Origin of the sequence: Roseofilum reptotaenium CS-1145 (assembly GCF_028330985.1) — a bacterium.
Lineage (GTDB): Bacteria > Cyanobacteriota > Cyanobacteriia > Cyanobacteriales > Desertifilaceae > Roseofilum > Roseofilum reptotaenium.
The window spans coordinates 1-57,671 of record NZ_JAQMUE010000111.1; the positions used below are offsets into that span (position 1 = coordinate 1).

Genomic DNA, 57,671 nt, shown 5'->3' on the forward strand with positions numbered 1-57,671 from the left:
TCGCCAATAGTAATGATGTCATTCTCAAGAGACACAGTTCCCTTGATTTCCGACTCGTACCATGACCAAAATTCAGACTCTGATTCAGTTTCCTTGAGTTTGTCAAAGACTGCTAGGGCTTTCGCTAAGGCGTTGATGCACCCATCGCGAGTGAAAGATTCATTGCAAGTATTATCGGAAGTCTGAGACTTGCTGGCAACTTTGAACCGAAGCGATAAACGACTACGGTTCTTGCTGATAGGGACACCCTTTGGGGTTGATTTCTGGCAAGCTTTGAGGTAAATCCTCACTAACTCATGGTCAACGTACTTGGATGGGTCAATTTGGTTAGAGTGGAAATACTCACTTGCCATTGACCAGGAACGATCTAGATAGTCTTTCCAGTTTTGCACCTATTTTGCACCTATTTCCTTTTCAAGGTTCTAGAGTGCAAACTAGGCAAAGCTTTCACCTCTTGGGATGGCGTTAATTCACTTTAGGGTCTACGGTTCAAATCCTGTCATCCCGATTCATCAATATCTTTGGTTTCTAGACTTTTCTACTCTGACTCCCTTGTCTAGAATCAGATACTTACATATATTTCACATAAATTCATAGCTGTCTCCTTCTGGAGACAGCTATGATGGTGATTTTTACTGATCCATCATGTCTGAGTAGCTTTAATAATTCATCAGAGCCTTAGTTGTTGATTCCCCAGCCTTATTTAACTGAGAAATTAGGGTGGTATTCAAACCGGTGAATAGTGCCCATTGAGCCAATAGAGAAAAGGCAAAGGGTAAGACTAAAGTCTGGGCAGTTTGTTCTAAGGCAAACCAAGCACCTCCAAAGACGGAGAACATCCACCACCCAGCGGCCATTTTCGGGCTGAGTTCTAATACTCCAACAATCATTAAGGGTAGAAGTAACCCTGCAAACACTAAAAATCCGGCGATCGCCATGCGCTTTTTAGAGCGATTGAGTAAACTTAATTGGATAATCAGCCCATAAATCAGCATCAGATTAGCTGAGAGAATCAAAGAGAAAATCGCCCAAGTTCGTTCTGGGTTCGGTAAGCGGATACATGCCCAAAATACCCAAATCCCAGTAACTATCAACACTTGGAGAGCGATCGCTACCACAGCAGGACTCTTTTCTCCCCAAAGCAAATCCCCAATTAAACCTCGATTTTCCCTAGGCTGTTGATGGCGATATCTAGCCCAATCTAAACAGTTTTGACGCTCTGGAGCGACCATAAAACTGCTCAGAAGCACGACCATCAGATTAAACAAACTGAGGGCAAATAAGAGATAACATCCTTGGTCAGGGTAATCTAACTCAACAGGAAGAGCGAACCCCAATAACCATATCTGAAGCCCTGCAATCATTCCATAGCTTTGAGACTTGCTCATACGTGTGCCTAGGGGATTTTGGTATACTCGATTCACAATCTGAGCGATCCAATAGGCGATCCCTACACCAGTTACCACTGTTAATCCATAACCCACTGAAGCTGATGACAGGGGAAGTGTGAACCAATAGCCGTCAAAATACCTTGCCTGGTGAAAAACATACTCATCCAAGCACCAATTCACCCCTTGTAAATAATACGGCATCACCATTAAACTGATAAGACTCGCACTACCCGCACGAGCTTGTTCCCCAATCTTTTCATTACCGATTAGGCCAAATAACAGGGCAAGGCTATAACACACGCAACAACCCAATCCCCAGAGGCTATACAGGGCTAAAACATGAACTAAAGAATACTCTTGTAGAGCGGCCAAAGCATGAAGGGGTAAACACAGCAACGCAAAAAAGTATACAACAATTGGCACGCCCAGAATTTTACCCCATAAGACTTTTTTACTCTCTTGAGGACTGAAGCGAATAAAATTGAGGGTTCCTTTTCTGACCTCTTTCGCCATGTCACTGGTCAATAAAAAGACCCCACAGATCCATAAGGTTAAAGGTATAATCCAACCCAAGGTATGGAAAATAACTGACCAGGAGAACTCCTGATAATGATTATATTCCGTGGCTATTAGGATCAGAAGACCTTGTAAGATAACAGCCGCTCCCAAGGCTAACAAGAGGGGAGCGGGTTTGAGTCTCCCTTTTAACTCCCTTAATAATTGGGGATTCCATTCCCCAATTCGATTGAATACTGAATCCATATCCGAACACGCTCCTAAACGCTCTCTAGGGTTAATCTCTTTTGGTTTGAACCCTATGTACTGGTTGAATCCTAAGTGCCAAGTCTATAAGTCTATCTGTTGAAGATACCCTTCCATTATGGCTGAGAGAGCGAGCAACGGGTATAGGTATTAAGAATGGGACAATTCCCATCCACCCATCCCCTGAAAGGATTAAGATTCTAAGGCTGCCGGTTCTAGGACATGCTGAAAATGGACAACATCTTCTCTGGGGTCAGCATAGGTGACTTTAAGCTCGATATAATCGCCAGGAGCTACCGGGTTGGTAAAGCGAATGGCCATTTCTAAACCCAGCTCTTCTAATAAAACTAGGGCTAAATTGTCGTTTTCCCGTAACCAGCGCAGGACTAAACCTTGCCAAACTTGATCGAGATGGCGACGCAGAAATTCTAATCCCCAATATCGGTTGGTTTGGCGTTCTACCCAGTTGGCTTCTTGGGTGCTGGGAGCAATGGCAGCCATAAGTTCTTGTAGTTTGGCTTCGGAGAAGGGCAGGGGATCACCCCGCAGATGGGCTTTGAGTTGGAAGTGCGTCAGTAAGTCCATGTAGCGCCGGATGGGGGAGGTCACTTGAGTGTAAAAGTCAAGTCCGAGACTGGCGTGACGAGCGGGGGTAATGCTCATTTCACTGCGGGGCATACAACGACGTAGGGCGCAGGAGCGGACAGGTCCTGCGGGGAGTTGCATGAGTTCTTCGGCTGGGGGGAGTTCAGGTTGGGGTTGGGAACGGAAGGGAAAGGGAAGTTGATGGGTAGAACCATAACGTCCGGTGACTTCTCCAGCCAGGATCATCATTTCGGCGACGAGTTGCCGAGAGATGGCATCTTCGAGGAGGGTGATGGTTACTTCGTCGTCTTTGACTTTGATGGAGGCTTCGGGCATGGAGATGTTGATTGCGCCTTGGGCTGTGCGCCAGGTTTGCCGCAGTTTGGCGAGTTGGGCGAGGGTGGCGATTTCTGGTTCTGCGGGAACGCCCAGATGGAGCATTTCTTCTACATCGTCGTAGGTGAGGCGATAGGTGGGTTTGATCAGGGTGGCGTGGATGGTGTAGTCGGCGATCGCCCCTTCTGAGTCTAAAATTACGCCGAAACTGAGGGCGCAGCATTCTTTCCCTTGAATTAAACTCATGGGGCCGGTAGCCAATTCTGAGGGAAACATGGAAATCATGCCCGTGGGGGTATAAATGGTAGTGCCTCGCCGTCTGGCATCTAGGTCTAGTTCATCTCCAGGGGTTAACCATCTTGTGGGATCGGCAATGTGAATCCAGACGCGAGTTTGATCGTTTTCCAGGTATTCAATGCTCAAACCATCGTCAATTTCTGTGGTACTTTCATCGTCAATGGTATAGACCTTAAGATGAGTTAGGTCTAGGCGGTTGGAGTCCGGGTCATCCGGAGCATTTTGAAGGCAACCTTGGGCCACTTCGAGTACCTTTGTTGAGAATTGAGTTGGAATTTGACTCCGCCGCAGAAATAGGTTTTCGTGGGGACTCCATAGCCCCAAGGTAACTAAGAGATCGAAGCAGGCTTGGGGAGTATCGGGACGATTGAGCGCTGTTAGGGTTTCGCCAACGATCGCCGACGGCTTAAACCCTTCTGTGCTGTTACCATGGATAGCGTATTTCTCGATCGCCTCTAAACGAGAGCGATCGCTATTTGTCCACTCTAACACTTCTCCCGCTAGGGCCCGATTGATGCGATTAAGAAAATCAATGGCTTCCTGTTGCCGTTGTTGTTGAACTTCTTTTTGGTGCTGAATTTCCGCGACTAAACTACTCGGGCGGGGTTCATAGCGATCGCCCTTTTGCTTAAAGTAAAGCTTATCTTCAACCAATAAGCAATGGGCAGCATAACACAAGGGAGGACTTTGATCGCTATAGAGTAACTGAGCTAGGTCTTCGGGGGTTACCGCTTCCCCCGCTTCTACCAACAGTTCCCAGGCTACTTCTAAGTTGGATGGGTCAAGATAGGGCCCTACTTCTTTGAGGAACCGGGGAATATCTGAGGGGGTATAAGCTTCTCCCGCCACTTCATAGGTAATCTGTTGGCGCTTAATCGTATGACTATGAGCGCCTTCGTCAATTACTACCCAATTTTTCTTTCCTTCTGGGCGATCGGCTACTGCCAGTCGCCGTTCCCCATTGAGTCTAAATTCAATTAGCCTTCCCTTCTCCACAGCACTATCCTAGGGATTGATTCACAACATCACAGCCTTAATTTACCAGTCTTTGGCAGAGTTAACTTTCCTAGTTCAGAAATTCTTCTCTGTCCGACTTTTCTCCATAGGATGTGCTGACTTTACCCATCCCGACTCCGCTGCTTAACCTTCTTGGTTGACAAAGGGTAATAGGGCAATCAGCCGCGCCCGTTTAATGGCTGCTGTTAGGGCACGTTGTTGCTTACAGGTTAGCCCCGTGATTCTACGAGGCAAAATCTTACCTCTTTCAGTGATGTATTTACGGAGTAAATCCACATCTTTGTAATCAATTTTTTCTTTGGGTTGAATGGGGGAAACCCGTTTTCTGTAGTAATTTGACATAGGTTTGATCTCGGTTGATATTCTGGGGACAATGGGCTTAATTCCAGCAACTCAAAATAAGCAACTGGAGGTTATTTAATTTCCTTGTGGGTTGTATGGGCGTTACAGTGGGGGCAGAACTTTTTCAGCTCTAATCGGCCCGTCGTGTTACGACGATTCTTCTTGGTTGTATACCGAGAGACACCTGGCGATCGCTTCGCCAAGTTACTGCGACACTCTGTACATTCTAGGGTCACAGTAATGCGGACACCTTTATTCTTAGCCATAGCTTTACGGGCGCTAAAAGTTTTTAGAGTTAATTAAACACAATTTCCTATTGTCTCATACGTCTTTGTAATTGTGCAACTATTTGTTTGAGTTTCAAATCTAAAGAATAACCACGACGGGTTTGAATCATCAAAGTCCCTGCTACTTGGTCATGAAAAGCTTGTCGCCAATTGGTTTCGGCAAAGGCCCAGCCACAATCGACCCCTAGGGGTAATATTAACAGCAGTGACCAGGCATTGGCTGGATTGAGAGCATTAAATCCGATCAGAGCCAACATTGAGGCGAGTCCGAGAACGGCTTCGCGTTTTAATAAGTCAGAAAATAGGGGAGTCCGTCCCGTTTGGTCTACCACTCGCAGATCAAAGGCATAGCGTCCCAAACTTTGCCCCTTATTTTTGAGGACAATAAAGATCCGAGCCGTAAACCAAGCTAAGAGAAACGCTAGTAAAAACAAACTCCTACCGGCGATCGCACAAAAGAGCCAAATCGTAGCCAAATCTATAGCAAACGCTGCTGTCCGTCGTGACAGAGGCGCTCTGGGAAAATAGCGATCGGGGGGGGGACTGAACATGAACAGTAGGGAGTAGGGAATGGGGAATAGGCAATAGATTAATTCTTTTGGTGGTGTGATAAGGCCTGTTCTAGGGTTGTGATTTTTTCTTCCAAATACTTATGCTGCGATCGCCGAATCAAATGCCCCTTCAACCGTACCATGACTTCTTTGATATTGAACGGTTTGGTAATATAATCAACCGCTCCCAGTTCAAAAGCTTTAACTTTATCCGCCACCTGAGCGATCGCCGTAATGAAAATCACGGGAATTTGCTCCGTTTGAGGATTATCCTGGAGTTTTTGACACACTTCATAGCCATTCAGACCTGGCATCATCACATCTAGAAGGATCACATCAGGACAGATTTGTTCAGCTATTTCCAAAGCTTCAAGACCATTGACTGCTGCTTCTACTTGATAGCCATCATCAAGCAAAAGTTCAATCAACAAGCGCATATTAGTGGCATTATCTTCAACCACCAGGATGGTAAATTGGGATGGTTCAAACTGAATGTGCTGCATAGAACTCTTAACCAAAAATGGGATGACTCTATGGCATCTACTGCCCTATTCTTAAGGTCTACCGAAGAACAAGGCAATCGCATAAAACCCCTTTGACAATCCTATCCCGGATTCTGGCTTGTCCCGACTAAACAAGCGCCTTCCCAAATAATCCCCGTCAGATTTGCACCCTCTAACTCTGCACAAAGTAAATGGGCTTCTTTTAAGTTAGCACCAATCAAATTCGCCCCACGTAAGTCAGCTTCTTCTAAATTCGCTTGAGTTAAGCTTGCGCCTTGGAGATCGGCATAACTTAAATCAACCCCTTTAAGATTAGCATTATTCAAATTTGCACCTCGCAAGTCAGCGCCTCGCAAATCTGCACCTTGTAGCTTAACCCCGATTAGGTTAGCTCCACTGAGAAATGCCCCCGCTAAGGAAGCTTGGGTTAAAGTCGCACTCATCAAGTTAGCCCCTCTCAGGTTACTCCCTCGTAAATCAGCTTGAGTTAAATCTGCTTGCATTAAGTTTGATCCGAGTAAATTCCCCCGCAGATCAGCCCCAATCAGTTGGGCTGCCATCAGATTTGCACCGTCGAGTCGGGTTCCTTTGAGATTAGCAGAGGAAAGAATCGTTCCCACTAAGTTAGCTCCCGCTAAATTAGCATTCGGGAGTTGGACTTCAGTCAGGTCTTCATCTTCTAAGTTTACCCCTGGAAGGTGTTTGAGATGGCCAGCACGAAGGGCAACAAGATCTAAATCCATAGTATTTATTCGATTCATCGGTAGGTTGAGTTCAGGGAAGCAAGGGGGGTGGGATTCTCATCAAGTAACCAGATGCCTGAAGCAATTTTAGGGGGCAAGTTCGAGAGTTGCAAGCCCTGTTGCATTCCTCGCACTAATAAGGTCAACGTTTCCACTAATTTGGGGTCAAATTGGGTTCCAGCCAGGTCTTGGCAATATTCTAGGGCTGCGATCGCCTCTTGGGAATTCTGACTCTGGAGTTGCTGTTCAAAGGTCGCAATCAGGCTGAGAATCCGAGATTCAATCGGAATCCGATCGTAGGCGAGACCTTCCGGTTTGCCAGAACCATCCCAATGTTCGTTTTGATGACTAATAATATGGGCGATCGCCTGAAGTTGGGGCATCATCCGCAAAATCGAAGGTTTGGGCAAATCTGAGAGCTGTTCCTGAAGTTCTTGTTGCCGTTTGCTTTGGTAGGGATCGAGGGCTTCAGGGAGACCTTGTAAGCAGGGCAGTCTATGGAGCAGAGCCGCTAACCGTAAGCGTTTCACTTGCCACACGGGTAAATCCAGCAATTGTCCCATGACATCCGAGAGCGCTGCCACTTCTGTCGCTACATGGGGGTTGCTTAGATCGGCTTGGTCAATGACTTGAGCCATCCGCAACAAGGCTTGAATTTTATTGGAGCGCAAGTTATCCGTCAGGTCTTGAAACTGATAGAGAGGGGAATCACTATTGTAAGGGTTAAGTTGATTTTGGCAGTTTTGCAGATAGTCTACAACAGAAGAGACTACAGCATTGAGTAGATCGGCTTCTGGAGGTTTAGGGGTGATGTTTTGCAGGCGATCGTCGAGCTGTTGAGCTAATTTTGGATCGTAGGCTTGCAGATGTTCGGCCACTAACGTAACCGTTTCCTTCACTAACGTCGGTTCAAATGTCCAAAACCCATAAAATTTCCGTTCGCAATCGTTTTTTGGCCATCCTTTTACTCCATAATCAGCAGCAGATAATTCTTGGCATAAGACCATCGCCGTATAGTTGTTGGACATAATAATCAGATGCCATTCCTGACAAACTGGATCGTGGCTCTCTAGACCCACTAATTGAACATTAGGGAATTGACTGGTCGGATGTTGAGTAAATCCTGCCTCTTCAGTGGCTAAAATCACCACTTCGGAAGCTCGTTGGGCTAATTCTCGATAGCGTTCTGCTTCTTGCTCATACCATTTCCCCTGTTGGAATGCTGCAATCAATAGGGGTTGATCCTCACATTGGAGAATAAAATCTTCTAAGGCATGACACAGGGCAACCAAAGTATTTTTGTAATAGACCCCAAAGTTCAGGGGTTGGGTGTTTTGGTGGGCTGTATGCAGTTTTTGCAGGATTGAGCCAGTTAACATTGTTTTATCTTATCAGTTGCTTATGAAATACTAATCTTCAATTCTTGCATTACATTTTGACATAATTTACCAAGGTAGAGCCACACTTTTCAGAAAATCAAAAAAGACGCTTATAATACAGCGCCTGCACTTGGGATGCGTATCATAGACGAATTAAAGCTTCTGTTGAGAGCGATCGCTCATCGTGTCCCCACCTATGGTATATAGTTAGTAACCTGGGCTTTAAGACTTGGAAGAGATGATTTCTGCAACGAATGAGAACGAAACCAATCACCATGAGCGATCCATAGCTGTTGTGGGGATAAGCTGTCGCTTCCCTGGTGCAAAAAACTACCGTGAATACTGGAATAATTTACTCCAAGGAGTCAATAGTATAACTACTACATCCCAGAGATGGGATATTGACAAATTTTACTCTTCCATTCCAGAGACTTCTAACAAAACAATTAGTAAATGGTCCGGATTAATCGAAGGAATTGATAAATTTGATGCTGGATTTTTCGGGGTTTCGCCAAGGGAAGCCAGTCGAATGGACCCTCAACAGAGGATTCTCTTAGAATTGAGTTGGTCTTGTTTAGAAGATGCGGGTTATTCGCCGTTAGAACTCTCCGGAAACCCGATAGGAGTATTTATCGGTGTTTGCAACTCTGACTATAATCAAATACAACATCAAAATGGCAATATTCAGGGACATACAGCCACAGGAACGTACACCTGTATGATTGCTAACAGAATCTCTTATTTCTTTAACTTTCATGGCCCTAGTGTGCCCGTAGATACTGCTTGTTCGAGTTCTCTAGTTGCTCTGCACCAAGCCATCAATTCTATTCAAGCACAAGAATGCCAGATGGCACTTGTAGGTGGAATTAATATATTATGCACTCCCACCAGCTATATATCATTCAGTCAGCTCGGCATGTTATCTCCAACAGGGCAATGCAAAACATTTGATAGCCAAGCCGATGGCTATGTTAGAGGAGAAGGAGCCGGAATAATCCTATTAAAACCTCTAGAACAAGCCCGATTAGACCGAGATCAAATTTATGGTGTCATCAAAGGAAGTGCTGTCAATCATGGGGGCAGAGCAAGAACTTTAACCTCTCCTAATATTTATGCTCAAACTCAAGTTTTGCGAGCTGCCTATACCCAAGCTAATATTGCTCCCAACACCGTTGCTTATATAGAAACTCATGGTACAGGAACACCCTTGGGAGATCCCATAGAAATCAATAGTCTCAAACGGAGTTTCAAACAACTCCATCAACACTATGGAATCCCAGCACCACAAAATCCCTACTGTGGTCTAGGAGCAGTAAAAACGAATATTGGGCATACAGAAGCAGCCGCCGGGATTGCGGGATTAATCAAAGTTTTATTATCGATAAAAAATAAACAAATCCCTAAAACCATCAACTTTCAGAAACTCAATACTCGAATAGACTTAAGCCAGACTCCATTTTATCTAGTCAGAGAAACTCAAGAATGGAAACCCTTAATTACAGACAATGGAGAAATAGTTCCTAGGCGAGCCGGAGTAAGTTCCTTCGGGTTTGGAGGAGTCAACGCTCATATCGTGTTGGAAGAGCCGCCCGAACAAGACCAACTAAAAACAGAACTCGCTCCTTCATTCAATCTATTAACGCTTAGTGCTAAAACCAAACCCGCGCTGCAAGACTTAGCCCAGAATTATATCCCTTATTTACAATCTCAGGATGAATCTGAAATAGCAGACATTTGCTATACCAGTACCCTAGGACGGGCGCATTTTGAAGAAAGACTAGCAATCGTGGCTGAGTCTAAGCAAGAGTTAGAGGAAAAACTCTTAGAATTTGCAAAGCAACCTTACACCTACGGGGTCATTCGAGGAACAGCACTGTCTGCCCAATCTCAAGACGTGGCTTTTCTATTTACAGGCCAAGGGTCTCAATATATTAATATGGGACGACAGTTATATGAAAGACACCCAACTTTTCGCCAGGTTTTAGACGAATGTGACGCAATTCTGAAATCCTATCTAGAAGTCCCTCTATTAAAAGTTTTATATCCTGATGAATCTCAGCCGCTTGAGGCCTCTCTCATCGACCAAACTGCTTATACCCAACCCGCTCTCTTTGCTGTAGAGTATGCTTTGGCTAAACTATGGGAATCTTGGGGAATAAAACCCAGTATTGTGATGGGTCATAGTGTTGGGGAATATGTCGCTGCTTGTATTTCCGGAGTCTTCACCTTAGAAGAGGGTTTGAAATTAATTGCCATGCGGGGACAATTAATGCAACGCTTGCCTCCCGGTGGCAAAATGGTCTCTGTATTAGCATCGGAAACTCAAGTCAAAGCAGTCATAAAGAACTATTCTAGACAAGTTAGTATCGCCGCTTTCAATGGGCAACGAAGTATTGTCATCTCAGGGGAAATAGACGCTTTAGCAGCAATTTGTAGTCAATTAGAAAGTCTCGGAATTAAAACTAAAACGCTACAAGTCTCCCATGCCTTTCATTCCCCATTAATGGAACCCATGATAGCTGAATTTGAAGCAATAGCTCAAGGAGTAACTTATCGTCAGCCCAAAGTCCCCTTAGTTTCTAATGTGACAGGTAGAAAAGCTGGAGAAGAAGTCAGCACTGCTCAATATTGGGTTAATCATATCAAAGAACCAGTTAGATTTGCACAAAGCATGGTGACCTTATGTGAGCAAGGATATGAAACTTTCTTGGAAATTGGGCCAAAACCCATATTGTTGGGTATGGGAAGAGAGTATGTATCCGAGGAAGGCGGTTTATGCTTACCTTCCTTACGTCCAGGAATACCAGAATGGCAACAAATGCTCTCTAGTTTAGGGGAATTCTATGTAAAGGGCGCGAAGGTAAATTGGTTAGGATTTTACGACAGTTGGGGTTTCTCCGGACAGAAAATTTCTTTACCGACTTATCCATTTCAAGGAGAAAAATATTGGATAGAAGATTCTGAAGTTAACGAAGGAACGTCAATTATTAACTTATTGAATCAGGGCGATGTCTCGCATTTAACTGAACGATTGAGAACCGTTGAAGAGTTTAGTCCTCATGAAGTTGATTTACTTCCCAAATTACTGAAGTGTTTGGTCAAGCAACATCGACAAGAGTTAGGAAAAGCTGGCATTCATGATTATTTTTATTCTATAGATTGGCGAGAAAAAGTAGGTTTTGGTCAAACCCGGTTAATCAAACCGGTAGAAATGGAACGTCAATCCATTTTGGGTGAGTTAGCACTCAAGGAAGAAAAGCCAGGAAATATTCTGACTCTATTAGAAAAAATCGGGATAGAGTATATCATACAAGCCTTGGATAAAATGGGCTGGTCTTATCAGCCTACAGAGCTGTTTTCACTAGAGAGAATTACCCAAAAATTAGGGATCGTCAATAGCCAAAAACAACTGTTTAATCGGATTTTACAAGTTCTCGTGCAAGAAGGAATGCTTAAAAAGCGATCGCAACAATGGGAAGTTGTACAAGAGCTACCCCCCGTAAATCCCAGTCAAATTTATCAGTCGAGATTACAGAAATATCCAGATATCGTTGCCGAATTAACGCTTCTTCACCGTTGTGCCTCTCAGTTGAGTGCTGTATTGCGAGGAGCGATAGACCCCGTACAGCTAGTCTTTCCAGAAGGGGATTTGACCGCAGCAACACACCTCTATCAAGAGTCTCCCACTGCTCAGGCTATGAATACGATTGTCCAACGGGCAGTCAGCCAAGTGATAGAAAAGTTACCTCCAAGGCAAGGGGTCAGAATCTTAGAAATTGGCGCAGGAACAGGAGGAACAACCGCTTACCTTCTCCCCCACCTTCAACCGAGTCGAACCCAATATGTTTTTACCGATCTAGGGTCCCTATTTCTCCGGAAAGCACAAGAAAAATTTCAGGACTATTCCTTTGTTTCGTACCAAACGTTAGATATTGAACGCGATCTCGAACAACAGAATGTTGATTTACATCAATACGATATCGCGATCGCGGCTAATGTACTTCATGCCACTGAAAACCTCAAACAGACCTTAAACAACGTACATCAGTTACTCGCTCCAGGAGGACTCATTGTCTTATTAGAAGTTGCGACTCAGAACCTATGGCTAGATTTGGTTTTTGGACTGTTAGAAGGATGGTGGAGATTTCAAGATTATGAATTGCGTCCTGATTATCCATTACTCAATCGGCTGCAATGGCAGCAACTGTTGAAGGAAACGGGATTTAGTGAGCAGGTCATACTCCCTGAACAATCTGGGCAATTAGAACTCTCTTCTGACCAAGTCGTGATGATTGCACAAGCAGAAGAAACCGCTAGACTCGAAGATCGAGCAGACTCTCGACATTGGTTGATTTTGGCAGATCCAGAGGGAATTGGCCAGCACCTAGCGACCCATTTACGTTCAGTCGGACACTCTTGCACGTTGGTCTTTCCTGGAGAACACTATCAAAAGATTGGAGCAGCAGAATTTATCCTTAATCCTCACCACCCTTTAGAGTTTGGACAAATGATGACTGAAATTGTCCAACAGTCAAGTTTATATGGAGTGGTGCAATGCTGGACTCTGGAAAGGGGCGATATCCTTCAGAGAGAACCGTTAAATGAATGGTTGAAATCAGGATGTGGCGCGACCTTATCCTTAGTGCAAGAATTAGTCAAACTTGAGAACAGCCAACCGCCAAAATTATGGGTCGTAACTCAAGGAGTGCAACCCCTTCCCGAACCCGAACCCCTATTATCTGGACTCGCCCAATCTCCAGTCTGGGGGATGGCCAAAGTGATTGACTTAGAACACCCAGAATTGAACTGCGTTCGAGTGGATCTTGACCCAACAGAACCGGTGGAGAATCAGGCATTAAACTTATTAGATGAACTCCACTCAAGGGAGAGTGAAAATCAAGTGGCTTTTCGAGGACAACGCCGTTATGTTTCTCGGTTAGTCCCGAACGATGTGGCTACACCATCGATTCCTCCCAGCTTCGGTAAAGAGGTGACTTATCTGATCGCAGGAGGCTTAGGGGGATTAGGTTTGCTGGTAGCGGGCTGGATGATTGAGCAAGGCGCTCAACATTTGGTGTTGCTCAGTCGTCGTTCTCCTGATGCGTTAACCGCAGAAAAATTAGCTCAACTGAGGAAATTGGGGGGTTCCGTGACGGTAGAAAGGGCTGATATATCCGATTTAGACGCGATGACTCAGGTGTGCGATCGCATTAATCGCTCCCCATACCCCCTAGCAGGAGTGATTCATTCGGCGGGGATGCTCTCGGATGCCGTCTTGCAAAATCAAACTTGGTCAAGTTTTGAACCCGTTATGAAAGCCAAAATAGAAGGGGCTTGGAATTTGCACCAGCTTACTAAGAACCAACCTTTAGATTTCTTCATTTTGTTCTCGTCAGTTGCTTCTCTGTTTGGTTCTTCTGGACAGAGTAACCATGCCGCCGCTAATGCTTTTCTCGATCATTTAGCTCATTATCGACGCAGTATGGGGCTACCAGCATTAAGCATTCATTGGGGAACCGTATCGAAAGTCGGAGAAGCAGCAGAACGGGGTGCAGATATTCGTCTGCAACAACAGGGGTTAAATGCTATTTCCCCTGATGAAGTTTTAGAGGCTTTAACGATTCTCTTGACTGGAGAGTTAACGGAAGTGGGCGTTGTCAATGTGGATTGGTCTGTCTGGGAAGATCGGATTGCCCATTCTCCCTTCTTGGAAGATTGGCAACAGAAAGCCACAGTGACTGAGGTGACACCCACTGTTGAATCCAATATTGTACAACAGTTAAGCCATTCTACGCCCAAAGAGCGGCGATCGCTGCTCATCTCTCATCTGCGGAATCAAATGGGCCCAGTACTAGGTCTTAAGAACGTTAGCGAAATTGGATTGGAAGATAAGTTTTTTGAACTGGGAATGGATTCTTTGACTTCCGTTGAATTACGCAATAAACTACAAAGAAGCTTGGAAATCACTCTGCCTTCGACCCTTGCATTTGACTATCCGACAATCGACAAATTAGTCGAATACTTGCTTCAACACTTATCCGGTTCACCCATAGCCAATAGCCCACCTTTTATTCCCCAACAACAGGAGGAGACCCTAGAGGAGGATCTTGAAGAAGGACATGCTCCCATACAAGACCTGTCAGAAGAAGAAGTCGAAGCGTTGATTAATCAAAAATTGAATGCACTACTTGAGGATTAAGGGGGACATCATGGAGAAAGTCAATAAGTTAGGACAATTGACCCCTCTACAGCGATCGCTCTTAGCGATCGAAAAATTAGAATCTAAACTCAAGAAACTAGAAAACTCTCGTCAAGAGCCAATTGCGATCGTCGGTCTAGGCTGTCGATTTCCAGGAGGAGTCAATAGTCCAGAATCCTTCTGGAACCTTTTATCTGAAGGAACCGATGCGATTACAGAAATTCCTCAAAATCGCTGGAATCTCGAAGACTACTATGATCCTAACCCAGAAACTCCCGGCACAATCTACACACAATCCGGGGGATTTGTCAACTCATTAAAAGAATTTGACGCAGAATTTTTCAACCTTTCAGCTAAAGAAGCAGCCTCTCTCGATCCTCAGCAACGATTGCTTTTAGAAGTCACGTGGGAAGCCTTAGAACATGCCACCATTAATCCCCAACATTTAATGGGAACGAAAACAGGGGTTTTCATTGGCATTAGTACCCATGACTATCTGCAAAAATTGGCGAGTCGGGACCTCAAAGAAATTGATGCCTATATGATTAGCGGGAATGCCAATAGTACCGCATCAGGAAGACTGTCCTATAGTTTAGGATTAGTCGGGCCAAACTTTGCTGTAGATACCGCATGTTCATCCTCACTCGTTAGCCTACATTTAGCTTGTGCCAGCTTAAGAAATAGAGAAAGTCATGTCGCCCTAGCCGGCGGTGTGAATTGTCTGATTTCACCCTTAATTCATATTAACCATTCTAGAGCCAGAATGTTATCGGCTGACGGCAGATGTAAAACATTTGATGCTAAAGCCGATGGATTTGTGCGCAGTGAAGGCTGTGGAATAGTTGTCCTCAAACGTTTATCTGATGCCCAAGCTGACGGCGATCGGGTATTAGCAGTGATTCGAGGAACAGCCATCAATCAAGATGGTCAGACCAGTGGATTAACCGTTCCCAACGGCATCTCACAGCAAGCGGTAATTGCTCAAGCTCTCAAGAATAGCCAACTAGACCCAAAAGAAGTCAGCTATATCGAAGCTCATGGTACAGGAACGGCTTTAGGTGACCCGATTGAAGTCGGGGCTTTAAGAGCGATTTTTAAAGACAGTCACTCCCCAGAAAATCCGGTCTTCATTGGCTCGGTAAAAACGAATATTGGTCATGCAGAAGCGGCTTCAGGAATTGCGGGTTTAATTAAGGTTGTTTTACAGCTTCAACATAAAACAATTGCGCCTCACTTGCATTTTCAAAACCCCAATCCTTATATTGAGTGGTCAGAAACACCGGTACAAGTGCCAACTCAAGTCATGCCATGGACGACTGAAAATAAATCCAGAATTGCTGGAGTTAGCTCCTTTGGTTTTAGTGGCAGTAATGCTCATGTAATTGTGGAAGAAGCCTCCCAGATCAAGGCGAAGTCTCCCCGGCAAGAGTCGGAGCGATCGTATCATTTACTGACTCTTGCTGCGAAAACAAAACCCGCATTATCTGACTGGGTGAATCGATATAGAAACCATATCCAAGATCGTCCTGATTTAGAACTGAATGATATTTGTTATAGCGCTAATACAGGACGTGCCCATTTCAAGTATCGGTTAGCCATTCTAGCTTCTAGCAAGCAAGAGCTGATACAAAAACTCCATGATGTTGAACAGGAGAAAGAAGAGAGCAGCGTCGGGAAAATACTCAGCAGTGGAGAAGCACCTAAACTGGCTTTTTTGTTTACTGGACAAGGCTCCCAGTACCTGAATATGGGAAGGCAGTTGTACGAAACTGAGCCAGTATTTCAGAACGCGATACAAGAGTGCGATCGCATCCTAAAGACTGAGCTAGATTATTCCCTGATTGATGTGCTTTATCCTGATGAAGTAGACCCTAAAGTTTCGGATCGCCTCCATCAAACTCAGTATACGCAACCCGTCTTATTTTCCTTAGAATATGCTTTAGTTCAACTGTGGAAATCTTGGGGAGTTGAACCCGATAGTGTGATGGGTCATAGTGTCGGTGAATATGTGGCCGCTTGTGTGGCAGGAGTCTTTAATTTAGCAGAAGGACTCAAACTGATTGCCGCACGGGGACGGTTGATGCAGAAGTTGCCAGAAGGAGGAGGAATGCTGGCAGTCAGAGCCGCAGAATATCGGGTGAGAGATTGGATTAGATCCTATGGGAATCAAGTCAGTATTGCGGCTATCAATGGACAAAGTAATTTGGTAATTTCAGGAGAATTGCTTAGTCTCGAAAACATTGCCCAAGCTTTAGCAAAAGAAAATATTAAAACCAAATTTTTACAAGTCTCTCATGGGTTCCATTCTCCGTTAATGGAACCCATTTTAGAAGAGTTTGCCAGCATTGCTCGTCAAGTTAACTATCATCAACCCAGTATTCCTATTATTTCTAATGTAACTGGGACAAAAGTCGATCGGGATATCTCCACTGCCTCCTATTGGGTGGATCATATTCGAGAGCCGGTACGTTTTGCCCAAAGTATGGAGACGTTAGAGAAGACGGGTTATGGAGTATTTGTGGAAATTGGCCCGCAACCGATCTTACTGGGAATGGGGAGTCAATGTTTGCCCGAAGATAAAGGAACTTGGCTGCCCTCTTTGCGCCCTGGCGTAGAAGACTCTATACAGATTTTATCGAGTCTGGGGCAACTCTATAGTCAAGGAGTGAATATCGATTGGTTGCACTTTTGGCAAGACTATAAGCGAAAAAAAGTTGATTTACCTACCTATCCTTTCCAACGAAGAACCTATTGGATTGAATCTGATCAGCCAGATAAAACGATCCAGAAAGATCGAGGTCTGGATCAGGAAAAATATTTTTATCATCTGCAATGGCAACCGGTTGATCGTTTTGAAAAACCGGTCGAGTGTCCTCCAGGGAATTGGTTGATTTTTGTTGACGACCGTCAAAGCTTGAGCGATTCATTAAGGACTCTGCTGCGAGAAAAAAATAAGAACGTCAGTTGGATTTATAAGGGAAGCGGTTATGAACAAATCGAAGAAAATGAATACAAAGTTAATCCGGAACATCTGCAAGATTTTGAAGACTTATTAGAAAATCTAAAATTAGCTGGGCGAGAGGATTTTGAAAACATCCTTTATTTGTGGAGCTTGGATACTCCGCCAACAGAGAAGTTGAACTTAGAGCGTTTAAAAGTAGCTCAGGATTTTGGCTGTGGTGGAGTTTTACATTTAGTGCAAGCCTTGCTGAAAGGCACGAGTTTAGGAAAATTATGGATTGTTACCCGTGGAGCGCAATCTGTTTCACTAACTCCGGAAAGGGTGAATGTGGCGACATCGCCTTTGTGGGGATTGGGCACAGTGCTGTCGTTAGAACATCCTCAATTGTGGGGAGGATTAGTGGATTTAAATGGGGAAAAACAAGAGGATGAAGGGCAGAAATTATGGCATTTAATTGATAATCTGGAGAAGGAAGATCGTTTGGCTGTGCGAGGAGAACAGATCTATTATTCTCGTTTACTTCAATTACCGGTATCCGAGTCAAAACCGGTGGCTCTAGATCCAGATGGCATTTATTTAATTACAGGAGGAACAGGAGCCTTAGGATGGCATACGGCCCAATGGATGGTCAATCAAGGGGCGAAACATCTCCTATTAATCAGCCGTCGCGAACCTTCTGGCCAGAAACAGGCTAAAATTCGGGAATTAGAAGAGGGAGGAGTTGAAGTACAGGTTGTTTTAGCAGATGTGCGCGATCGCCAACAACTCTCACTTATCCTACAACATCAGAGTCGCGATCGCCCCCTCAAAGGTATCATTCATGCCGCTGGAGTCGTTGCTATTGAACCCATAGAAGAGATATCCCTGGGTCAATTGCAAGAGATGATGGCAGCTAAAGTACTCGGTGGCTGGAATTTGCACCAATTGAGTCAAGACCTAGACCTAGACTGTTTTGTTACCTTCTCTTCCATTGCGGCGGTATGGGGTTCAATCGGTCAAGCTCACTATAGTGCGGCCAATGCATTTTTAAATGGTTTAGTTCACTACCGTCAAGCTCAAGGATTACCCGGTTTATCGGTGAACTGGGGGCCTTGGTCAGGAGGCGGAATGGCTGGGGAAAAAGACTTACAGGAGTTAAGCAAACGAGGAGTCAATCCCTTATCTCCCCAACAGGCGATCGCCGCTTTAGAACGAATTTGGCACAGGGGTAATCCCCAAACAACAATCGCCAATGTAGACTGGACGATATTGGCCCCACTGTATCAAACAGGACGGCAACGACGGCTATTAGACGAAATTTCTGTTGATTTGCCTCAATCTTCAAGCTCAGAACAAACGTCAGAAATCTTACAACAGATTCAAGCTGCACCCAAACATCAACAAAAAGAGTTATTGCTCACCTGCGTTCAACAGGAAGTAGCCAAAGTCTTAGGATTATCCTCCAACCAACTGCCGAACCGAGAACAAGGCTTTTTTGAATTAGGGATGGATTCCCTGATGGCCGTTGACTTAGGAACAAATCTGACTCGTCTGTTGGGCGTTCGATTACCCTCTACGCTCACCTTTGATTTTCCCAACATTGAGCAACTGAGTCACTATCTGGCGACAGAACAATTAACCGTCGATCCAGCGCCAACCATCGCTCAGTCTGCTCCTCCATCCTCCTCCCTCAAAGAGCCGATCGCCATTATTGGCATCGGTTGTCGATTTCCTGGAGGCGCGACAGACCTCGATCAATTTTGGCAAGTGCTGGCCACAGGAACGAATACGCGCCAAGAAATTCCTCCAGATCGTTGGAATTTAGACTCCGTAGGCGATCGGATGGCCACTCCCTACGGCAACTTTCTCCCAGAAGTCGATCGCTTCGATCCCACGTTTTTCGGCATTGCCCCCAGGGAAGCGACAGCCCTCGATCCCCAACAGCGCTTGCTTCTAGAAGTCACTTGGGAGGCTCTCGAACGGGCCTGTGCAGTGCCTCAACGGTTAGCTCAACAGTCTGTTGGTGTATTTATTGGCAATGATGGACAAGATTATGCCGAATTAGTCCATCAACATTTAGCTCAAGAGCCAGACAGTCCGATCGCTCTCCATGCTGGGGTAGGCAATACCTTTTCGGGCATGGCTGGTCGTCTGTCTTATACCCTGGGATTAACAGGGCCCGCCATAGCCATTGATACCGCTTGCTCTTCTTCCTTGGTCGCCCTTCACCAAGCGTGCAATAGTTTGCGTTTGGGAGAATGTGAGATGGCGATCGCCGGAGGAGTGAAACTCCATCTGACCCCCACCTCCTATCTGCTCGCTTCCCAAGCTAACATGCTCTCGGCTGACGGTCTGTGCAAAACCTTCGATGCAACAGCAGATGGCTACAGTCGCGGGGAAGGCTGCGCGATCGTGATCCTGAAGCGATGGTCAGATGCCCAAAAAGATGGTGACTCAGTGCTGGCTGTCATCCGAGGCAGTGCAGTTAATCAAGACGGGCCCAGCAGCGGATTCACCGTTCCCAACGGTCAAGCTCAACAGCGCTTGATTCGACAAGCGTTACGCCAAGCGGAGATCGACCCCCAAGAGATCAGTTACTTAGAAGCTCACGGAACCGGAACCTCCTTGGGCGATCCGATCGAACTCAATGCTGCGGCTGCGGTGTTAGGTGAAGGACGTTCCCAGGACTCTCCCTTGTGGGTTGGCTCAGTGAAAACCAATATCGGCCACTTAGAAGCCGCCGCCGGAATATCGGGAATCGTGAAGGTGGTGTTAGCGATGCAACATCAGACCCTTCCTCCCCATTTGAATTTTAATCAGCCGAATCCCAAAATCGATTGGGACAATTCGGCGATCGCCGTCCCCACCCAACTCACCCCTTGGACTGTTTCCGGAAAGCGCTATGCTGGCGTGAGTTCATTTGGATTTACCGGAGTCAATGCCCATGTCATTCTGGAAGAAGCGCCTCCCCGAGATCCCCAAGACCACTCTGTAAATCCCTCAGACCGTCCCTATCATCTCGTCACCCTATCCGCAAAAACCGAAACAGCACTTCAGGAATTAGTCACTCGAGTGCAGCGTCATCTCGAATCCCATCCTCACATGAAGCTTGCAGACCTGGCTTACAGTCTGAACACCGGTCGCGCTCACCTCGAACATCGACTCGCTCCGATCGCCTTCAGTCTCCAAGACCTACAAGAAAAACTGTATCGCTGGCAAACCGGACAACAAACCCCTGAGCTTTGGAGCGGAAATCTTCCCAGTCTAATGTCATCCCCTAAAGTCGCTTTTCTCTTTCCTGGGGAACCTTTAGAGTCTGGCAACTGGGGAGAGAACTTGTATAAACAGTCCCCTGTATTCAAAGCAGCGATCGATGAATGCGATCGCCTCTTGAGTTCTCAGTTCCCCAGCTCGATCGCACAATTCCTCTACTCTCCCTCCGAAGAAAGCCAACCTGAACATCAACCGATCCGGCGATCAAGTATATTTGCCCTAGAATATGCCCTCTGTCAGTTATGGATGTCTTGGGGAATTGAACCCGATCTGCTCTTCGGTCATGATGTGGGAGAATATGTCGCCGCTTGCGTCGCTGGAGTCTTCAGTCTAGAAGACGCATTACGTTTAATCACAGCAGACTCAACTAACTTAACCTCAATTGCTCAGGAGATCGTCTACTCGCCCCCTCATATTCCCATCCTCGCGATCGCCCAATCCCACCCCCCTATCTCCACACCAGATTACTGGATAAACTCCCGCCAACTCCCTTATCCATGGGCGGAAAAAATCCAAGCATTACGAGAACAAGCAGAGTATCTCTTCCTAGAACTCGGGCCAACTCCAAGTTTATCGACAACAGAACAACACTCGACTCCTCAAAAGCCAGAAAATTACTTCCTATCCTTATCTTCTCAAGGTCAAGAATGGCAACAACTCTTATCAAGTTTAGCTCAGTTATATGTGCGAGGAGTAAATGGTGATTGGTTAGGATTCGATCGCCCTTACCTCCCGAACCGTAAACCCCTCACCTTACCAACCTACCCGTTCCAAAGAGAACGATATTGGCTTCAAACAGCTCCCTCAGTTCTGACTCAACATCAGAGTTCCGTTAACCCCAATCCTCCCCTTCCCGAAACCCCTGAAATCTTAGCTCAAAACTTGCAACAGTTCGGTGACCTATCCCCCAGCGAAGTAGCCTTATTGCCGAAACTCCTAGACCTCCTCAAACAGTATCAAAACCATCCACAAGATCCTCCAGTTGAACCCGATCCGCTTGCCCCTTGGCTCTACGAACTACACTGGAAACCAAAAGCCAATTTTTCTGGCGATCGAGCCGCTAATTTTTTGCCTTCTCCTCAGGACTTATATTCAACCCTCAATACAACGTCTCAACGCCTTTTAGCTGAGAATGACCTACAGAACTATACCGAAATTTCTGCCCATTTAGAATCCTTGAGTGTAGACTATATCATTCAATGCTTACAGGAAATCGGTTGGTCTTACCCCGTAGGAGAGCAATTAGAAACAGCAACTCTCATCGATCGATTCGGTATCCTTCCCAGCACCTCTCGGTTATTCAATCGGATGCTACAAATCCTGGCAGAAGAGGGAATTTTAAAGCAGGAAAATCACCACTGGAAAGTCCTCCAATCTTTGCCAGAAGTGAATCCTAAGAGGCAGCATCAAAACCTTCTCAATCAATATCCCACGGCTAAAGCTGAATTAACCTTGCTTGGGCGTTGTGCGAGTCAACTGAGCCAAGTTTTACGAGGCACAGTAGATCCTGTGCACTTGGTTTTTCCGCAAGGAGATTTTACCGATGCCATTGAAATGTATCAAGGCTCTCCAGCAGCCAAAGTGATGAATGAGTTGATCGAAAATGTAGTGGTTAACAGCTTGAAAACCATTCCCGATTGCCAAGGCATAAAAGTTCTCGAGATTGGAGCCGGAACCGGAGGAACAACCCGCTCAGTCCTCCCCCATTTTGCGCCCGAACAAACCCAATATCTTTTCACAGATGTGGGCAGTTTATTCACCACTAAAGCCCAACAAAAATTCCAAGATTACAAGTTTGTTACTTATCAAACTCTCGACATCGAAGTTAACCCCAATACTCAAGGCGTTGAGTCCCATCACTACGATATTATTATTGCGCCTAATGTCCTTCATGCTACCCGTAGTTTACAGGAAACCTTATCCCATGTACGGCAACTCTTAGCACCTGGCGGACTGTTGATCTTATTAGAAGCGAATATTCGGATTAGATGGGTGGATTTGATTTTTGGACTCTTAGAAGGATGGTGGAGATTTGAAGATACAGAACTGCGACCTGACTATCCGTTATTGAGTCGCGAACAATGGAAAAAACTGCTACAAGAGACGGGATTTAGTCAAGCGATTACTGTTCCTGAATTTGACCAGATGCCCTTGGTCTTATCTCAGCAAGCAGTAGTCGTTGGACAAGCGGATAAAACGAGCGAATGCTCTCATCCGTCCCTCGATAAAAACTGGTTGATTTTTGCCGATCGACAAGGATTAGGTCAAGCTTTGGCTAAAACCCTGGATTCTAGGCAAGAAAACTATCGATTGGTTGTTCCGGGAGAGGGAATAAATCCCCAAAATCCTCAAGAATTTGAAGATATATTGACCTCTTTATCTTTATCTTCATCCACTCAAACCCATGTCGTTTATCTATGGGGATTAGATAGTCCTGGTTTAGAGCAAATGAGTCCAGAAGCGATTAAAGAAAATCTAAGCTGGCACACTCAAAGTCTTTTATATTTAGTCCAAAGTCTCTCTCGACTTAAACGGATCTCGTCTTGCCGCTTATGGATCGCCACACAAGATTCACAACCGGTTGTTCCTGATTCATCTTTATCTGGATTAGCTCAATCTTTCCTCTGGGGAATGGGGTTGACGATTTCTCTGGAACATCCAGAATTCTGGGGCGGACTCATTGATTTAGATCCTCAGGTTTCTTGGGATGAATTGAGTCAAATTTTACGCACAGAAATTGACACTTCAGAAGGAGAAGACCGCATTGCATTTCGAGGGCAATCTCGTTATGTTCAGCGATTGGTTAAACCCGATTGCCAATTCTCTAGCTCTCAAACTCTGGACAGGAATGCTACTTATATCGTTGCTGGAGAATTAGGCGGTTTGAGTTTACCCATAACGGAGTGGATGGTAGCTCAAGGGTTTCGAGATTTGGTCTTAATCAGTCCTGAGCAACCGTCACCGGATCAAAAAACTCAAATTAATCAGTTACAAAACCAGGGTACGCTAATTAGGTTGATTCAAGCTGACTTGACGGGTTGGGAGGAAGTACAAAGGGTTTTTGCTGAACTGGATAGGGATAGGTCTTCCTTGAAAGGAATTATTTATACCTTAAATTTAAGTAATATGACCAACATAACAGAAAAACTCTTTTCTGAGTTAAAAAGGGAAGTCCATCGTGGTATGTTAGGGCTATGGAATTTACACCAAATTACTCAGAATCGCGAGTTGGATTGCTTCGTGAATTGTTCTTCTTTGGCTTCTGTAGTGGGTTTATCGGGTCAGATACAGCAAGGCGCATCGGATTATTTTGCCGATAGTGTTGTCCGCTACAGACAAATCCAAGGATTATCGGGTTTAACCCTGAATTGGGGGGTTTTATCCGTAGGCAATTTAAGGGGTGAAACAGAGTTGACAGAATTTAAAAAACGAGGGGTGTGTGCGTTGTCTGCTGATACAGCAAAATTAACGTTAACCCAGATGTTACAGAGGAAGCAGGGCCAAGCGATGGTGGCCGATATTGACTGGAGCATCTTTAAACCGCTTTATGAGATGGGGAGACAGAGATTACTGCTAGAGGAGATAGAGAGTCAATCTTTAAGTCATGAAGGTCAAGAGCAGACGGGTCAAATTCTGGAACAGGTGAATCAAGCTTCAGAGAGCGAACGGATGGATTTAGTCATTGGTCATATTCAACAGCAAACGATGAGGGTTTTGGGATTGAAAGAAACTCAAATGCCTAGGGCTGAACAAGGCTTTTTTGAAATGGGGATGGATTCTTTAACCTCGGTGGAATTCAAGACTCGTCTGGAAGCCGATTTCCACTGTGCTTTACCGACGACGTTGGTTTTTGAATTTCCTAATATCTTGAGTTTAGCGGAGTATATCGGGCGAAAAGTTATGGGTTGGGATAGAGAGGAGGCAGAAATCAGTGAATCGGGATCGAATCAGTCTCTTGAACGAGAGATTGAAGAATCAACGGTTGATGTTGGCCAGCTTTCTGAACAGGAGATGGAAGATTTGATTAATCAAGAATGGGCAGAATTAGGACTTGAAAACGATGAGTAAATCTAGTGAACTTTCCCCCTTGCAACGCTCTGTGTTGGTGATTGAAGGATTAAAAAATAAGATCAAAACTCTGGAAAATGCCCAAACGGAAGCGATCGCCATTGTCGGTATGGCCTGTCGTTTTCCGGGAGGCGCGAACACTCCCGAAGCCTTTTGGCATCTTTTATCTGAGGGAGTCGATGGCATTAGCGAACTCAAGGGCGATCGCTGGAAGGTCAATGACTACTATGACCCCAAACCAGGAACTCCGGGGAAAATGTACACCTGTGAGGCAGGATGCGTGGACAATATTGACCAATTTGACCCTCAATTTTTCAATATTTCACCGCGAGAAGCGATGACCATTGATCCCCAACATCGTTTACTGCTAGAGGTCAGTTGGGAAGCTTTAGAACAGAGCGGTAATATTCCCGACAGAATACAAGGGAGTCCCACCGGAGTTTTTGTGGGCATCAGTGCCACAGAATATAGTTGGATTGCCAAACAAGCCAACGCTGACCTGAGCATGGGAGCCTATGCAGTAACCGGTTTACCTTTATATGGTGCAGCCGGTCGCTTATCCTATACCTTTGGATTAACTGGCCCTTCCATGGCGATCGATACGGCCTGTTCTTCTTCTCTAGTGGCGCTCCATCAAGCCTGTAATAGCTTGCGCCAAAAAGAATGTGATATGGCTTTAGCCGGTGGGGTGAACCTATTTCTCTTGCCTAATGGCTTTATTTGGCTCTCTCAAGCCCAAATGTCCTCCCCCGATGGTCGGTGTAAAACCTTTGACGAGAGTGCAGATGGTGCGGGTTGGGGATCGGGTTGTGGGATGTTAGTCCTCAAACGTCTATCGGATGCTTTAGACTCACGGGACAATATTTTAGCAACTATTCGAGGCTCTGCTGTCAATCAAGATGGGCCAACCAGTGGCTTTACGGTTCCCAATAGTGCTTCCCAGCAACAAGTGATTCGTCAAGCCTTGAGAAATGCCCAACTGAATCCCTCTCAGGTGAGTTATATTGAGGCTCATGGAACAGGAACGCCTCTCGGAGACCCCATTGAATTAAGATCTTTGGCAGAAGTGTTTGCACAAGACGGGGCGAGACAGGAGCCTTTGGCGATCGCCTCAGTGAAAACGAATATCGGTCATTTGGCTTCCGCCGCAGGCATTTCTGGCGTGATGAAAGCGATCTTACAGTTGCAACATCAACAGATTGCGCCTCATCTGCACTTGAAACAACCCACCTCTAAATTTAATTGGCAAGAAACTTCCTTCTATATTCCCACCCAACTCACCCCTTGGAAAGCAAAAGAAGGTACAAGAATTGCAGGAGTGAGTTCTTTTGGTGCAAGTGGAACCAATGCCCATATTCTCTTGGAAGAAGCACCTCTAGCGAGTCGAAGTGAAGCGGAATTCGAGCGTCCCTACCATCTCTTAACTTTATCGGCAAAAACTGAAAAAGCCCTATCTGAGTTAATTGAGCGCTACTCAACCCATCTGGAAACCCATAAAGACTTGAAACTCGCTGATATTTGCTTTACCGCTAATACAGGGCGATCGCATTTTAATCATCGTCTGGCACTTTTGGCTCAGGATCGACAAGAGTTACTCAATAAACTGCGGGGTTCTGAACAAAATCGATGGTCGGGACACCTGCACAATGAGGCCAAACCTCCTAAAGTTTCCTTCCTCTTTACCGGACAAGGTTCTCAGTATTTAAATATGGGCAAGGAGTTGTATGAAACTCAACCCATTTTTCGCCAAGCTTTAGAGCAGTGCGAGGCCATTTTACGCTCCGAATTGGATTGGTCTTTACTAGACCTTCTCTATCCTCAAACGAGTGATTCAGATGCTCTCTTAGATCAAACCGCCTATACTCAACCCACATTATTTGCCTTAGAATATGCCCTCGTTCAACTGTGGAAATCTTGGGGAATTAAACCCAATTGGGTGATGGGTCATAGTGTGGGAGAATATGTAGCTGCTACCGTCGCTGGGGTGTTTAGCTTAGAAGACGGTTTAAAACTAATTGCTGCACGGGGCAAGTTGATGCAGAACTTACCCGGAGAGGGGACAATGGCAGCCGTTATGGCATCCGAAGAAACGGTGAAAGCAGCGATCTCCTCTGACCCTAGTGTATCCCTTGCCGCCATTAATGGCCCGACCAGTGTCGTGATTTCTGGAGCCAGAAACGCCATCACCCATTGGTGTAACCAGCTAGAGTCCCAGGGGATTAAGACCAAGTCGCTCAACGTTTCCCATGGATTTCACTCTCAGTTAATGGAACCCATATTAGCGGAGTTTGAGGCGATCGCCAATTCCATCACCTACCACGTGCCCAAAATTCCCCTCATCTCCAATCTCAGTGGAACTCGCGCCGACTCTAGTATCGCTACGGCTCGTTACTGGGTCAATCATATTCGTCAACCCGTCCGATTTGCCCCCAGCATGGAAACCTTACATCAAGAAGGATGTAAAATTTTCCTCGAAATTGGCCCCAAACCCATCTTATTAGGCATGGGACGATACTGTATTTCTGAACCTGAAATTTTGTGGTTACCGTCCTTACATCCCGCCATCCAGGACTGGCAACAAATCCTATCAAGTTTAAGCCAGTTATATATTACAGGGATTAAAGTCGATTGGAAAGGCTGCGATCGTCCTTATCCTCGTCAAAAATCCATTTTACCCACTTATCCCTTTCAACACCAATCTTATTGGGTGGAAATATCGGAATTGGCAGAAAAGGGATCTTCTGATATCATGCATAATTATTATGTCAGATTGGCAATCCATGCTTTTGAAAATGGTCAGTTGCAGGAGTTTCAACACCACTTAGAACAGGTTGAAAACATGTCTAATCTAGAACTTAAAGCGTTTTTAAATAACCAAAGTCAATCCCCCATCTTTGCGTCCCTATTGGCCGGTGATTGGGAAAAGGTATCTGAGATTTCAACTCAAGTTGAACGGATGTCGGAGGAAGAAATAAAATCCACAATTCGCTAAAAATAAAATCCTAACAATCCATAAAAGTCATCAAAGAATAGGGTAATGCCTCATGAATCAGTTTGAAGATTTGGCTCAAATATTTCAGCGACTGTCTCGACTCTCTCCAGAACAACTGCGAGCCTTAGAAATCCTGTTGTTGAACAACGGTCAAAATGTCCCGAATGAGTCGAAAACGCTTCTGGGCGATTACTATGATGAATTGTCGGCAATTGAAGATGAAGACGCGATCATTAACTACCCAGCGATTCCGCAAATCATTAATGACTTTTCCTGGGTCTTTATTGGTGAAAAATCCACCAAATCTTACGAAATAGCACGAGCTGCTCGACAGGAAATGAGGAGAATGTCCTGGAGAGTTATCGACTTCTCAGCCTGCAAAAATGCCTTGGATGTGGGCTGTGGTCATGGAACAGATGTCGTTGAACTCACTCGCAAGTATCCCCATTTATCCGTAACTGGATATACCTTATCCAGCAAGCAAGTAGAAATTGGAAGCGGTAAAATCGAGAAATTTAAGTTACAAGACCGTGCCCAAATTTTACGTCGAGACAGTTCTAAAGATGATTTCCCAGGTTCCTACGATTTAGTCTATGGATTTGAAGTAATTTGTCATATTCCCGATAAAAAAGGACTCTTTGATAACATCGATCGCCACCTGAATGAGAACGGACATCTCGTCTTTGCTGACTTTTTCTCCAATGCGTCTTTCTCCATTGACTACGAAGCGCACTCTTCCTATCTAATCACCAAAGCGGAATGGATTGAATTGCTCTCTAACCATCATCTGCAAGTGGTCAGTTATGTGGATATCAGCCATGAAGTCGGCAATGGACTCTATGACCCCAACGTACAAGAAAATATTGATTATATTTGCCAGCTCAAGAACTTAAACGAAAATGCCAAAACTGGGATTGAGTCCTACATGAACTTATACAAGTTATTGCGTAAGGGATTATTGAGCTATGTCCTGGTCACGGCACAAAAACGGGAGAACCTATCCGTTCAAGAACTGTATGACTTAAACCAGAAACAGCTCGAAGTTTCTCTCACGTATCCCGAGGTCTCCCTACAACAGCTTTTCTATGGCATTGAATGGCAACTGCGGGAGAAAAACTCCAAAGTTTCTACAGGACAAAACCCTGGACATTGGCTGATTCTAGCTGATGGAAATGGGTTCGGGAAACGCTTAAAAGGGTTGCTGGAAAAACAGGGGCAACAGTGTACATTAGTTTATCCAAAAGGTCAGACTCAACACAAGGAACCAGAAGATTGGGAAGTGAACCCCTTAAACCCCCAAGAGTTTACAGACCTCTGCCAGAAATTAGGAGCGACTCATCCTGAAGATTGGCGAGGAATGATTCATCTCTGGAGTTTGGAGAGTCCTACTCCAGAAAACTTAAGTGAAGAGCAGTTAAGAAATGCCCAAAACTTGGGCTGTGGCAGTGCCCTGCATCTCCTGCAAGGTCTGCTCAAATCGGGCTTAAAGAGGAACTGGCCGAAACTTTGGCTCGTGACTCAAGGGAGTCAACCCGTAGGGGAAAATCCCAAAAACTTAGCCGTTGCTCAATCGAGTTTATGGGGATTTGGACAGGTGGTCTCTTTAGAACATCCTCACTTATGGGGAGCTTTAGTGGACTTAGACCCAGAAACAGATAGGATGGAATTATTGCTCGCCGAACTGCTGAATCCCACGGCTGAAGACCGAATTGCGTTTCGTTCTGGACAAGCCTATGTTGCCCGTTTAGCCAAAACCCTAGTGGCTGAGTCGGAAGCGGTATCCTTTACAGAAGAAGGCACTTATTTGATTACAGGTGGACTGGGAGCGCTGGGTTTGCGAACGGCTGAATGGATGATTGAGAAAGGAGCAAAATCTCTGATTTTAATCAGTCGAAGTCAACCGTCTCCAGAGAAACAGAATCAAATTGCTCGTTTGCAGGAACAAGGCGCTAAGGTGAGGGCGGTACAAGTCGATGTGTGCGATCGCCAAGCCTTAGAATCTGTAATAGAGAAAATCCCCGACTCCATGCCCCCTCTCAAAGGCGTGATTCATCTAGCTGGGGTTTCTGGAGGGATTGAACCGGTAGAAAACATTACCCATGCAGACTTGGAGTCCGTTCTCGCGGCCAAAGTGATGGGAGGATGGAATCTCCATCAACTGACTCAAACTCTAGACCTAGAGTGTTTTGTGTGCTTTTCATCCATTGCTGCCGTTTGGGGTTCTTTTGGTCAATCTCACTACGGCGGAGCCAATGCCTTCCTTGATAGCTTAGTCCATTATCGGCGCTCTCTGGGCTTACCAGGGGTGAGTATTAATTGGGGGGCTTGGTCTGGAGGTGGTATGGCCAATGCAGAAGATTTAGAAGAGCTGAGTAAGCGAGGCGTGTACTCCATTTCTCCAGCCCAAGGGATGGGAGCCTTAGAGCAACTTTGGAATAGCACCCAGGTGCAAACTACTGTGGCTGAGGTCGATTGGAGTCGGTTCAAAGAGATTTACACCGTGGGTAAGGATCGCCTATTCTTAGAACACATGGGATTGCGATCGCCCGAAGAAGACGAAACGCCCTCCACAGCACCCCAATCTGAAATTCTTACCCAACTGCAAAGAGCATCTTTGCCAGAGCGTAAAAAACGCTTAACTCAATATATCCAACAAGAAATCGGTAAACTGCTCAAATATCCAGCCAACCAACTTCCCGATTTACAGCTAGGATTCTTTGAGATGGGTATCGATTCCCTCACCGCCGTTGAGCTAAGAAATGAACTCAGTTCCGGCTTATCCTGTGCCCTGAGTGCTGCCACTTTATTTGATTGCTCGAATATCCGGGATTTAGCCGAATTTATCCTCACGGAGTTCTTTACTGAACCCGCTTCTGGGGAGCAAAATCCAACCCCCTCGACTCCATGGAGTGCAGAACTCGGTGACTTATCGGATGAGCAGTTAGAAGATGAAATTTCCCAAGAACTCGAAGGGATTGAAACCTTGTTAGCCGAAGGAGAGTAATCATGAATCAGACCTCACCTTCCTCTCAACCGACAACTGATTCTTCTCGGAAGATGCTGCAAGCGCTCAAGCAAATGCGGGGCAAACTTGAAGCATTAACTGAGGCGCAAACGGAACCCATTGCTATTATTGGTCTCGGTTGTCGGTTTCCGGGAGGAGCCAAGGATAGTGCCACCTATTGGCATCTTTTGGAACAAGGAATTGATGCCATTTCCGAAGTGCCCGGCGATCGCTGGAACTTTGAAGATTATTACGATCCAGAGGGCGAGAAACCAGGAAAAACCTACACGAAAGAGGGCGGGTTTATTGAAAATGTCGATCAATTTGACCCCCACTTTTTCCGTATTTCCCCCAGAGATGCGGTGGGCTTAGACCCTCAGCAACGCATCCTTTTAGAAGTGACCTGGGAGAGCCTAGAAAATGCTGGAGTAACCCTAGAACACCTGCGACATAGCCAAACGGGTGTGTACATGGGCATCTGCACCGATGATTATGCCAGCTTGAGAATTCAATACCAAGAGCAAGGAGGCACCGATGAATCATCGGGTTTGGGCATGGGACGCAGTATTGGAGTGGGGCGAATTTCCCATTTTTTAGGGCTGCAAGGGCCCAATATCCAACTCGATACGGCCTGTTCTACCTCTTTAGTGGCCATTCATCTAGCCTGCCAAAGTTTGCGATCGCGAGAATCGAATTTAGCCTTAGCCGGTGGGGTCAACCTCATTTTATCCCCTACCAGTACCATGGGTCGCTGCCAACTGAACATGCTCTCTCGCGACGGACGCTGCAAAACCTTTGATGTGTCTGCCGATGGCTATGGACAGGGCGAAGGCTGTGGAGTGGTCGTCTTAAAACGGCTCTCAGATGCCCTCGCTGATGGAGACTTTATCTGGGGGTTAATTCGAGGCTCGGCCATTAATCATGATGGTCCGAGTAGCGGGATGACGGTTCCCAGTCGTATGGCGCAAAAGAAAGTCATTCAAGAAGCTCTCAAGAGCGTAAAATTAAACCCCCATCAAGTCAGTTATGTAGAAACCCATGGTACGGGAACTTCCTTGGGCGACCCGATTGAAATTGAAGCGTTATCGGCGATTTATGGTAAAAATCGCCCTCAAGAAAACCCCTTGATGATCGGTTCAGTGAAAACTAATTTTGGCCATTTAGAAGCTGCCGCCGGAGTTGCTGCATTAATTAAGGTTATTTTATCTCTTCAGCACCGCCAAATTCCACCTCACCTCCATGTCCAACAACCTAATCCTCATCTAGATTGGGATCGTTTACCGTTGAAAATTCCCCAGTCTCTTCTGGATTGGGACACCGAAAGTGAACCGCGAATTGCAGGCATTAGTTCCTTTGGAGCGAGTGGCACAAATGCCCATATTCTCGTAGAAGAAGCGCCCGTTGAAAAGCAGGAAAAATCGGAAGCTGAAGACAGTTCAGAACCGCCGGTTCAGCTCTTAACTCTTTCAACCAAAACACCAAAGGCACTGGATGAATTAGTCCATTCTTATCAAGATTATCTGTCCACTTATCCAGAACTCGATCTGGCAAATTTGGCTTATACCACTCATTTAGGTAGAAGTCATTTTAATCATCGATTAGCGCTGATTACATCAAGTCATTCAGCCTTGCAGCAGCAATTGCACAGCTATCTCTTAGACCCGGTAGAAGCGATCGCCGTCTATGGTGCAGAGGTATCAACCAGCACAGAACCCCCTGAAATCGCCTTTTTATTTACGGGTCAAGGTTCCCAATATGTCAACATGGGTCGGGAATTGTACGAGAGTTCGCCCGTTTTTCGGGAGGCGATCGCCCAGTGCAACACCATACTCAGTCGTGAATTAGACTGCTCTCTCCTGGAAATCCTTTATCCAGATTCAGAGGCAGACTCCTCCCGACTCCTCGATCGAACCGCCTATACTCAACCCGCCCTCTTTGCTCTAGAATACGCTCTATTTAAACTGTGGCAATCCTGGGGAATTCAGCCCGGCATTGTCATGGGTCACAGTGTGGGAGAATACGTCGCCGCTTGTGTTGCTGGAGTCTTCAGTTTAGAAGACGGCTTAAGGTTAATGGCTGCCCGGGGTCGATTGATTCAAAACTTACCGCAAAATGGCTCAATGGTGGCGGTTAAAGCCTCTGAATCTGACCTGCGTCCTCGACTACTTCCTTACGAGAAACAAGCAGCCATTGCCGCCATTAATGGCCCAGAAAGTGTGGTTATTTCTGGGGAAAAAACTGTCTTAAAAGACATCGTGGAGAAACTGGAATCTGAAGGTATAAAGACCCAAACTTTGCCCATCTCCCATGCCTTCCATTCTCCTCTTATAGAACCCATTTTGGCTGAGTTTAGAGCAGTTGCCCAACACATCACATACCATCCGCCCAAAATTCCAATCGTATCTAATATGACTGGAGAACAAGCCGGAGAGGCGATCGCCACAGCCCACTACTGGGTCGATCATCTGCGCCAACCCGTGAAGTTTGCATCCGCCATGACCGCAATGCAAGATTATCCCATCTTCCTAGAACTTGGGCCCAAACCCATCCTATTGGGAATGGGGCGATCATGTGTGTCTGACGATCTAGGAATTTGGTTGCCCTCCCTGCGTCCGGGGATAGGGGACTGGCAACAAATGTTATCCAGCTTAGGGCAACTGTACACCCAAGGAGTCGAGATCGACTGGTCGGGGTTTCACTACCAACAGAAACGCCACAAAGTGTTCTTACCCACCTATCCCTTTCAGAGACAGCGCTATTGGTTAGAAAAGCCGAAACCAGCTACTCACAAGCCCTCTTGGGGATCTCTGGGTTCCCCCCAAGAAATTTCTGCCTTGACCGAACGATTGCAGAAAAGGGGGTCTCTTTCCGAAAGTGAGTCGAAACTGATTCCCAAACTGCTAGAACTTCTGGCGCAAGAGGCAAACGAAACCAGCCATCAAGACCCCATTTTAGAAGAATGTTATGGTGTGCAATGGCGCTCTAGGGCGTGCTTTGGCTCCCGATTTTCCGGGGAAAGTCTCCAGTCTCCCCCAATCCTACAAGCGCAGTTAGTTCCTCAGCTTTCTGAACTGGCAAATCGCCCAGCTTTACAAGGTTATGACGAAATTCCCGTGCAGTTAGAACTCTTATCTAGGGAGTATATTATTCAGGCTTTGCAAACCCTAGGCTGGTGTTATAAATCAGGAGAATCGTTCTCTCTAGAACAGCTCACGGCACAGTTGGGGATTATCCCAGCTCATCATCGACTGGTTAAGCGCTTGTTGGTGTCTTTAGAAGAAACCAAAATCCTGCATAAAAAAGCAGAAGAATGGGAAACTCAGCAATCCTTGCCACCCGTTAATCCTAGCTCAACCTATCAAACGTTGCGCGATCGCTATCCTCAAGCCATCGCTGAATTCACCTTACTCCATCGCTGTGCCTCCCAACTCAGCTCCGTTTTACAAGGAACTCAAGACCCCGTACAACTGGTGTTTCCAGAAGGCGATCTAACCACTGCAACCCAACTGTACCAAGACTCTCCCGTATCTCAGGCGATGAATAGCTTAGTGCAACAGGCGATCGCCAACATCCTGGAAACCCTCCCTCCCAGTCAAGGCATACGCATCCTAGAAATCGGTGCGGGAACTGGAGGCACAACCAGCGCCATTCTCCCCACTCTCCCTCCCAGTCAAATCCAATATACCTTTACAGACTTAGGCCCCCTATTTCTCACCAAAGCCAAAGAAAAATTTTCCGACTATCCCTTCATTACCTATCAAACCCTTGATATTGAACAAAACCCAGCATCCCAAGGATTCCCCAATCATCACTATGATCTGATTATCGCTGCCAACGTTCTCCATGCCACCTCGAATATTCGTCACACTCTCACCCATGTGCGCCAACTCTTAGCCCCCGGTGGACTCCTCCTATTACTCGAAGCAACCGAACCTCAACAGTGGGTGGATCTGATCTTTGGATTATTAGAGGGATGGTGGAAATTTAGCGATACGGAATACCGACGAGATCATCCCCTGTTGAACAGAAATCAGTGGCAACACCTGCTACAAGAAACGGGCTTTACTCCGGTTTCCTCCGTTCCCCAAGCAGCAAAGGTTGATGACGTTTTATCCAAACAAGCTCTCATCCTCGCCCAAGCTGACTTTGAGTCTAGAAAACCAAACGCAACATCCCAGAGTTGGTTGATATTTGCCGATCGCGCTGGAGTGGCGCAAAGCCTAGCAGCTCAGTTAGAAGAGATCGCCGCTACCTGTATCTTAGTGGGGATGGGAGAAGACTATCAACAGATTGCCCCCAAACAATGGCAGATAAATCCCCATAACCCCCAAGACTTTAGGAAACTGATGGCAGAAGTGGCGATCGAATTTCCACAATTATCAGGCATTATCCAATGTTGGACATTAGAACCCCCCACCGACTCCAACCTCAGCCTTGAAGATTTAAACCGCTTATCTGAGCTGGGCTGTGGGACAACCTTGTCCTTAGTGCAAGCCATCATCGAGCAAGAACGATTTTCACCCCAATTACAAATCGTCACCCAAGGCTCTCAATCTGCATTGCACCATGGGGGACAACCTCCTGGAATTGCCCAATCCTCCCTTTGGGGTATGGCTAAAGCCATCCGCTTAGAACATCCCGAACTCTCCTGTCGGGTTTTAGATCTAGACCCTCAAACTTCCCTAGAAGAGCAAGCGACAAGCCTCCTGCAAGAACTTGGCTCATCTGACTCAGAAGACCAAGTGGTGTGGCGAGAACAACTACGCTATGTCCCTCGGTTAGTGAAAACCTCGAGTGAGTCCACATCTGGACGGGTAAAACTGCGATCAGATGCCACGTATCTGATTACCGGAGGCTTAGGAGGATTAGGCTTGCTCGTAGCCGACTGGATGATTGAAAGAGGTGCTCAACACTTAGTGTTGGTCACTCGCCGTCCTGCCGATCCCGCAACACAAGCTAAATTAACCCAACTTGAGCAAAAAGGATGCTCTATCCGTGTCGAAATTGCTGATGTGGCCAACTTCGAGGCCATCCAAGCAGTCTTCAATACAATTACTGAATCATCCTATCCCCTTGCTGGCATTATTCATGCGGCAGGAATGCTCTCGGATGGCGTACTCAAAAACCAAACCTGGTCTAGTTTTGAAGCTGTTATGGCTCCTAAAGTTCAAGGGGCTTGGATCTTACATCAACTCACCCAACATCAATCCCTCGACTTTTTGGTCCTATTTTCCTCAGTTGGTTCTTTATTTGGTTCCCCTGGACAAGGTAACCATTCGGCTGCCAATGCCTTTCTAGATGCTTTAGCCCATTATCGACAAGGGATAGGATTACCTGGATTGAGTATCCATTGGGGAGCAGTTTCTCAAGTAGGAGAAGCCGCAGAGCGAGGTGCAGATGTGCGCGTCAAACAGAAAGGTATGGAGGCTCTGAGTCCAGATGAAGTGCTAAAAGCGCTAGAGCATTGGATGGGTTCTGCACAAGCGGAGGTGGGAGTCGTTTCCATGGAGTGGGCAGCTTGGGAAGAGCAGGTGAGAACTTGGCCCTTTTTATCCGATTGGCAAAAGACTGACTCTTTAATTTCTACGCCTTCAAAAGCTAGCATTCTACAACAGTTGGAAATGGCATTGCCTAGTGAGCGACAAGATCTCTTAATCGCCCATATTCGCCATCAAGTTGCCCAAGTTTTAGGGATTGAGAAGGTTGAGTCCATTAGTTTGAAGGAAGGCTTTTTTGATTTGGGCATGGATTCGCTCACCTCTGTGGAATTGAAGAATAAATTACAAACCAGTTTGGGCTGTTCCCTACCTTCTTCTTTGATGTTTGATTATCCAACGGTATCTGAGTTGGTGAATTACTTGGCAGGGCACGTTCTAGACTCAGAGGGCGATCGCGATGAAGTCCCGACGACGGATAAATTTGCACCGCCTTGGGGTGAAACAGGGAATCGAGGCGATCCAGATTTAGAGGAATATTCTGATGAAGATGTTGAACTTTCTTTACTAAATAAATTAGATAAATTGGGGTATTAGAACGATGAGTATCAATTCAGGAAAAAGCGAATCTGCCTTAAAACGAGCGCTTCGAGCTGTGGAAGATATGCAGTCGAAGTTAGAAGCAATGGATTATGCTCGTCGAGAGGCGATCGCGATTATTGGGATGGGTTGCCGTTTTCCTGGAGGGGTCTCTAGTCCGGAAACATTCTGGCATCTGTTATCAGAAGGAACAGATGCCATTACTGAGATTCCCCAAGACCGATGGAATATCGACGAGTATTACGATCCTGACCCGGAAGCTCCAGGGAAAATGTATACTCGCTATGGTGGATTTATCGAGGAATTAAAGGGATTCGATCCGGGCTTTTTTGGCATATCGGGTAAGGAAGCAACGTTCCTTGACCCTCAGCAAAGACTGCTCTTAGAAGTGGCTTGGGAATCGTTAGAACAGGCAGCCATTAATCCGGAACATCTAGAAAAAAGTTTAACTGGAGTGTTTGTGGGCATTTCTGGTAATGACTATACCCAAATTGCTGGATCGAATATTGAAGAGATTAATCCCTATCTGGCCAGCGGAAATGCCCATAGTAGTGCATCGGGAAGGCTATCTTATGTTTTAGGATTAACGGGGCCGAATGTGGCCGTAGATACGGCTTGTTCTTCTTCTTTGGTCACGGTTCACTTGGCTTGTATGAGCTTGAGAAATCAAGAGTGTAATTTAGCTCTGGCTGGAGGAGTCAACCGGTTGATTTCTCCTTTAACTCATATTAATCACTCCAGAGCGCGGATGCTTTCTGCCGATGGTCGATGCAAAGCGTTTGACGATAGTGCGGATGGATTTGTGCGCTCTGAGGGATGCGGAATGGTGGTGCTAAAGCGGTTGTCGGATGCCGTGCGCGATCGCGATAATATTTTAGCAGTTATTCGAGGTACAGCCCTCAATCAAGATGGTCATACCAGTGGGTTAACGGTACCGAATGGCCCTTCTCAGCAAGCCGTTATTCGTAAAGCGTTAGAAAATGGTCAGATCGATCCATCTGAAGTAAGTTATATCGAAACTCATGGTACAGGAACGTCCCTGGGCGATCCAATTGAAGCAGGGGCATTAGGAGCGGTTTTTGGCTCAAGCCATTCTCCAGAAAATCCCTTACGCATTGGCTCAGTAAAAACGAATTTTGGTCACGCAGAAGCAGCCGCTGGAATTGCTGGATTAATAAAAGTTGTTTTACAACTGCAACACCAAACGATTGTGCCTCATTTACACTGTCATCAACCCAGTTCTAAGATCGATTGGCAGCATTTTCCCCTGCAAGTTCCGATGCAACTCACGCCTTGGAGTGTTGGGGATAAACAGCGTCGTCTGGCTGGAGTGAGTTCCTTTGGCTTTAGTGGCACGAATGCTCATCTTGTGGTCGAAGAAGCGCCAGTTTCCTTGACTGAGACTCGGAAAGAAGAGCCTAAATCTCCTTATTATTTATTGACCTTATCAGCGAAGAGTGAACTGGCTCTTAATAACCTGGTTCGGTGTTATCAAAGCCATCTAGCAACTCATCCCGAATTAGAACTATCTGATATTGCCTATACAACCAATATTGGTCGCAGTCATTTGAATTATCGTCTGAGTCTGATCGCGTCTAATCACTCAGAATTAAGCGAACAATTGCGGCAATTCCCCAACGCAGAAGGGATAGGAATGTTTGTCGGAGAAGGTGCGAGTCAGGGAAATTCACCTAAAATTGCCTTCCTATTTACCGGTCAAGGTTCTCAATCTCTCCATATGGGCAAATCCTTGTATGAAACTCAGCCCGTATTTCGCCAAGCTTGTGAGGAATGCGACCAAATTCTTCGAGATGAGTTGGAATATTCGATTCTGGATGTCATCTCTGGAAAATCAAGCCAGGGTACGGAGGATTCATTATTAAATCAAACGGCTTATACTCAACCGGCTTTATTTGTCATTGAATATGCGCTGTGCCAATTATGGCAATCCTGGGGAGTTCAACCTCAAGGGGTGATGGGTCATAGTGTGGGCGAATACGTGGCGGCAACGATTGCTGGAGTGCTGAGTTTAGCAGAGGGTTTGAAGCTGATTGCTGCGCGAGGACGGTTGATGCAACAGTTACCGTCTGGTGGGGGTATGATTTCTGTGATGACATCGGAGTCTAAGGTACGAGACCGGATTTCCCCTTATGCAGAACAGGTAGCAATTGCGGCAATTAATGGCCCGGAAAGTGTGGTAATTTCGGGTGAGAATGAAGCGTTACAGGCGATCGCCACCACTCTAGAATCAGAGGGAATAAAAACAAAGCCGTTAGTTGTCTCCCATGCCTTCCATTCCCCATTGATGGAGCCAATGTTAAATGAATTTGCCGGAATTGCCCGTCAGATTCAGTACAAAAAACCACAACTGCCCCTCATTTCTAACGTCACGGGAAAACGGGCAGACTCCAGCATAACCACCCCTGAATATTGGGTCAACCACGTGCGGCAACCGGTGCGATTTGCTGACAGTATGCAGACCTTATATCAAGAAGGGTATGAGATTTTTCTCGAAATTGGCCCGAAACCCATATTGTTAGGCATGGGACGGCAATGTTTACCCCCAGATTGGGGAATTTGGCTCCCTTCTTTACGTCCTGGAGTAGAAGATGGGCAACAAATGCTCTCCAGTTTAGCTCAGTTGTATATCCGAGGCATAGAGGTGGATTGGTTGGGGGTTCATCGACACTCTGCACGCCAAAAAGTAGCGCTGCCGACTTATCCCTTTGAACGAAAAAATTATTGGATTGAGGTCAAAGAAGAAAAGCGCGATCGCTCTAATCTAGCTTCAAGTCCCATTTTGAATCTGATCGATCGAGGGGAGGTGCAAGACTTAATCGAGGAACTTAATTTAGCCGCTATTTTTAGTGCAGAAGAAGCGGAAGTTCTACCGAAAGTGTTAAGTCTCTTGATTGATAGGCATCAGAACCATCTTCAGTTCAAAGGAAATATTGTTCATGATTATTATAATTCGGCGATCGCCCTCACTCAAGAGACAAGAGATACAGGAGCAGTGCAGCAGCGATCGCTACAGTTTCTGACGTTTGGTATTTTCCCAGAAATTGTACCCGATTTTTCATGGGTTAAGCTCTGCGTTACTCCAGATCTGGAGCGCGATCCATTGTACCCGATGGCACTCAAAGCTCAAGAGAAACTCAGAGAACTCTGTTTTTCCCAAGTTGATTTTTCTGCCTGTCAAACCGTTTTAGATTTTGGCTGTGGGTATGGTTCAGATATCATTAGTCTGGGACAAAAACATCCTCATCTGCAATTAAATGGCTATACGATTTCCAGCGAACAAGCTAAATTTGCTACCCAACAAGTGAAGGGCTATGGTTTAGAGAAGCAAATCAAAGTCTTTAATCGAGATAGCAGTAAAGACGAGTTTCCCAATCACTACGATCTTGTCTTTGGATTTGAAGTCGCCCATCATATTAAAGAAAAATCCAATCTATTCTCCAATATCAGTCGGCATATGTGCGAAAATGGCTGGTTAGTCCTGGCCGATTTTATCGCCCATGGAGAAGTCGATATCGATCATGAAGAAACCTCTTCTTATTTTATTACCAAACACCATTGGGTTGAGCAACTTTCCCAACATCAACTCCAACTTACCGGGTTTATTGATGTGAGTCGGGAAATTGCCAATTTTCTCTATGCTCCAGATTTTGAAGAAATTCTGCATGAACTTTATGCAGAAAATCCAGATGATAATGTCAGAGCAGCATTCCAATCTTATAATCAATTGGGTAAGTTACTCGAGAGAAAGTTGGGAAGTTATGTGTTATTAACTGCGAGAAAGTGTGAAACGCGATCGCTAGAAGAATTACGGTTATTGAACCAAGACGCGTTTAACCATCCGGTAGTTTATTCGGAAGTTGAACCGGAGGAATGGGTGTATGGGTTAAGTTGGGAGCGTGATGAAATTACTCCAAGGGATGGAGAACGAGAGCCTGTAGGAAAGTGGTTGATCTTGGCCAATAAACCGGAAATCAGGCAACCATCAGCTCCCTTTTTAAGTGATAGCTGTATTTGGGTCTCTCCTGGTCTGACGTATCAGCAATTAGAGGATCGAGATTACCAAATTAATCCCCAAGAACCCGATCATTTTCATCAGTTACTCAAGGCAGTTAATAGACCCGAATCTCCTCTGCAAGGAGTCATTCATCTTTGGAGTGTGCAAACTTCAATTGATGAGTTAGACGCATCTCAAGAACTCAGTTGTCTGAGTACTCTCTATCTGGTTCAAGCCTTAGTTTCCCAAACGCAATGGTCTGGAAGATTACTCCTGGTAACCCAAGGCGCTCAAGCTGTAGATCGTGACTCTTGGGTGCAAAACCCCCAACAAGCATCCCTTTGGGGGTTAGGGAAGGCGATCGCCTTAGAACATCCAGAACTTCAGTGTCAATGTATTGATTTAGACCCCAAAATAGAGGTATCACAATCCTTACCTTTTCTAGCCACAGAATTGTGTCATCCAGATGAGGAAAACCAAATTGCCTTTCGCAACCGTGTCCGCTATGTTCCGAGGTTAGTCCACCGACGCAAGTACTCTGAATCTGAGGCTCAAACCTCCCTTACTTTACGCTCGGATGCCACTTATTTAATCACGGGAGGATTGGGAGGATTAGGGTTAAATGTAGCTCAATCTATGGTCAAACAAGGAGCTAAATCTCTCGTTCTCACTGGGCGTAATCTTCCCTCTGCTCAAGCCAAAGAAATCATCACTCAACTCAAAGAAAATGGAGTGCAAGTTTCAGTGATACAGGGAGATATTTCCCGACGGGAAGATATTGCTCTGATTTTGGCTCAAATCGAGTCTTCTCTTCCTCCATTAAAAGGGCTTGTCCATGCAGCAGGAGTCCTCGAAGATGGGGTCATGCAAAATATGAGTAAAGCACAATTGACGAAAGTCATGGCTCCTAAAGTACAAGGCAGTTGGTATTTACATGAACTCACGCAAAAGATGACCTTAGATTTCTGGATTTGCTTTTCTTCAATTGCTTCTTTATTCGGGTCATTGGGTCAAGGTAACTATGCAGCAGCCAATGCATTTATGGATGGATTGGCTCACTATCGGTGGGGGTTAGGATTACCTGGATTAAGTATTAATTGGGGAGTATGGGGCCAATCCGGAATGGCGGCTCGTTTATCCCAGGAACAGCAAGAGCGAATTAAGATGAGCGGAATGGGCGTGATGCTACCCGAAAAAAGCTTGCAGGTGCTGTCTGAGTTATGGTCAGAAGCCAGCGGACAAGTTGCCGTATTTTCTGTTAACTGGTCTGAGATTTTTGCTAACCTTCCGTCTGGGGTAAACCTGCCGGTCTTACAGAACTTTGAGTCAGGACGTTCAACTCTAGAACCCGAACTTTCTTTATTGGAGTCCTTGAAATCTGCATCAGCACCAGAACAAAAAACGCTCCTCATTGATTATCTACAGCATCAAGTGGCACGCGTTCTAGAAATGCCAGTGACTCAAATGGATATCCATCAATCTCTAACGATGATGGGAGTTGATTCTTTGATGGCAGTTGAATTACGGAATCGATTTAATACTCAATTAAAAGTTGATGTCCCCATTACTCGGTTTATCGAAGGGGTAACTATTGCTACTTTATCGGTTGAGATCGAGGAGCAAATTTTTGCGGAAGCTGACTTGGGCGATCGCCCCTTCTCCGATCCGATCGCGGATAACTCTGTTAATCGTATACAAGGAACCCTATGAACTTAGTTGAATTTCTTCAAGATCTCTCAATTCAAGGTTGGAAACTTTGGTCAGACAATGGAGGATTGTCCTATGATGCTCCTGGCGATCGCTCCATTGATGCTGTATTAGCTCAACTCAAAGAACACAAAGATGAAATTCTACGCTTACTCCAAGAAAATCCAGGCATTTTGCAGGTTTATCCCCTGTCCTATAGTCAACAAGCCATGTGGTTTTTATGGCAATTAGCCCCGGAGAGTCATGCCTTTAATTCATCCTTAGCCCTGCGCATCTGTTCAACGGTGGATGTAGTCGCCTTACATCAGACCTGTCAAACTTTGCTTGAACGCTACCCGATATGGCGCACCATTTTTCCTCAGCGAGGTCAAGAACCGATTCAACAGGTCTTAGAGGATCGGTCTATCGATTTTCAGCCAATTAAGAGTTCAACGTTAACTGAAGAGCAGCTTAAAGCTCAAGTCATTGCCGCCCATCAAGAAGCATTCGAACTCCAACAAGGGCCCATTGTTCGAGTTCGATTATTTACTCGTGCGGAAAACGATCATGTCCTCTTAGTTACAACTCACCACATTGCGAATGATATTTGGTCGATTGATATTTTGCTGCAAGAATTGCCACAAATCTATCAAAGTATACAAGAAGGAGTCCAGGAAACCCTGCCTCAGATTCAATACTCGTATTTGGATTATGTACGTTGGCAACGCAACCTCTTAGCCAGCGATCGCGGCGAAAAACTGTGGAACTACTGGCATCAGAAACTAGCCGGTGCAAACGGTATACTCCCTCTGCCTTGCGATCGGCCTCGACCGCTTCAACAAACCTACAATGGAACATACCATCTGTTTACCCTTTCCGAAGACCTAAGCGCAAAACTTCAGGAACTCGCTCAACAAGAAAGTTCTACCTTATACATGGTTTTGCTGGCTGCTTATCAGGTCTTACTCTATCGTTACACCCAACAAGATGAGATTTTAGTCGGATCGCTAACATCTGGTAGAACCCAACCCGAATTTGCACCGATCTTTGGCTATTTTACCAATCCAGTCGTGATGAAAGCAAATTGTGCTGGATATTTGTCGTTTCGACAGTTTCTAGCGCAAGTTAAACAGACCGTTTTAGAAGCACTAGCTCATCAAGATTTCCCCTTTTCTTTGCTCGTCGAACGATTACAAGACTCCCGCGATCCGAGTCGTCCTCCCATTTTTCAAACCATGTTTGCCTTACATAAGCTTCAGCAGTCTCAATCCTTCCAAAACTTGATGTTGGGAGAAGATAAAACCTTGAACAATTGGGGAGGATTAGCCGTTAAGCCCTTTGATATTCCTATGGCTGAGGGGCAATTTGATTTAACCTTAGAAATCACAAAAACAGAATCCTCTTTGATCGGCATCCAAAAATATAATACAGATTTATTCGATCCAGAAACTATTGTGCGGATGGTGGGTCATTTCCAGGTGTTGTTAGCAGGAATTATCACGAACCCAGATTGTAAACTGTCTCAGTTACCTCTACTTACAGAAACTGAAAAACAAGACCTGATCAACATCAATCACGATCCCGCTAAAAATGAAGGTTTTGATTCATCCCCGATTCATATTTTAGATGCTTTTGGGCAACGGGTTCCCCTAGGAATAGAAGGAGAGCTTTATACCAGCGATCGCTCTTTGAGTTCTGAGCAGTCCAAGTCTTTCGACCATCCAGAATTGGGTCGTTTATACTCAACTGGAGAATGGGGAAAACGCTCGGGGAATGGAACTTTAGAACGACTGGGAGAGGTGAAACGGATCGTCTCGGTTAAAGGACGAAGAGTGAACTTGCAAGCTGTAGAAGAAGCACTACACTCCCTCGCGGACATTCAGCAGTGTTCTGTGTGCGGCGATCGCCAAGGAGAGTTAGTGGCTTATATCGTGCCCTCTAATCCTCTATCCCTATCATCTATTGAGTTACAGATCAAGTCTGAGCTACCTGTAGAGCTTCAACCCTCGGTCCGTATTCCTGTGGTAGCCTTGCCTTACACTCAGCAGGGTAAGATTGACACAGATCGTTTAGCGCAGTTAGAGGCGATCGATTCTGAGTTGGTTGAACAGTGGCAAGAACAACTCGATAAAATTTCGAGTATCGAACAAGTTGCTGTTGTCATAGAACCGAAAAAATTTGCGCCTCCATCTCTCCTCCATTTATGGGATCTTCTACCGGAAGATAACTTATCCATTTCTGAACCCGACGCATCTTCTGCGAGCGATCGGGTATCGTCATCTAAAAACAGTCATTCCCGCCTTAATATCCCAGCAATGAGTGAGGGTGGAGAATTACAGTTTCCAGAAAAAGCTCCTCAAAACTTATCTGAAGCCTTGATTCAAGCTGCACAAAATCCTTCGGAGACAGGACTCATTTACCTGAATGCGGATGGCTCGGAAGAAAGACAATCTTATACTCAGTTGCTGCACCAGGCACAATGCATTTTAGCCGGCTTGAGACAACGGGGTTTGAAGCCTCAAGACAAAGTTATTTTTCAGCTCGAAAACTCTCAAGACTTTATTCCAGCATTTTGGGGATGTGTGTTAGGGGGATTTATTCCTGCTCCCTTATCGTTTCCAGTCAATTCTGACTGGAGTAAATTACAAAATACTTTGGAATTATTAGAATTCCCTTTAGTCTTAACCACTCGAAACCATAGCAGAACTTTAGAAAAGTGGGCGCAAGAGTTAAAATGGTCTAACGTTCAAGTCGCCACCTTAGAAGATCTACAAACTGGTAAGGCCGAAACTGACTATTATTCCAGTCAACTGGATGAATTAGCCTTACTCATTCTCACATCAGGCAGCACCGGAAAACCCAAGGGCGTTATGCTCACCCATGGAAATATTCTGAGCCGCAGTGAAGGAGCCAAACGTTGCCATGAGTATAGTTCAAAAGATGTTTCTCTCAATTGGTTTCCTTTAGATCATGTGGTCGGTTTAGTCATGTTCCATATCCGAGATGTATATCTCGGTTGTCAGCAAATTCAAGCCCATATTAATATGGTTCTCAATCATCCTGTTACCTGGATAGATTGGTTAGAGAAATATCAAGTTACCGTAACTTGGGCCCCAAATTTTGCTTATGGTTTGATTAATGCACAATCTGAAGCAATTGAGCAAGGTCATTGGGATTTATCTTCTGTGCGCCATATGATTAATGGGGGGGAAGCGATCGTTGATAAGACTGCACGACAGTTTATGCAATTACTGACTCCACACCAATTGATAAAAACAGCAATGAAACCAGCTTGGGGAATGTCAGAAACCAGTTCAGGAATCGTGTTTTCTAAGGATTATACTTGGGACGGAGAACGGGAAGATATGCCTTTTGTCGATCTAGGGCTTCCTATTTCTGGAGTCTCTCTAAGAATTGTCAATGAGCAGAACAAACTCCTTGAAGAAGGGGAAATTGGTCAGATTCAAATTCAAGGGGTGACTGTCACTCAAGGGTATTATAACAATCGAGAGAAACAAGAAGAAGCATTTACTCCCGACAGTTGGTTTAAAACGGGAGATTTAGGTTTTCTTCAAGAGGGTCGGTTAACGATTACGGGAAGACAGAAAGATGTGATTATTATTAATGGGATTAACTATTATAGTCATGAAATTGAAGCAGTTGTTGAAGAGTTGGAAGAGGTAGAAGTTTCCTATACTGCCGCTTGTGGAGTTCGTCAACGCCAAGATGATAGCGATCGGTTAGCTGTGTTTTTTAGTCCTAAGAACTTGAGCGATTCAGAGAAAATACAACTGCTGAAAAAAATTCGGACTCAAGTGATCCAATCGATGGGAATTAATCCAGATTTTTTGATTCCAGTTCATTCAGAAACGATTCCGAAGACGGCTATTGGTAAAATTCAGCGATCGCAGTTAAAACAGCGTTTTGAAGCGGGAGAGTTTAAGCCGATCTTAAAACAGGTGGATTTGCTGCTTGAAAATCAGAACACACTACCCAATTGGTTTTATCGGCAAATTTGGCAACCCAAAGCAGTAGAAGGGGTTTATCTTCAGCCCCACAAGGGTTTAACACTCATCTTTTTTGAGGGTGAAGGATTAGCCCGTGGGTTAGTAGAGCAATTGACGAAACATCATCAATCCTATATCCAAGTCATTGCCGGTTCTGAGTTTACTCAAATCGATGAACAGTGCTATTCTATTGCTCCGGATCGCCCAGAGCATTATCAGCAACTTCTGGAGTCTGTATCCATTCAGGATTGTCCGATTGCTCAAATCATTCACCTAGGGCAATATCACACTCAAACCCAAGAAATTAGTAGCACGGAGGAATTGGAAGCAGCACAAGAGCAAGGATTATATAGCCTCTTGTTTCTCTCTCAAGCTCTGGAAAAAAATGGAAATCTAGACCAGCCCCTACAGTTGTTTTGGGTCACAAGTTTGACTCAAAGGGTAGAGCCGAGCGATCGCATTGCTCCTGAAAAGGCAACCGTTTTAGGGTTGGTGAAAACTCTACCTCAAGAAATCCCTGGATTCGCTTGTCGCCATATCGATCTATCGGTAACCGACACTGAAGAGGAGCAGAAAACCGATTTGTGGCAAGAACTCTGTACAGTTTGTCCAGATGTGGAAATTGCGTATCGCCATGGCAAACGATATACTTCCGGTTTGCAAGTTGTCCCTTGGGACTGGGGAGATAAACCTCAACTGCCCTTTAAACCCGGAGGCACTTATCTCCTCAGTGGTGGATTAGGTGGCATCGGGGTAAAAGTGGCTCAGTATCTTTTACGGACCTATCATGCTCGACTCTTATTGGTGGGGCGCACCCCTTTACCATTACTAACCTCGGAAAAACAGGACACTTATCAACAGTTACAAACTTTGCCAGGAGAAGTCATTTATCAGGCGGTTGATATTGCTCATGAGCAACAGGTACACCAAGCGGTTCATTCGGCGATCGCTCTATGGGGAAGTCCACTCGATGGCGTAATTCATCTGGCAGGAACCCTACAGGAAAAGCCTGTCTTATCCGAGACTCAAGCGAGTGTGGCTGAGGTGTTGCGTCCCAAAGTTTTAGGAACGTGGGTGTTACATCAATTGGTTAAAGATCATCCAAAGAGTATATTTATTCACTTTGCTTCGGTGAATGGATTTTTAGGGGGATCGACGGTAGGCGCTTATGCTGCCGCAAATAGTTTTCAAGGGGCATTTAGCGAATATCAAAATGCCCAAACTCCCGTGCAAAGTTATGGCTTGGCCTGGAGTATGTGGGATGAAATCGGTATGAGTCAAGGCTACCAGATGAAAGAGCTGAGTCAGGCAAAAGGATATTGTGCGATCGCCCCTTCTCAAGGACTGACCTCCCTGCTCGCCACCCTATCTCAACCTCCCGGCTATTGGTTTATTGGACTCGACTCCACCAAACCCTATATCCAGTATTTGCTCTCTAACTGCCAGAATTTACAACAGTTAACCGCCTATTTTACGTCCGGGGAAAAATGGGCCGTCAATCCATGGCAAGATCTACAAGTGCGCGATCTCCTAGGAACCCTTACCCACTGTGAAGGCGTGCAACTCGAAGAAATGCCCTTAACAGAAACCGGTGATATCGATCTCCGGCAACTGCTGGGGAGCAACTTGAATTCCAAAGACCCCCAAAATCAACAACCGCGCACCCCCACAGAACATCAACTGGTGCAAATCTTTGAAGCCGTCCTCAAGGTTTCTCCAGTCGGAATTTATGACAACTTCTTTGAATTAGGCGGCCATTCCCTACTGGCAACTCAGTTAGTCTCCCGTATCTGCCAAACCTTTGAAATTGATATTCCTTTAAACCTAGTCTTTCAAAGCTCCACTCTTCTGGAACTCGCTGAACGAATTGATGGCATTTGCACGTTACTCGTCGATGCCCAAGTCAATCCCACTGAAGATTTACAACCCGGTGAAGAAGAAATCGAATTATAACTCGATTGAGATGATTTACTCCTGTTCAATGTACGAAAAACAACCATGAAAACTCTGAGCTTACCTCCCTTATCTAACAGCCTAGAAGAAGCCCGCACACACTTTGAAGAATTTGGCTTTGCCTTAATTGCTAACGCCCTTTCCCCGGATGAAGTCAAAGAAGCCAAAGAACGTCTGATTGAACAAGCCAAAGCTGAACGAAAAGCCGGTGTTGCCATGATGGATAGTGGCGCAACATTTAACCCCAATGGCCCCAATCAACGCGTCTGGAGCTTAATTACCAAAGGCGAAATTTTTCGCCGAATTGCCATCAAAGAGGCCCCTTTAAATCTGATTCGAGATAGATTTGCCGCTACCAATGATGGCCCCATGCCAGAACCCTTTGCGGGTGAAGCTCTGTTATCTTCCTTGAGTGCCAATATTGCCTGTAAAGGAGGCTCCGCCATGCCCTTACATTTCGATCAGGGCTATTTACCGGTCACGCCCTATCCCATGGTGATTAACATGATGTGGATGCTCTCGGACTTCACCGAAGAGAATGGAGCCACCCTAATGGTTCCGGGTTCCCATAAACTCAAACCTCAGCAAGTGATGAAAGGACAAGCCATTCCTGTACCAGAAGAAGCTCCCGAACCGATCCCTGCTGTTGCTCCTGCGGGGACAGCGATGGTATTTGATGGCCGACTGTGGCATGGCACGGGAGTCAACAAAACCGATGAACCCCGCTATGGGATTTTGGCTTATTATTGTCGTCCCTTTATGCGTCAGCAAGAACATTTCTGGCTGACTCTCGACTGGGAAGAAGTCAATAGCTATGCTCCTGAATTAAAGGAACTCTTAGGCTTAAAAATGTGGGGGCCCCTTGGTATGGCAGGGAATGGAAAAGATGGCACGGTTCAAGAGGTTGGCGCTCCTGTTATCCGAGAGATGCATCGGTAATTCCCTGAAGTGAATCAGGGTTGGATCAATGAGTCATATTTGAGGTCATATTCTAGGGAGTGTCTGCGATGAAACCTATCGATCAATTTCTGTCAGAACTGCGTGAATTGGGCGTTAAAGTGTGGGTTGAAGGCGAGAAACTGCGCTGTCGCGCTCCAGAAGGCGTGTTAACCCCAAGTATGCGAGGCACCTTGTCAGAGCGCAAAGCAGAGATTATCCGGTTTCTCAATCAAAGCTTAACTCCGGTTCAAACTCTACCCGCCATTTCTCCCATCCCTCATGATGGCAGTCCTCTCCCCCTTTCTTGGGCCCAAGAAAGACTCTGGATTCTTGACCAACTGGAAGGGAAGAGTTCTGTCTACAATGTGCCTGGAGCCTTCCGAATTACGGGAGATCTTCAGGTTCCTATCCTAGAATCAGCTTTGGCGGAAATCATTCGCCGCCATGAAGTTCTACGGACTCGCTTTGAATCGCTAAATGGCACTCCAGTACAGGTTATTGACCCCCCAGTTGAGTTTGAACTTTCGATCCAAGATTGGCAACATCTCCCCCTAACCCAACAACAGGAGCAGTTAAACCGAGAAATTCGCCGTGAAGCTCAAGCTCCCTTTGATTTAGCAACTGGGCCTTTATTGCGCGTGAGTTTAGTTCGACTTTCAAGAACAGAGTCGGTGTTGCTGGCTAATTTGCACCATATTATCTGTGATGGTTGGTCAGTGGGTGTCTTGTTCCAAGAGTTATCCACACTCTATCAAGCGTATCTTCAGGGAGAACCCTCTCCTTTGCCTGAACTGCCGATTCAATATGCTGACTATAGCCAATGGCAGCGCACTTGGTTAAGTGGGGAAGTTCTGGAGACTCAATTGGGATATTGGCAACAAAAACTGGCTGATGCTCCTGGTTTATTACAATTGCCAACGGATAGACCTCGACCGGCAGTGCAAAGTTATCGGGGCGAACACCAAGTATTTACCTTGCCTCCCCATCTGACGGAACCCTTGCAACAGCTCAGTCAAAAGGCAGGTGCAACGTTATTTATGACCCTATTGGCAGCGTTTTCCACACTGCTGTATCGATATAGTAGCCAAGATGATATTTTAATCGGTTCGCCGATCGCCAATCGCGATCGCCAGGAAGTTGAACCTCTGATGGGGTGTTTTGTCAATACCTTAGTCTTGCGAACCCAGTTTCCAGACGATATAACCTTTGAGCAATTGCTTACTCAAGTCCGGGAAGTCACTTTAGAAGCCTATACTCACCAAAATGTGCCATTTGAACAGGTGGTGGATGCGCTGCAACCGGAACGTAATTTGAGCCATTCCCCCCTATTTCAAGTGATGTTTGTATTGCAGAATGCTGGAGCCTTATCCTGTGAGTTACCAGGAGTGAGTTTTGAACGCTTAAGCTCCCAGATTGCCACCTCTCGATTTGACCTTACCCTCTCCATGGAGGAAACCGACCAAGGAATTTTAGGCTATTGGGAGTATGCTACCGATTTGTTTGATGCTGCGACTATTGCCCGCATGGCAGGTCACTTGCAGGTACTATTAGAGGCGATCGCCGCTAACCCCCAACAGAAGATCGGCGAACTCCCCCTACTCACAGAAGCAGAACGCCATAAGTTACTTGTAGAGTGGAACAATACCACCACTGATTATCCTAGGGATAAATGTATTCATCAGTTATTTGAAGAACAAGCTGAACGGACTCCTGATGCGATCGCTATTATCTTTGGACAAGAGCAGTTAACCTACCGAGCATTAAATCAGAAAGCTAATCAATTAGCTCGCTATCTGCAACGTTTAGGAGTACAACCTGAAGCACTGGTGGGAATTTGTGTTGAACGTTCCCTAGAGCTGATTGTGGGCATCTTAGCCATTCTCAAAGCGGGAGGAGCGTATGTACCTCTAGACCCCAATTATCCAGCAGAGCGTTTGAGTTATATGATAGCGGATGCCAACGTTCCGGTCTTAGTCACCACTCAGGATGGCTTAGAGAGGTTACCCGAACCTCAAGCGCAAGTGGTGTGTTTAGATAGGGATTGGGAGGCGATCGCTACACAAAGCCAAGAAAATTTACGCAATAAAATCAATATCCAATCTCTAGCGTATATTATCTATACCTCCGGTTCCACAGGCAAACCTAAAGGGGTAATGATTCCTCATAAAGCTGTTGTACGCTTAGTAATAAAGACAAATTATTTACAACTGAAGGGGGGCGATCGGGTCGCTCACGCCTCTAATCCCTCTTTTGATGCTGCAACGTTTGAAATTTGGGGGGCACTCTTAAATAGATCGACTTTGATTATTATCCCCAAAGACACGCTCATGACTCCGGAAAAATTGGCTGCTTGTCTATGGGAAGTCTCCATTGATCATCTTTTTATTACAACTGCCTTATTCAATCAAATTGCAAGACAAGTACCCACCCTCTTTAAATTTTTAAAGAGTTTACTGTTTGGTGGTGAAGCTGTCGATCCAACTTGGGTCAAACAAATTTTAGACAAGGGTAGACCAGAACGGTTACTTCATGTATATGGCCCCACAGAAAATACAACATTTTCCAGTTGGTATTTAGTGGACAACGTTCCAGACGATGCTACTAATTTACCAATTGGTTCTCCCTTATCAAATACTCAATTCTATGTTCTTGACTCTAATTTAACTCCTGTTCCTATTGGAGTACCAGGAGAACTATATGTTGGAGGTGATGGTTTAGCGAGAGGTTACCTCAATCGACCTGAATTAACAGCAGAGAAATTTATCAACAACCCTTTTGATTCTGGAAACCAGACCAGTAAACTGTATAAAACTGGCGATTTAGTTCGCTATCTACCCGATGGCAACATTGAATTCCTCGGAAGAATAGACACTCAAGTGAAAATTCGCGGATTTCGCATCGAACTGGGAGAAATTGAAGCCATTTTATCCACTCATTCCCACGTCGAGCATGGTATTGTCATCCCACGAGAAGATACACCCAATAGCAAACGCTTAGTTGCCTATGTTGTGAGCGAAAATCCCGATCTTACTCCTCTAGATCTACGGCAATTCGTGCAAGATAAACTACCAGAGTATATGATACCTTCTGCATTTGTTATACTCGAAAAACTCCCCATTACCCCCAATGGGAAAGTAGATAGAAAAGCCTTACCTGCTCCAGATATTGAATTAACCAGAACAGAAGAATTCATTGCTCCTCAAAATAAAATAGAACAGACGTTAGCTGAAATTTGGCAAGACGTTTTAGGATTACAGCGAGTAAGCGTGAATGATAACTTTTTTGAAATTGGAGGAGATTCAATTATCAGCATTCAAATTGTTTCTCGCGCTCAACAAGCAGGCATTGGCTTGACTGCCAAGCAACTGTTTCAACATCAAACTATTGCACAACTCGCAACCGTTGCCAGTACACTACAACCATCCTCTGCTCAACAAAACCGTGTGACGGGTGAAGTTCCGCTTACTCCCATCCAGCATTGGTTCTTTGAGCAAAATCTTGCTGAACCTCACCACTTTAACCAATCTTTTCTCCTCAAAGTCCCTGCTGATATTAACCCCCAGTTTCTATCCACAGCCATAGAAAAAATTGTAAACCACCATGATGCTCTACGTTTGCGATTTTTTAAGAATGAAACAAGCTGGAAACAAATCAATAAGAACGTAGAAGAAATTATTCCATTTGAGAGAGTTGATTTATCCTCAGTACCTCCCTCTGAACAAACCCGTGTTTTAGAAGACAATATTGCTCACCAACAGACGACCTTAAATCTGGCTGAAGGCCCTCTTATTAGAAGTCTCCTCTATCAAGTTGGAAAACAGACAGAAGGACGTTTACTGATTGTTGCCCATCACCTAGTTATCGATGGAGTTTCTTGGCGTATTGTATTAGAAGATTTATCAGCCGTTTACCAACAACTAGAGAAGGGTGAACCCCTACAACTTCCTGCAAAAACCACAGCATTTCAAGATTGGTCAATTCATCTTTTAGAATACAGCAAATCTCCCCATCTTCAATCGCAACTAAACTATTGGTTGACTCAATCTCAAGACTATAAACTACCTATCGATTATCCAGAAAACACCACTCACAATACAGTTGGAAATACGGATAATATTTCCGTACAGCTAACTTCAGAAGAAACTCAAGCTCTCTTACAAGAAGTCCCCTCCGCTTATAATACCCAAATTAATGATATCTTACTCACTACCTTAGTACAAACGTTCAAAAATTGGAGCGGACAATCAACTCTATTTCTAGACTTAGAAGGACATGGACGCGAAGAATTGTTTGCTGACATCGATTTATCTCGAACCGTGGGTTGGTTTACCAGTGTCTTTCCCATTATACTCCAACAACCTGTGGAAGATAATATAGGGGAAAATATTAAATCGATTAAAGAACAACTACGAGCAATACCCCATCGTGGGATTGGCTACGGTATTTTACGTTATCTCAGCTCAGATCTAGAAATTAAGTCTGGACTTTCAGCTCTCCCACAACCTGAAATAAGCTTTAACTATTTAGGTCAATTTAATCCGAATGAATCTCAAAAGAATTCTTGGCAAGTCGCTTCAGAAGCCATGGGTTTAGTTCAAAGCCCTCATGGCAAGCGTCCCCATATATTAGATATTACAGGAATCGTCTTGAAGGATAAATTGCAAATTGATTGGACGTACTGTAATTATCTGCATCAACGATCAACCATCGAAACTTTAGCAGAAAATTATATCAATAACTTAAAAGCACTCATTCATCACTGCCAATCTCCAGAAACCGGTGGATATACTCCTTCAGATTTTCCTGCTGTTCAGTTCACACAGATTCAGTTAGATACCATTATCTCAGATATTCAACAAGAAAATCATAACCCAGTCAAGATAACTGCAATTTATCCCCTTTCTCCCTCACAACAAGGAATGTTATTTGAGTCCTTATCCGCTTCAGAATCTGGAGTTCATATTGAACAGGTTGTTCTGAATTTAGAAGGAGATTTAGATATGCAAGCGTGGCAGAAAGCTTGGAAAAGTTTGATAGATAGACATGAGATTTTGAGGACTGGTTTTCTATGGAAAGATTATGATAAGCTCGCTCAGTTTGTTTTGCAAAGTGTACCTTATGAGTTACAAGTTGAGGATTGGAGAGCAGAAAAAGATATTCAAGAAAAGTTGGCTCAATATATTCGGATAAAGCAAGAGAAAGGCTTTAACTTAACCCAAGTTCCTCTTCTGGATTTATCTCTATTTCGATGGGAAGATAAAGCCTATTATTTTGTTTTCACAGTACACCATGTTTTGGTAGATGGATGGTCTTTAGGAGTCATATTCAAAGACCTATTAACACTCTATCAAGGATTGACTCAGGATTCTCATTTTTCCTTATCTCCTACCTATCCCTATCAAAACTATATCACGTGGTTATACAGTCAAGATTTGACTGAAGCTCAGGAATTTTGGCAAGAAAAATTACGAGGATTCACCCAACCTACTCCGTTAGGAAAAGAAGTTTCATCGGATGACTTTGCGCTTCCAGAACAACCATATGGTCGTCGAGTAATTAGTTTATCTGAGTCCTCTACAGAAGCTCTGAATCTTCTCGTCAAGAAAAATCGAGTTACTTTCAATATTCTGATTCAAGGAATTTGGGGATTATTGTTAAGTCGCTATAGTCATCAATTAGATATCGTTTTTGGGGCTTCTGTTTCGGGTCGTCCTCCAGAAATTTCTGGAATTGAGTCTATGGTTGGCTTATTGATTAATACTGTTCCAATTAGGTGTACTGTTATTCCCGATCTTCCTCTGTGGTCTTGGTTACAAGAACATCAACAACAACAATTTCAACAAAAATCCTATGAATATTGTTCTCAAGGCCAAATTCATTCCTGGAGTGAGATCTCCATGTCATCACGGTTGTATGACAGTATCCTAGTCTTTGAAAATTATCCAGTTGATGCCTCAATCAAAAATTTTTCAGGGTTTAAGATTAGCCTTAATCAAAATCATTCTTTAGGAGCACAAACTCAGTCTAGTTTAACTATTCTGGCGATTCCTGGCTCCAATTTCAAAATTAATGTTGTTTATAGTCATTCTAAATTCAAGGGGTCGGAAATTAAAAAAATACTCGATCATTTTCTCATGATTTTCGATTTGATTATTAAAAATCCTGAAATAACTTTAACAGAGATCGCTAATGCGATTTCAGACGATCAAGTTCCACAGGTTAATCCGGATCACTTATTCAAGGAAATTACGAGTCAGGATAGTCAAGAATCCTTCCTTTTACCGCGAAATTCTACCGAGCGAAAGCTGGCAAAAATTTGGTCAGATATTCTTCAAATTGAACCCATAGGAATTAGAGATGGCTTTTTCAATCTGGGTGGACATTCGCTTTTAGCACTAAAATTGATGGCTAAAATTGAGCAGGAGTTCGATCGGCATCTTTCCCTATCCACTCTCTTTCAAGCTCAGACTATTGAAAAACTGGCGATATGCTTGCAAGAATCAACAGATTTTAATTCTTGGTCAGCCTTAGTCCCGATTCAAACTCAAGGAAATCAACCTCCTTTCTTTTGTGTTCCAGGAGCGGGTGGAAATGTGATTTATTTGTCTAATTTGGCTTGTTATTTAGGAGAAGAGCGACCTTTCTATGGGTTTCAATCCAGAGGTTTGGATGGAGCATCAGAACCCTACACTACAGTCGAAGCTATGGCGAGGGATTATATTGGATATATTAAAGCGGTACAACCAGAAGGGCCTTACTATTTAGGGGGTCATTCTTTCGGTGCTTTAGTGGCTTTTGAGATGAGTCAGCAACTAGAAGCGCAAGGGGATAGAGTGGCTCGACTGGTGATTCTGGATAGTCCAGTTCCAGATGCGCTAGAAAATAAACCGAATATCGATCGCGATTGGTCTCTTTCCCGGAAACTGATTTTAGTGGTGGCATTAATTGAACAGTTTTTTGGCACGGAAATCGGAGTATCTGCGGAAGTTTTGGAATCCCTCGAAGCAGAAGAACAATGGCAATATATCTATGAACAGCTACAAACCGTGGGCTTTTTCCCCGAAGGAGCAGGGGTTCAACAGATTCGAGGGTTTGTGAATGTGTTAATGAGTGATTATGACGCAAGCTATTCTTATTACCCGCAAAGCAATTATCACATTCCGATCGTGTTATTGAAGGCAAGAGATACGGTCTCTGAAGATATGGCAGAAAAAGGCTTTGGCCATACTCTCAAAGCAGAGATTGCCAGCGATCGCCTCTGGGGTTGGGGTCGTTTCTCCTCTGAACCCGTAGCACTTTATACTGTACCAGGTACACACTTAACTATGTTAAAACCCCCTCATGTCCAAGTCTTAGCAGAAACCTTGCGAAATTGTTTTTAAAAACCAACGCGGGTCAACTGCTTGCTGCTTTCTGCTTTCGGGGTAAGGGGAGCGCTGAGGGCTTCATCAAGACTGGCTCGACCGAGCCGTTCTTCTAAAACTTGCATGACTTCCCGACCAAAGTCATTACTATTGCGCTGCCATGCAGCTAAACAGACTTGGCCAAAAAATGAGCCTAATGGTTCTGGATTCCAGAGTAATTTGCGAGCTGTCCAGGGCATCATACTCATGGGATCGTAGTCGGGTTTAAGAATGCCTTGGTCAAAGGCATATTGTTCGAGGTGAGTATGGGGTTGTAAACCGATAAAGAAAATGGCGGGTTCGACTTTATCGACTCCAAAGATTTCTTCTAAGGCCCGATGATAGGCGATGGTTTGGCGAATGGTGTCATAGGTTTCGTCAATTACGTTGAAGGAATAATTGACGGATACGAGATCGTTAAAACCGGCTGCTTTTAAGTCCCGACAGTTTTCTAAAACTACGCGCAGATTATAGCCCATTCGCATTTTACGGACTAATTCTTGGGAGCCACTGGTAATGCCGATTTCAAAGTAATTCATTCCTGTTTTGACCATCAGATCGCACAGTTCAGGAGTGAGATTATCCGCCCGGATATAGGAGGCCCAGTGAATATCAGTTAAACCCGCTTCCAGGATTTTGTGGAGCAATTCGATCGCATCGGGAATGAATTTCCGTGCTGGAATAAATTGGGCATCGGTAAACCAGAAGTTCCGTACCCCCCGGTCATAGAGTTGACGCATTTCTTCGACGACTTCATCGGCGGGGTTGATGCGAACTTTTTTACCTTCGACAACTGTATAAATGCAGTAGCAGCAATTATGGGGGCAGCCACGTTTGGTTTGTACGCCTAAGTAAAAGTCGGGATCTTGCAGGTAGTAGTTAAAGGCTGGCCAAATTTCTTCGATATAGGTATAGTTGCAGGCTGTTTTTTCGAGGGGAGTGGGGGGTTCGTGGATGAGGCGA

Annotated in this window: 18 protein-coding genes and 1 pseudogene (1 of these 19 running past the window's edge); 9 read left to right on the forward strand and 10 right to left on the reverse strand. The window is 45.1% G+C overall.

Annotation, left to right across the window (positions count from 1 at the left end):
* The 9 genes and pseudogenes from PN466_RS24515 to PN466_RS24555 form a co-directional block, all read right to left on the reverse strand.
* Window positions 1–392: pseudogene (locus tag PN466_RS24515) on the reverse strand (hypothetical protein); the annotation flags it as partial.
* A gap of 267 nt (window positions 393–659) precedes the next feature.
* Window positions 660–2,153, reverse strand: coding sequence for a hypothetical protein (locus PN466_RS24520; RefSeq protein WP_271945023.1), 1,494 nt, complete (start codon window positions 2,151–2,153; stop codon window positions 660–662).
* 192 nt (window positions 2,154–2,345) lie between these two features.
* Window positions 2,346–4,367, reverse strand: a complete 2,022-nt coding sequence (locus PN466_RS24525; RefSeq protein ID WP_271945026.1) for a ribonuclease catalytic domain-containing protein — start codon at window positions 4,365–4,367, stop codon at window positions 2,346–2,348.
* A gap of 144 nt (window positions 4,368–4,511) precedes the next feature.
* Entirely contained in the window at window positions 4,512–4,730 is a 219-nt protein-coding gene (gene rpsR / locus PN466_RS24530; RefSeq protein WP_271945029.1) for a 30S ribosomal protein S18, read from the reverse strand.
* Window positions 4,731–4,801: 71 nt separating this feature from the next.
* The gene (gene rpmG, locus PN466_RS24535; protein ID WP_271945032.1) at window positions 4,802–4,996 is read right to left on the reverse strand and encodes a 50S ribosomal protein L33; all 195 of its coding nucleotides are present in this window, start codon (window positions 4,994–4,996) and stop codon (window positions 4,802–4,804) included.
* 47 nt (window positions 4,997–5,043) lie between these two features.
* Window positions 5,044–5,568, reverse strand: a complete 525-nt coding sequence (locus PN466_RS24540) for an RDD family protein (protein ID WP_271945034.1) — start codon at window positions 5,566–5,568, stop codon at window positions 5,044–5,046.
* Between the two features lie 38 nt (window positions 5,569–5,606).
* A complete protein-coding gene (locus PN466_RS24545; protein WP_271945036.1) occupies window positions 5,607–6,071 on the reverse strand; it encodes a response regulator in 465 nt (154 codons plus the stop codon).
* A 101-nt stretch (window positions 6,072–6,172) separates the two neighbouring features.
* Window positions 6,173–6,814, reverse strand: a complete 642-nt coding sequence (locus PN466_RS24550; protein WP_271945039.1) for a pentapeptide repeat-containing protein — start codon at window positions 6,812–6,814, stop codon at window positions 6,173–6,175.
* Window positions 6,815–6,828: 14 nt separating this feature from the next.
* Window positions 6,829–8,193, reverse strand: a complete 1,365-nt coding sequence (locus tag PN466_RS24555) for a DICT sensory domain-containing protein (protein WP_271945042.1) — start codon at window positions 8,191–8,193, stop codon at window positions 6,829–6,831.
* Between the two features lie 238 nt (window positions 8,194–8,431).
* On the opposite strand from PN466_RS24555, the gene PN466_RS24560 reads away from it, so the two are divergent.
* The 9 genes from PN466_RS24560 (at window position 8,432) to PN466_RS24600 (ending at window position 56,687) form a co-directional block, all read left to right on the forward strand.
* Window positions 8,432–14,392 (forward strand): type I polyketide synthase, encoded by a 5,961-nt coding sequence (locus tag PN466_RS24560; RefSeq protein ID WP_271945045.1) that lies wholly within the window; start codon window positions 8,432–8,434, stop codon window positions 14,390–14,392.
* A gap of 10 nt (window positions 14,393–14,402) precedes the next feature.
* Window positions 14,403–24,674 (forward strand): type I polyketide synthase, encoded by a 10,272-nt coding sequence (locus tag PN466_RS24565; protein ID WP_271945048.1) that lies wholly within the window; start codon window positions 14,403–14,405, stop codon window positions 24,672–24,674.
* Window positions 24,667–27,666, forward strand: coding sequence for a beta-ketoacyl synthase N-terminal-like domain-containing protein (locus PN466_RS24570; protein ID WP_271945051.1), 3,000 nt, complete (start codon window positions 24,667–24,669; stop codon window positions 27,664–27,666). The genes PN466_RS24565 and PN466_RS24570 overlap by 8 nt, the downstream gene beginning before the upstream one ends.
* Before the next feature lie 52 nt (window positions 27,667–27,718).
* On the forward strand, window positions 27,719–30,670 hold the full coding sequence (locus PN466_RS24575) for an SDR family NAD(P)-dependent oxidoreductase (RefSeq protein WP_271945054.1): 2,952 nt from the start codon (window positions 27,719–27,721) through the stop codon (window positions 30,668–30,670).
* 2 nt (window positions 30,671–30,672) lie between these two features.
* Window positions 30,673–36,702, forward strand: a complete 6,030-nt coding sequence (locus PN466_RS24580) for a type I polyketide synthase (RefSeq protein ID WP_271945057.1) — start codon at window positions 30,673–30,675, stop codon at window positions 36,700–36,702.
* A 4-nt stretch (window positions 36,703–36,706) separates the two neighbouring features.
* Entirely contained in the window at window positions 36,707–42,430 is a 5,724-nt protein-coding gene (locus PN466_RS24585) for a type I polyketide synthase (RefSeq protein WP_271945060.1), read from the forward strand.
* On the forward strand, window positions 42,427–48,366 hold the full coding sequence (locus tag PN466_RS24590; protein ID WP_271945063.1) for an SDR family NAD(P)-dependent oxidoreductase: 5,940 nt from the start codon (window positions 42,427–42,429) through the stop codon (window positions 48,364–48,366). The genes PN466_RS24585 and PN466_RS24590 overlap by 4 nt, the downstream gene beginning before the upstream one ends.
* Before the next feature lie 45 nt (window positions 48,367–48,411).
* On the forward strand, window positions 48,412–49,305 hold the full coding sequence (locus PN466_RS24595; protein WP_271945066.1) for a phytanoyl-CoA dioxygenase family protein: 894 nt from the start codon (window positions 48,412–48,414) through the stop codon (window positions 49,303–49,305).
* 68 nt (window positions 49,306–49,373) lie between these two features.
* Window positions 49,374–56,687, forward strand: a complete 7,314-nt coding sequence (locus tag PN466_RS24600; RefSeq protein ID WP_271945069.1) for a non-ribosomal peptide synthetase — start codon at window positions 49,374–49,376, stop codon at window positions 56,685–56,687.
* Here the strand turns inward: PN466_RS24600 and PN466_RS24605 are convergent.
* Window positions 56,684–57,671 carry the 3' portion of a photosystem II high light acclimation radical SAM protein gene (locus PN466_RS24605; protein WP_271945072.1) on the reverse strand. The gene runs 614 nt beyond the window's last position, so only the last 988 of its 1,602 coding nucleotides appear in the window; its start codon lies off the right edge, out of view — the gene reads right to left on this strand; the stop codon is at window positions 56,684–56,686. The two genes, PN466_RS24600 and PN466_RS24605, sit on opposite strands and share 4 nt — an antisense overlap.

Excerpts from the sequence above, each read along its gene's own strand:
- PN466_RS24520 (WP_271945023.1), bottom strand. The coding sequence starts at position 2,153 with ATGGATTCAGTATTCAATCGAATTGGGGAATGGAATCCCCAATTATTA.
- rpsR (WP_271945029.1), bottom strand. The coding sequence starts at position 4,730 with ATGTCAAATTACTACAGAAAACGGGTTTCCCCCATTCAACCCAAAGAA.
- rpmG (WP_271945032.1), bottom strand. The coding sequence starts at position 4,996 with ATGGCTAAGAATAAAGGTGTCCGCATTACTGTGACCCTAGAATGTACA.
- PN466_RS24540 (WP_271945034.1), bottom strand. The coding sequence starts at position 5,568 with ATGTTCAGTCCCCCCCCCGATCGCTATTTTCCCAGAGCGCCTCTGTCA.
- PN466_RS24545 (WP_271945036.1), bottom strand. The coding sequence starts at position 6,071 with ATGCAGCACATTCAGTTTGAACCATCCCAATTTACCATCCTGGTGGTT.
- PN466_RS24550 (WP_271945039.1), bottom strand. The coding sequence starts at position 6,814 with ATGGATTTAGATCTTGTTGCCCTTCGTGCTGGCCATCTCAAACACCTT.
- PN466_RS24555 (WP_271945042.1), bottom strand. The coding sequence starts at position 8,193 with ATGTTAACTGGCTCAATCCTGCAAAAACTGCATACAGCCCACCAAAAC.
- PN466_RS24560 (WP_271945045.1), top strand. The coding sequence starts at position 8,432 with ATGATTTCTGCAACGAATGAGAACGAAACCAATCACCATGAGCGATCC.
- PN466_RS24565 (WP_271945048.1), top strand. The coding sequence starts at position 14,403 with ATGGAGAAAGTCAATAAGTTAGGACAATTGACCCCTCTACAGCGATCG.
- PN466_RS24570 (WP_271945051.1), top strand. The coding sequence starts at position 24,667 with ATGAGTAAATCTAGTGAACTTTCCCCCTTGCAACGCTCTGTGTTGGTG.
- PN466_RS24575 (WP_271945054.1), top strand. The coding sequence starts at position 27,719 with ATGAATCAGTTTGAAGATTTGGCTCAAATATTTCAGCGACTGTCTCGA.
- PN466_RS24580 (WP_271945057.1), top strand. The coding sequence starts at position 30,673 with ATGAATCAGACCTCACCTTCCTCTCAACCGACAACTGATTCTTCTCGG.
- PN466_RS24585 (WP_271945060.1), top strand. The coding sequence starts at position 36,707 with ATGAGTATCAATTCAGGAAAAAGCGAATCTGCCTTAAAACGAGCGCTT.
- PN466_RS24590 (WP_271945063.1), top strand. The coding sequence starts at position 42,427 with ATGAACTTAGTTGAATTTCTTCAAGATCTCTCAATTCAAGGTTGGAAA.
- PN466_RS24595 (WP_271945066.1), top strand. The coding sequence starts at position 48,412 with ATGAAAACTCTGAGCTTACCTCCCTTATCTAACAGCCTAGAAGAAGCC.
- PN466_RS24600 (WP_271945069.1), top strand. The coding sequence starts at position 49,374 with ATGAAACCTATCGATCAATTTCTGTCAGAACTGCGTGAATTGGGCGTT.